Below are 57,671 nucleotides of genomic sequence, written 5' to 3'. Positions count from 1 at the left end.
CCACAACTCAGAAGATTTTAAATGGACTTGATCGTATTTTGACGCTTGAATTGGTACGTGTTACTGAACGTGCTGCTGTTGCTGCTGCACGCTGGCGCGGGCGTGGCGATGAAAAAGCTGCGGATCAGGCTGCTGTAGATGCAATGCGGCAGGAACTTAATCGATTGCCTATTGATGGTACAGTGGTGATTGGTGAAGGTGAGCGGGATGAAGCGCCTATGCTTTATATTGGAGAAAAAGTAGGTCTTCAAAGTGGATTGGCGATCGATATTGCACTTGATCCACTAGAGGGAACAACACTTTGTGCTAAAAATATTGCCAATTCTTTGGCAGTAGTTGCAATTGCTGAAAAAGGTAATCTCCTTTATGCTCCTGATGTTTATATGAAAAAAATTGCTATTGGTCCTGGTTATCCAAAGGGAGTAGTAGATATAGATGCTTGTCCTACCGATAATATCCATGCTCTTGCGAAGGCTAAAGGAGTGGCTGTTAATCAGATTGTTGTTTGTATTATGGATAGGCCTCGTCATGAAAAGTTAATTAATGAAGTACGAGCGACAGGGGCATCGATTCGCTTGATTGGGGATGGAGATGTTGCTGCTGTTATTGATACAACTGATCCAGAAGAAACAGGTATTGATATCTATATGGGGATTGGGGGAGCACCTGAAGGTGTTTTAGCTTCTGCTGCTTTGCGCTGTATTGGAGGACAGATGCAAGGTCGTTTGCTGCTAGATACAGAAGAGAAAATTGCTCGTGCAGCTAAAATGGGGATTAGTGATCCCAATAAAGCTTATACAATGGAAGAAATGGCAAAGGGTGATGTTTTGTTTGCAGCAACAGGGGTGACAGATGGCAATATGCTTTCTGGTGTTAAATTTACATCTCGTTACATTCAAACGGAAACTCTCGTAATGCGCTCCCATACGGGTACAGTCCGTAATATTAAAGCGCAGCATAGAGATCATTCAAAATTTGATTAATGTTTTCTTTTTTCGTCACTAAAAATAGAGAGAGTTTTTTAGGAAATACGCTTCCATGAAACTATTTTCATGGAAGCGTATATAGATATGAGAATATCTTATTATTATGAGAGCTGGACAGAATGAACCCAGCCATTTTTATCTTCTATGTTCCCTTTTTGAAGGCCAACCAATTGTGTACGAAGCTGCTTTGTAACTTCTCCAACTGTTTCATTTCCAATAATAAATTCTCCCCCTTTATATTTAAAACGACCAATTGATGTGACAACGGCAGCTGTACCACAAGCAAAGACTTCTTTAAGGTGTCCACTCTTTGCATCTTCTTGAAGCGCTGCAAAAGAATAAGGACGCTCTTCTATTTTTAATCCCATTTGTTGAGCTAATCTTAAGATTGAATCACGAGTTATCCCTGGAAGAATAGTGCCGTTAAGCGCAGGGGTTACAAGTGTACTATCTGCCATAATAAAGCAGACATTCATACCACCAAGTTCTTCAATCCATTTATGTTCAATCATATCAAGAAAGAGTACTTGGCTACAATTATTTTGCGTTGCACACTTTTGTGCCAGTAAGCTTGCTGCATAGTTTCCGCCACATTTTGCAACGCCTGTGCCCCCTGGACCAGCGCGGCTATAATCTGTTTCAATCCATACACTGACAGATTTTTCTTCTCCTTTGAAATAGGATTCAACTGGAGAGGCTATGATACAAAAAAGATATTCTTGAGAAGGGCGGACTCCCAAAAAGTTTTCATTGCCAAACATAAATGGACGGATATAGAGGCTAGCGTTGGGATGATCAGAAACCCATTTTTGATCAATTTTTACTAATTGATGAACGGCATCCAGAAAAATATCTTTTGGCAATTCTGGCATAGCTAAACGCCTCGCTGATTCTATAAAGCGTTGTGCATTGGCATCAGGACGGAAGAGCAAGATGCGCCCATCTTTTGCTCGATATGCTTTTAAACCCTCAAAAATTTCCTGTCCGTAATGTAAAACGGTACTTGCAGGGTTAATTTCTAAAGCTTTGTATTGAGAAATGATGGCATTATGCCAGCCTTTGTCTTCAGTCCATTGAATAGTACACATGTGGTCTGTAAAAAATTGACCAAAACCGGGACTTTTTAAAATTTCTTCACATTTTTCTTCTGACACAGGAGATGGGTGTTTTTCTATTTTAAAGGGAAGCGACGATATAGGAGATTTCATAAAAAAACCTTTTGAGTATGTTTCATTTTTATTAATAAAAATAATGAGATATTTTGATCACAACTCTATTATTAACAAAACCTTTGTGTCAATGTTTTATTATAAAACACAAAGAGGTTTATTATAGAATTCAAAGGCTATGATAGATATTTTAATTCTACTCTCGCCTCTTTTTCTCAACTTTATGAAGTAAGCTGGAACTTTTTTCTATAATTATCGTTTTCTCAAAATAAGTATCTGAATAATTTCATACATGCATATTGTCTAGAAATTAAAAGGTAAGGGAATTGAGAAAAGGAATCTACTATGATTGATAAAAATTATCACACATATGAAGAACGTATGGCAGCAGAAAGAAGAGATAGTGAACAACGTGTTTCAATTGCTAAGGGTATTTTTGCTATTCTTCTTGCGGTCGTTATTATCTGGTTTGTTTTTGGTTTTTTAGGATCTTTTTTTGCAAAATCTCCTGAACATAGTTCGCGTTATAATACTCCAGAAACAAGCCAAAGCGTAACAACGCCCAAAAAAGATTTAAATTCGCTTCCTTCTGTACCTTATACTTATAAGGGTACGTAGTGATTTTTTCATAAATATAATCTTTTAGATAGGACGCAAATCGACGTAGATTAAAGAATAAAGTCAGCACAAAGACATAAAAAAGATTAGACGATTTTAATTTCTGAAGTTTTTGATAAGTAATTAAATGGTATGGAAATAAATAATGCAACGGTTTTAATAACCGTTGCATTATTGGTTTAGCGTGTGATGAAGCAACTTCCTCCAGAACTTTTAATGGATTCACAAAGGATTATGGCTTCATTACGGTCTTGTGTTTGAATCCGAACACGGTAATAAGTACCTTTTCCTGGTATAAAAGCGGGTTGAATATTTAAAGAACGGGCACCGATAAGGAATCCAAATTTAGATTTCATATTTTTTAAAGAACTTCTAGCTAGCTCATGCGTTGGTTGAGATGCAAGTTGTACGTAATAACTTTCTGAATTTTGTGCTGCGACTCTGTTTGGTGATGTGGGGCGAGATGCGGCGGGTGTTTCAACTTGTGTATTTCTTTCTGCATGAGAAGGAATAGGGATAAATTTTTCTTCAATATTTGAGCTAGAAGTATTTTCTGCGATTATTTTATCAATATTATTTTTGAGATCAAGGTCTATTTCTTGATTGTTTATATCAGAATCATGCGACGAAACAAGGGACGAATCTTGAAGTTCATTAGGAGTTTGATCAATGTTTTCTTCAGATTGAGCAGCAGTTTTGCTCTTTGTTTGATGTACGGGAGCTAGTGTAACTGTACCATCTTGATTTACAATAACAGTTTGTACTTCTTGCGTGGGAATAGTATGGTTTATGGCTTCTGTGACTGCATCTTCAACATCAGATTCATTTAAAGAAGAAGATGAAGCGTTTGAAGATTCTTCAGGATTCAATTCTTTTAAATTTTCAGGTTGTTCAGAGTTATCAATAAGAAATTGTTGTGTGTTTTCTTGTTTTTCATTTTGTTCAGTTGTTTGTTTATAGATATCTAAATTATGTGCAACATCATTTTTCGGTTCAGTTGTTTCTGGTTTGAATTTAAAAGGCGCATTATCAGCGTGGATAATGATCGTTTCTTCATTTTTTTGTGATGGCATAAAAAAGTGCGAATAACCAGCAAATCCAATTCCTATTAAAATAAGTATAAAAATACCTTTAATGAAAGTTTTACCAAAAATAAAACTTTTTAAGGGAGGAGGAGCTGGTGGATGCGTGGGAACCTCATCTGAGCTTGTGTATGATGAATTCTCGCTAAAAGGGGGAAAATTATATTCCATATTGGCAGAAGAAAAATAGTCGGAATTTTGTTCTTTAGAGTTTATATAAACACCTTCTTTTGAATTTTGCATAGACTGATGAAAAACCTCACTAAAAAGCTCATTTTTCTGTTGTTTTTGAGAAAAATTATCCGTTGGGACATTTCCTACATTAAGTACATCAGCAAATTCTTCTTCTAAACCACCACTAGTTGGCACATCATATTCTGGCGCTTCATACGGGACTTCTGGAACCATAATAGGGCCAGTTTTTTCTACGATTTCTTCTGAAAATTTATAAGTATCAACATTGGGAGGGGGAGTATCTCTGTGCGTATAGTTATGGGCAAAAAAGCCATCCGTTTGTTTTGTATTCAAAGAGGCTGATGAGGAAAGAAACTCATCTGAATTATTTTCATTATATGAAATTTCTCTATTTGGGTTAGAGGTACCTTCGGTGTTATTGATGTATTGGGCTTGAACCTCATTATATATTGGAACTCTTTCGCTATAAGTTTCTTGTTGTGAAGGGTTTTCTTCAAAAAAATGGGGATAATTGGTTGTATGATCTTCTTGTGAAGCCCCCTTTAAATAAGATTGTCTATCAACTGGTGGAGAATCCAAAGGTGAGGAGAAGGTACTTTTTGTTTGATTTCTTTCAGTGTTTTGTCTTTCTGACATAAGGTTAGAAGATGAGAAAAACTCATTTGCCTCTGTAGAAGAAGAGACATCAGGATAAGAAGAGGAGACATCAGAATAATCTTTTTTGATCCAATTTTCTTGATCAGCTGAAATTTTATAGGGATGTTTTACAGGAGTGTCATAGAGGTTTTGATTGTCATCATGAGTTTGTTGTATATTCGTAGTTTTAGGCTGTTGTGAATTTGTTTGTGAAAAACGATTGGTTTGTTCAACAGATTCTGGAATCTCTTTCTTATTTTCGCGCCTTTCAGATTTATCAAAAAAGAAATTTTCTGATTCTGATTGTGAAATAAGATTACTTTTTTTAAGAAACGGATCAGCACTGGTTGCTGTTGTTTTCTGTTGAGGGGATTGATTCTTTGGGATTGGTAATGGAGAAAGCTCATCTAAAATTTGTTCTTCATCATGACTGCTAGCTGAAGAATATTTCTCTTCAGATAAATTATTTTGTTTTGAATGGTTGAAAGAAATAGTTTGTGCAATATCTGAGGCTGTTGCGTTGCTGGTTGCATGCAAGTCCCATTGTTTTTTTTGATCATCAAACGGTAAGTCATGTGCTAAATTATTTTCAAGTTCCTCTTCTAGAAAGGACAAATCAAAATCATCATCATGGGATGATGTTTCTGGGTGAGATGTTGATCGATCTGTCTGTAAAGAAGATTGCTCATTTTGGTTTCCGCTTTGTTTGTGCGGATTAAAAATGCGCGTAAGCCTTTCCAAAGGATCATGGTGTTCATGATCGTGTTTTGTTTCGTGTAGATTTTTGCGATCGTTATCGCTCATAGCTTTTCTCACATGGTGATTTGCATCTGCGTGCAATCAATGGTTGATTTTGATTTGTTATATTAAAATTATAAATTTTCCCCCTCTCATGCAAGGATACATGAAAAAGTTTATCAATAGAGTACCTATTGTATGTATTTATAGAACTTTTTCAACGCATTTCTATTGGTGCTTCGACTCCTATGATGGTAAGTCCTGATGATAAAATATTGATAACAGCTTGTATCAACCCCAATCTTGCAAAGGATAACTCTTTATCATCAGGTTGAATAAAGCGTAAATTGAGATTTTCACTCCCTTTATTCCAATGGGTGTGAAAGCTGGAAGCAAGGTCATAAAGATAAAACGCTAATCGATGCGGTTCCTTATGAACGACGGCCTGTTCAATGATACGTGGATATTCAGAAAGTTTGCGTATTAACAATATTTCATGGTCATCTGTTAATCGATGAAGATGGGCGATTAATGTATCATTTGAAAAGTTTTTAATATGAAGCGCTTCTTGTGCTTGACGAAAGACTGAGTGACAACGTGCACTTGCATATTGTACGTAAAAGATGGGGTTATCTTTTGATTGTTCTGTTACTTTTGCAAAATCAAAATCAAGAGGTGCTTCACACTTACGGTATAACATCATAAAACGCACAGGATCACGCCCAACCTCTTCGACAACATCCCGTAGAGTGACAAAAGATCCCGCTCTTTTTGACATGCGTACAGGATGACCGTTGCGAAAAAGTTTTACCAATTGACATAAGAAGACGCTTAATTTAGCTTTATCCCCAGAAATTGCTTTTGCCATTGCCTCTAGCCGCTTTACATAGCCAGCATGGTCTGCGCCTAGAATATAAATCATTTCATCAAAATGACGATTAAATTTATCCCGAAAATAAGCAACATCAGCAGCAAAATAAGTGTAAGAACCATCAGATTTGACTAAAACACGGTCTTGGTCATCACCAACATTTGTTGAACGGAACAAAGTTTGTTCACTTGGTTCCCAATCTTCTGTATTTTGTCCCTTGGGAGGGGGGAGTTTTCCTTTGTAGATATAACCATTTAAAGTGAGGTCGTTGATGGTGTTACGAATGGCGCGTGCATTATCTGCATAAAGCATTCGCTCAGAGAAAAAGATATCATGATAAATATTAAGAGCAGCCAAATCTTCGCGAATCATGGTCATCATTGCATGAATTGCACGTTCTTTCACAAGAGATAAGGCTTCATCTTTATCCATCGTGAGGAGTTGGTCACCAAACTCTTGAGCAAGTGATTGTCCCAATGGTATCAAGTATTCTCCAGGATAGAGCCCTTCTGGAATTTCATTAATTTCTTGCCCAAGAGCCTCACGATAGCGCAATAGTACAGAGTGGGCGAGGACTTCGATTTGTTGACCAGCATCATTGATATAATATTCTTTCGTAATGTTATAGCCCGTAAATTGCAGCAAATTGGAGAGAACATCTCCAACAACCGCTCCGCGGCAGTGTCCTACGTGCATTGGTCCTGTCGGATTTGCTGAGACATATTCAACATTGACGCGTTTTCCTTGTCCCATTGGGATACGACCATAAGAAGTGCCTGATTCAAGCATGGATTTTATAGCATCTTGCCAAAATAATTTTGTAAGCTTTATGTTTATAAAACCAGGACCGGCAACATCTATATTTTCGATAGAGGAATCATTTTTAAGAAGTTCTATGATTTTATCTGCAAGTGCACGTGGATTGATTCCAATAGATTTTGCAAGCACCATAGCAGCATTGGTTGATAAATGACCATGGGAGGAATCACGCGGAGGATCAACAGTGATTTTTGATAAATCTAGATCTTCTCCATTTTTTCCTTTTATATCAGATAATTCAATTGATCTCTTAATTTTTTTTTCGAAGTTTTTAAAGATATTCATATTTAGCTTCCATGATGATGCCAAAAGCCATTAGACGAAATTATCTGTATGGTCAAATAAACGGTGATATTCACGTAGAGCGTAGTGATCTGTCATGCCTGAAAGAAAGTCAGCAATCAAACGTGCTAACTCTTGATTTTTTAAGTGCACTGTTTTGCTCTGCCAACTTTCAGGCATTGTATTTGGATTTTCATAATAACAATTGAATAATTTTTGTACAATGCATTTTGCTGCATTGCGACGACTAAGAACTTGTTCATGGTAGTAAAGATTTTTAAATAAAAAGTTTTTTAGTTCTTTTTCATAAACGGTCATTGTTGGTGAAAAGGTGACAATAGTTTGTTTTGCTTGGTGAATATCGTTTATGCTTGTTGGTTTGATGCGTGCTAAATTTTCTTGTGATTGTTTGATAACATCTTCAACCATGGTTGTTATTTGTCTTCGTACAAGTGTGTAACCGCGACGCGCTTGGTCGAGGTGGGGATGCTCATCTGTTATATCTTTTAATATTGCTGCTGTTAGTGAAACATGTTCAAATTGATCGAGTGTTAAAAATTGCGAACGTAGACCATCATCAATATCATGCGCATTGTATGCGATATCATCTGCAATAGCAGCACATTGCGCTTCTAGTCCTGCAAAACAATCGAGTGCAAGGTCTTGCTCTGCATTGTATTGTAAAATATCGATAGGAACTTCCTTATTCTTCGCGTGAGGACCTAAAAGGGGACCATTATGCTTTACAAGTCCTTCGAGGGTTTCCCATGTAAGGTTAAGTCCATCAAAATTTGCATAGCGCTGTTCTAGTTTTGTGACAATGCGTAATGCTTGTGCATTATGATCAAAGCCGCCATAATGTACCATGGCTTCATTAAGTGCATCTTCTCCAGCATGGCCAAAGGGCGTGTGTCCAAAGTCGTGAACAAGGGCAATGGCTTCGGCAAGGTCTTCATCAAGACAAAGGGCACGGGCTAATGTTCTTGCAATTTGAGAGACCTCTATGGAATGGGTTAGGCGAGTACGATAATGATCGCTTTCGTCAGCAATAAACACTTGCGTTTTATGTTTAAGACGTCGAAATGCATTAGAATGGATAATACGATCTCTATCTCGTTGAAAAGGTGAGCGTGTGGTGCTCATCGTTTCATGGAATAATCTACCACGGCTTGTTTGCGGATGAGCACTGTACACTGCTCGAGATTGGTAATTAAAGTTGATATTGCCTATATCCATTGCAAGTTGCCCATTATCATCTTAAAATTGAGAGTGGTTTATGACAAATAAACTGCTCTTTGAGTATGGGATACTCTTTCTTGATGGTTTAATGCAAGGATATATAAAATGAATGTGAAAATTTCAGATGTTGCTGCCAAAAAAATTGCACAGATACTTTTGCGTGAACCCGATAAAATAGCATTGCGTATTTCTGTTGAAGGTGGTGGGTGTTCTGGTTTTTCTTATAAATATGACTTGGTTTCTGAAATGTGTAAAGATGACCTCGTTCTCAAAAAAGATGGGGCAGTTGTGTTTATTGATTTACTATCACTTCCTTTCATGGAAGGAGCTGAGATTGATTTTGTTGATGATCTTATGGGGCAGTCTTTTCAAATCCACAATCCCAATGCTGTTTCATCATGTGGTTGTGGTGTGAGTTTTTCAATTTAAAATGATGGCTTTGTGATATTGTTTCTTGAAAAAAATATCATGTTGGTCAACAATGTGAAAATGGGTATTCTTATAAAAATAGTGCACCGATGTGTATGGTTGTGCGTGGTGCTTGCTTTATTGATCTGGAGCCACTGTGCTTTTTCTGAAGAAGGAGAAGGGAAAGATCAGCAGCAGGGACAATCAAGGAGTTTTATTGTAAAGTCTCAAGAGCAGGAAAAAGAAAATGTAGCATCTCAAACACAACTCATTTTGAATGCTCGATTAACAAATAGTCATCCGGATATTGAAAAAGGGCTTGTCTGGCGGGTTTATGCCCCTATTCTAGGGATTGATAATAAATTACCATTAGTGGCAACCTATAAGGGGGGAAGTGCGCGTTTTGATCTCGAACCAGGAAGTTATCTTGTTCATGTCTCATTTGGTCATATGAGTGCTGTGCGCCATATTCGTTTAAAAAATGGACAGAGTCTTGTAAAAAACTTTAATCTTGAGGCTGGGGGAGTCATTTTAAATGCAACACTGCTCAATGGTGTAATGAATGAAAAGGAATTACGTTTTACCATTTATGAGGATGAAAAAGAAAATGATGATACGGGGGTGATTTTATCAAATGTTAAACCCCAATCAGTTGTGCGTTTAAAAGCTGGCCGCTACCATGTTGCTTCCCATTATGGTTCTATTAATGCGACGGCTCGTTCGGATATTCAAGTGGATGCTGGTAAAATGACAGAAGTTACCCTTGAACATCAGGCTGCTCAGATTGTCTTAAAGCTGGTACGACAAGAAGGAGGGGAAGCGCTTGCAGATACAAGTTGGTCTCTTGCCAATGATTCTGGTGATATCGTTTATGAAACAGTTGGTGCTTATGTTTCACTCGTGTTAGCGGAGGGAGAGTATATTGCAATTGCTAAAAATAAAGATAAAATCTATCAAAAAGTTTTTTCAGTCGTTTCTGGTCATGATGAAGATATAAGTGTGGTGGCGAATGAGCAAAATATGCAACGAATTGATGAAGATGTGGATTGATTGTTGTTCATGGGGGTAAACTATGATGAGAGACGGGGTATGAGTTTTGATTGAAATTTCAACAGTTGGTGTGTTTTTTGCTGGGGCACTCTCTTTTTTGTCGCCCTGCGTTTTGCCATTAGTTCCTCCTTATTTGTGCTATATGGCAGGTGTTGGTATTGATGATTTTCGTTCAGAAAATCGTGATGAGAAAGTCTTTATACGGTGGGCTTTATTGTCTTCTGTTATTGCTTTTGTTCTCGGGTTTACGACTGTTTTTGTTGCTTTAGGTGCCAGTGCTAGCACAATTGGGAAATTCATCGGTTATTATCGTGATTGGTTCGCCCTTGCTGCTGGAATTGTCATTATTATTTTTGGTTTAAATTTTTTGGGGATTTTCAAGATCGCTTTTTTATTCCGTGAAGCGCGTTTTCAGACCAAAAAAACACCTGCTGGTCCTTTAGGCGCGTATATTATTGGGTTAGCTTTCGCTTTTGGTTGGACACCGTGTATTGGCCCCATTTTAGGCCCTATTATAACGCTTGCTGGAACAAAAGAAACTGTGGGAGAGGGAGCTGTTCTATTAGCGGTTTATGCATTAGGTCTTGCTATTCCTTTTATGTTGGCAGCTTTATTTTCGAGCAGTTTTATGCGATTTTTAGGAGCTTTTCGTATTCATTTAGGAAAAGTTGAAAAAATTATTGGTGTTTTTCTTATTCTTACAGGGATTTTGTTTTTAACAGGCTCTATGCAGGATCTTTCATTTTGGCTTTTAGAACATTATCCTTCGTTGAGTTATATTGAAGATATTCGTTGGCACGATATTATGAATTTTTTTGGATTTTCTCGTTAGTCTTATGTGTTTTTATGGTTAGAAGTTGTCTTTCTATTGTTCTTGCTGCAGGTGAGGGGACGCGCATGAAATCGTCTCTGCCTAAGGTACTTCATAAAATTGCTGGATTGCCTCTTATATGCCATGTTCTAAAACAAATAGAATTGGCAGGCTCTTCACAATTAGCAGTCGTTGTGGGATTTGGTGCTAAGGAGGTTACGCACGTTGTTCAGTCATTTGTAAAAGATGCGATGATTTTTGAACAAAAAGAGCGTTTAGGAACAGCTCATGCTGTTTTATCTGCTCGTTTAGCTTTGCAAAAGGAAGTGGATGATGTTCTCATTGTTTTTGGGGATACGCCTCTCATTCAGCAAGATTCATTGCACCAAATGCGTGCACAGCTTGCTGATGGAGCAGATGTTGTTTTTGCAGGTTTTCATACCCAAAATCCAACAGGTTATGGGCGTCTTCTCGAGAAAAATGGTCAATTGATCGCAATTGTAGAAGAAAAAGACGCTAGCGATGAAGAAAAAAAGATTTCTTTTTGTAACGGTGGAATACTCGCTATACGTGGAAAACATGCACTTTCTCTTTTAGAGAAGGTTGGTAATAACAATGTGAAAAAAGAATATTATTTAACAGATATTGCTGCTCTTGCAACACGCGAAGGATTAGATGTGCGTGTTGTTGAAGTTCCTTTTGAAGATATTGTAGGAATTAACAACAGTCTTGAGCTTTCTGAGGCTGATTCTTTGTGGCAAAAACGTAAAGCGCGCGATTTAATGTTATCGGGTGTTACACTCTTAAAACCAGAAACACTCTATTTTTCTTATGATACAGAAATTGAACCAGGGGTGGTGATAGAACCAAATGTTTATTTTGGATTAAGCGTAAAAGTACAATCTGGTGCTGTTATTCATGCATTTAGTTATCTCGAGGGTACTGTGGTTGGTAAGGATGCACAGATTGGTCCCTATGCACGTTTGCGTCCAGGAACAGAGTTGGCGAAGTCCGTAAAGATTGGAAATTTTTGTGAAGTCAAACAAGCTAAGGTAGGAGAATCTTCTAAAATCAATCATTTAAGTTATATTGGTGATGCCGAAATTGGTGCACATACCAATATTGGAGCTGGTACGATTACTTGTAATTATGATGGATTTAACAAATATAAAACCATAATTGGTGATCATGCTTTTGTTGGGTCTAATACGGCACTTGTTTCCCCATTGGTAATAGGGGATGGCTCTTATGTTGCTTCAGGAAGTGTTATTACTGAAAATATTCCTATGAACAGTATGGCTTTTGGGCGTGCACGACAGGTTATAAAAGAGGGCTATGCGACAAAATTTCGAGAGCGCTTGTTAGAAAATAAACAGAAAAAATGATTATTTTCAGTCTATTCCTTTGTTTCGTGTTAATCTAACGATGGATAGGATGTTTATTCTTAAAGATTGCCGTACTCCATGTTTGAATTATTTTATTATTTATAGTTTTAAATAAAGGCTGTTGGATTGTTTTATAAGATTTAAATCTTAAGATGTGGGTTGGAGCTTTTTAATGTGTGGAATTATTGGAATTCTTGGAAAGAGGGGGGTTACGTCCTCTTTGGTTGAGGGGTTAAAACGTCTTGAATATAGAGGGTATGATTCATCTGGGGTGGCAACAGTCCATAATGGGCATCTTTATCGTGTACGTGCTGAGGGGAAGCTTGTTCATTTAGAAGAAAAATTAAAAAAAACACCTCTAGAGGGAAGTTTAGGGATTGGTCATACCCGTTGGGCTACGCATGGAATTGCTGTTGAACGCAATGCGCATCCCCATGTGACTGAAAAGCTTGCGATTGTTCATAATGGTATTATTGAAAATTTTGTAGAATTGCAAAAGGAACTCATAGAAGATGGTTATATCTTTGAAACAGAGACGGATACGGAAGTTATTGCACATTTAATAACGCGTGCATTAAAAGAAGGTCTTTCTCCGCAAGAAGCTGTACGTACCAGTTGGAAAAGGCTGCAGGGGGCTTTTGCTATTGTTCTTATTTTCGAAGGTGAAGATAACCTTATGATTGCGGCTCGTTCTGGTCCACCTCTGGCAATTGGTTATGGAAAAGATGAATTTTTTGTGGGGTCAGATGCGATTGCTTTGGCACCATTCGTTGATCATATTAGCTATATGGAAGATGGGGATTGGGCTGTTCTCACACGGGAAGGCGTCACAATTTATGATGTATATAATCAACCGGTAAAACGTTCTGTGACAACATTACTTGAAGAGGCTTTATTGATTTCTAAGGGTAATCATCGTCATTTTATGCACAAGGAAATGTTTGAACAACCTGAAGTGATTTCTCATAATTTGGCGCATTATCTTGATCTTGGAAATTATGCCGTTCGACCCTTTGAGAATTTGATTGATTGGAAAAACATTCATCGTCTCCTTTTTGCTAGTTGTGGAACGGCTTATTATTCAACCTTAGTTGCGCGCTATTGGTTTGAGAAATTTGCCGCTTTAAGTGTTGATAATGATGTTGCTTCGGAGTTTCGTTATCGTGAACCTCCTATAACGTCTGATGTGTTGTCGCTGTTTGTTTCTCAATCTGGTGAGACAGCTGATACATTGGCTTCTTTGCGTTATTGTCGTGAGCGGGGTGTAAAAACAGCAACAATTGTGAATGTAGAGCAATCAACAATGACAAGGGAGGCTGATTTTATTCTCCCAACACTTGCCGGACCGGAAATTGGTGTTGCGTCAACAAAAGCTTTTACCTGTCAATTGGCAACGCTTGCTTCACTAGCACTTAGTGCTGCTAAACAACGTGGCTATCTCTCTGTTCAAATGGAACAGCAATTGGTTCAACAATTGGCAGAAGTTCCACGTATTTTAAATGAGGTCTTAAAATTAGAGAGCAAAATTGAATGTATTTGTCGTGATTTAGTGAATGCAAAAAGTGTTCTTTATCTGGGACGTGGGACTTCTTATCCGATTGCTTTGGAGGGAGCCCTTAAACTGAAAGAGCTTTCTTATATTCATGCTGAAGGTTATGCGGCGGGTGAGTTGAAGCATGGACCAATTGCTTTGGTGGATGAGACAATACCTGTTATTGTTGTTGCACCTTATGATCGGTGGTTTGAAAAAACTTTTTCTAATATGCAAGAAGTGGTAGCGCGTAATGGTCGTATTATTTTAATAACCGATAAAAAAGGAGCAGAAGTAGCTTGTCTTAAGACTTTATCAACGATCACTTTGCCAGAAGTTCCAGAATTTATTTCTCCTATTATTTATGCACTCCCTGTTCAGTTAATCGCTTATCATACGGCTGTTTTATTAGGAACAGATGTCGATCAACCCCGTAATTTAGCAAAATCAGTCACGGTTGAATAAAAGTATATTTCTGAATCTTTGGGAGAATAATCAAGTGTAAGAAACTGATTTATAATGATAGCTTATTTTTTCCACTTTTCTCTGTTGAACGAGAATACCGGAGACGGGATTTTTCTTTCTAAATTCTTTACGATAAAACAAAAAATATTTTCTTACCTGTCAAAAAATAGATCAGCTATGTGAATATAATGATAGAAAAATGCGCAATATTTCTTCTACTGTTTTAATGCAAGAATAATTTAGATTGAAAGAAAAGATGCTGTTGTTGGGTTGTTACTCTTTCATGAAGCATAAAGATGGTAAGGGATTGCATAGATCGTTTATGGGTTATTCTAAGAGAGAAAATCGTATTTGAACAGAGAGGTATTTTAATTTTTTATTAGAGGGGCTTTGTTATCCTGCTCGCAAGAGGCGTGTAGCATCATCGTGTCCGAAAAGATAAAGCAGCAACTGTAAAGCTTGTCCTTGCTGAGAAGAAAGATGAGGATCGCGTTGTAAAAATAAACGAGCATCTTTTCTTGCCATTGACAAAAGATCATTATGAACTGCAAGGTTTGCTATATGAAATTCAGGGACTCCGGATTGTTTGGTACCTAAAAGCTCTCCTTCGCCTCGCAGGCGCCAATCTTCTTCAGCGATTTCAAAACCATCTTCTGTATTGCGGATAATATTAAGGCGTGTTGCTGCTGTTTTAGTCAGTGGATCTTTATAGAGCAAAATGCAGGAAGATTTTTTATCGCCTCGTCCTACACGTCCACGCAATTGGTGCAATTGTGAAAGGCCAAAATGTTCCGCGTGTTCTATGATAATGATTGAAGCATCTGGAATATCTACTCCCACTTCAATGACGGTGGTTGCAACTAAAATACGTGTATTTCCACATTTAAAAGATGCCATAGCGGCTTCTTTTTCTGCTGTAGACATTTTCCCGTGGATCATACCAACGTGTGCACCAAAGCGTTCATGGAGAAATGCAAAGCGGTTTTCAATTGAAGTGAGATCAAGAGCTGTCGATTCCTCCACTAAAGGACAAATCCAATAGAGCTTTTCTCCTTTTTCTAATGCAATTGCGATTCGCTCTATAAGCTCATGAAGACGTTTCAAAGAAAGCATTGCTGTTGTAATGGGTTGTCGTCCCATTGGTTTTTCTGTAATTTTAGATACATCCATATCACCAAAAGCTGTTAAGACAAGTGTGCGCGGAATGGGCGTGGCGGTCATAACCAGCATATCAGGTTTATTGCCTTTTTCTGTAAGAGCGATACGTTGATGGACACCAAAACGGTGTTGTTCATCGATAATGGTTAAGGCAAGATTGTTATAAGTAATGCTGTTTTGTATGAGAGCATGGGTTCCGATGATAATAGAAACTTGACCTGAGAGAATATCATTCAAGATATTTGTCCGCAATTTCCCTTTTTCTCGTCCTGTTAAAAGAGTTGTTTGTAATCCGACTTTTTCGGCAAGAGGGGCAATGGTGGAAAAATGTTGCCTGGCAAGCACTTCGGTTGGTGCCATTAAAGCTGATTGTCCTGAATTTTCAGCAATTTGTGCCATTGCCATCAATGCAACAACAGTTTTTCCTGCGCCTACATCACCTTGAAGTAGTCTTAGCATCGGTTCTGGCGAAGCAAGATCATTCGCGATATCTTCTACTGCTTTTTTTTGTCCGGTTGTGAGTTGAAAGGGGAGGACATTAAGCAATTTTTTAGTATAAATTCCTGTTGATGGTCGAGAAGTGCCAACAAGAGATTTAGTTTTCAAACGCACGAGTCCTAGCGCCAATTGACAAGCGAGCAATTCATCATAGGCAAGACGTTTGCGTGCTGTACTTTCTAGGGATAGATCGTTGGGATTAATGGGCGCATGGATACGGCGTAAAGCAACAGAAAAAGAAGAAAAATTTTGCTGCTTTTTTACATTTTCATCTATCCATTCTGGGAGCAGAGGAATAAAATCAAGAGCGTTTTGTATGGCGCGTCTTAGTGTCTTTGCAGTTAGTCCTGCAGTAGAGGGATAGACAGGTTCGATGAGAGGAATCTGATTTGATTGTTCGCTTGGAGCAATATAGTCGGGATGCGCCATTGAAAATTGCCCATTAAACCATTCAATTTTTCCTGATACAGTGACTTTTTTTCCTTCAGGGAGTTGTTTTTTTAGCCAAAGAGGCTGAGCGTGAAAAAAGACTAAATTTATTTTTCCTGTTTGATCATGGGCAATAACACGATAGGGGATTTTGTTGTGACCACGGGGCGGTGGTTGATGTTGATCGATGATAATTTCGAGCGTAACAGTGTCTCCTTCTGTTACACAAGCAATGTTGGGACGCATTCTGCGGTCTATGACGGAATGAGGCATTAATTGAAGAAGATCAATAAGAGTTGCTTCGCGTTGTGTAGGATTAACATTTAAGAGTTTGGTCAGTAAACCATAGACTTTAGGTGTAATACCAGAAAGAGTTCGAATAGAATTAAAAAGAGGGGTAAGAAGACTTGGAGGCATAAGCAAATTTAACCTGCTCTTTTTGTTTTTTCTAGACCTTTAGAAGAGCTTTTTGGGGATAAAGTCATAAAGAGGAGGTTGCTTTACTTACACATTGAATTTTAGGAAGAAAAATTAATATTTAAAGATAAATACAATAAAAAAGATAAATACAATAAAAGGGTGCTAAAATTAAAGTGCTTAGATGAGCTATATTGTTTTTCTTTTTATTTTAGCTGTTTATTTGCTGTGAATAGAAGCATTTTCTTGATAGAACTCTCTTATAAATATTAATAAAATTGGGATATTGCTCCTATGTAGGATGATGAATTTATAGCTTTAAAGTTATGATAAACAGAAGTTTTTTCTTTTATAAGGGGTGCTGTTTGGCATTTATTTTGTAGTGGGAAATTGTGAGAGTGGTAAAAAATAAAAATAAAATGCAAGAAAACAAAAATTCTCTTCCTCGCTTTATTCATTTGAGAGTGCATTCAGCTTATTCCTTGCTCGAAGGGGCTTTAAAAATCCCCCAAATTATTCAACAGGCTATTTCAGATCATGCACCAGCGGTTGCTATTACCGATACCAATAATTTATTTGGTGCTTTGGAATTTTCACAGCATTGTCTTGCTCATGGGGTCCAACCTATTATTGGTTGTCAGCTTACTGTTGATTTTTGTGATGAAAATGATCATTCACGTTTGGCTAAATGGCGTAATCCTTCTGATTTTTGCTCTATTGTTCTGTTGGCTGCTAGTGAAATCGGTTATGCTCATTTGGTTCGTCTTGTGAGCCGTGCTTATCTTGATAAACGTGATACTGATCCTCCTCATATTAAAGCTAATTGGTTGTCGGCACACAGTGAAGGAATAATTGTTTTAACGGGAGGCAAGGGAGGACCTATTAATCTTTCTTTGGCAGAAGAGAAAAAAGAACATGCTGTTGAACGCTTAATTTATTTGAAAAAATCTTTTGCTGATCGTCTTTATGTGGAATTACAACGGCATGGCTCTTATGATCGGAGAGTAGAAGCTGATCTTATTGAATTGGCTTATGCGCATGAAATTCCTCTTGTTGCAACAAATGAAGCCTTTTTTCTGAAGAGAGAAGGATATGAAGCGCATGATGCGCTGATGGCTGTTTCAGAAGGGCAAATAGTCTCTAATCCAGATCGCAAACGTGTGACGCCAGATCATTATTTGAAGTCACAAGATGAAATGGTTACACTGTTTTCTGATCTTCCAGAAGCTTTAGAAAATAGTGTTGAAATTGCATTGCGTTGTCATATTGCCACGCCTCTTCGAAAACCGATATTGCCTCGTTTTATAGAACAATCTGCTAATTCAGAAAATACTTTGGAAGTAGAAGATAGTGAGTTGTTAAATCAGGCTAAAGCTGGTTTGAAGATGCGGCTTGAAACAATTGGATTGGCTGAAGGGTATACGATTGCAGATTATGAGCAGCGGCTTGATTATGAAATTTCAGTTATTACGCGTATGCAATTTTCTGGATATTTTCTTATCGTTTCAGATTTCATAAAATGGGCAAAGGTTCATGATATTCCCGTTGGACCAGGACGGGGTTCTGGTGCTGGTTCACTTGTTGCTTATGCATTGACGATTACTGATGTTGATCCATTGCGGTTTTCTCTTCTCTTTGAACGTTTTCTCAACCCAGATCGTGTTTCGATGCCAGATTTTGATATCGACTTTTGTCAAGAGCGGCGCGAAGAAGTTATTCAATATGTTCAAAAAAAATATGGACGTAATCAAGTTGCTCAAATTATTACCTTTGGTAAGTTACAGGCACGTGCAGTTTTGCGTGATGTGGGGCGTGTTTTAGAAGTTCCTTATCGTCAGGTGGATTATCTTACAAAATTAATTCCTGCCACACCAGGAAGTCAGGTAGAATTGGCTGATGCTATTAAGGATGAACCTAAATTTGAAGAGGAAAAGAAAAAAGATCCCGTTGTTGGACGCGCATTAGATATCGCACTCCAGTTGGAGGGACTTTATCGTCATGCTTCGACTCATGCTGCTGGGATTGTTATCGGAGATCGTCCGCTTTGGGAGCTTGTCCCGATGTATCGTGATCCTCGTTCTGATATGCCTGTTACACAATTTAACATGAAATATGTTGAACAGGCAGGGCTGGTAAAATTTGATTTTCTTGGATTAAAAACGCTTACTGTTTTGAAAATGGCAGTCGATTTTGTTGCCAGAAAGGGGATTAAAATAGATTTATCAAATATTCCTCTGAATGATGAAGTAACCTATGCTATGATGGCACGTGGTGAAACGGTTGGCGTGTTTCAGGTGGAAAGTTCTGGTATGCGCAAGGCGTTGATCGGAATGAAGCCAGACCGTATTGAAGATATTATTGCGCTGGTCGCACTTTATCGTCCAGGTCCAATGGAGAATATTCCAACCTATAATGCACGCAAACATGGGGAAGAGGAAATTGCTTCCATTCATCCTAAAATAGATCATCTGATCAAAGAAACACAAGGTGTTATTGTCTATCAAGAACAGGTGATGCAGATTGCTCAGGTGCTTTCTGGCTATTCGCTTGGAGAAGCCGATTTATTACGTCGTGCTATGGGGAAAAAAATTCATGCTGAAATGCAAAAACAGCGTACGCGTTTTGTCAATGGAGCTGTTGCTGGTGGTGTTGATAAAGATCAAGCTGATATTATCTTTGATCTTTTAGCAAAATTTGCCGATTATGGTTTTAATAAATCGCACGCTGCTGCTTATGCAATTGTTTCTTACCAAACAGCTTATATGAAAGCAAATTATCCCGTTGAGTTTTTAGCAGCTTCAATGACGTATGATATGACGAATACAGATAAACTTAATGATTTTCGGCGTGAAGCATTAAGGCTGGGTATTGAAGTTATTGCACCTTCTATACAAACATCTCATCGTGTTTTTGAGGTTGGTGATAACTGTATTTATTATTCTCTTGCTGCCATTAAAGGAGTGGGAGAAACTGTTGTGGATCATATTGTTACTTGTCGTGGGGATAAGATTTTTAAGGATCTGGAAGATTTTTGTGCGCGTGTTGATCCTCGTATTGTTAACAAGCGTGCGATGGAAAGTTTAGTTTGTGCTGGTGCTTTTGATTGTTTTAACATTGCACGTGAGGTTTTATTAGCCAATCTTGGAACCCTTCATGCGCGTGCACTTCGTATTCTCGATGACAATTCTAGCGGGCAGGTTGATATATTTGGAATGGCAGGCGGATTAAAAGAACCATTGATTTTATCGCAAACAACTCCTTGGTTGCCGGCTGAGAAACTTTATCGAGAATTTCAAGCTATAGGTTTTTACTTTTCTGCGCATCCATTGGAGGAGTATCAAGCTATTCTGAACAAAAAACGCATTCAGACTTGGGTTAATTTTGCCAACGCCGTTAAAGGAGGAGCAACGGCTGCACGGCTTGCTGGAACTGTTGTGGCAAAAAACGTGCGCAAAACAAAATCTGGTAAAAAAATGGGAATTATTCATTTTTCTGATACAAGTGGACAATATGAAGCAGTTCTCTTTTCTGAGGCACTCTCAGATTATGAAGAGATGCTAGAACCCGGAAAATCTTTTATTATTACGGTGAGCGCAGAAAATCGTTCTGAAGGGGTTAGTTTGCGAATTGAAACAATTCAGTCGTTGGAAAAGGAATCATTAAAACAGCATAAAATGATGCGTCTTTTTATAAAAACAGTTGATATGCTTCCACAAATTGAACAAAATTTAAATCTTGGGGGGAATGGAGAGGTTGGGCTTATTTTAATTCAAGAGGATGGATTGCGAGAAGTCGAAATTGCGCTTCCTAAGCGATATAAGGTAAATTCACATGTCGCAAATGCTATGAAATTAATTCAGGGGGTTGTTGATGTAGAATTGAGTTAACAGAAAGATTAAAGATCGGAGCTGATTTTGAGTGGTGTTTTTGCTTTTAAGAGAGCTAAAAATTGAGCATTTAAAATCGGATTGTAGGTTTCGGAAAATATTGCTTTTATTTGAGTGAATTATGATGTTTTTTTAGTGTCATAGTGTCAAAAAATCTCTTTCTTTCGTAATATTCAAAGTGCTGGAAGAATTTTATAAGTTTTTATCATTATTTTTTATGGAATTCATCGCATCATACATGTAAAGCCAATTGAGATCTGACATAATGCTCTCTGGTGTACGAATTTTCATCATGAGATTGCGTGCAATTGCTATAGGACCGGTTGCGTGATAGGCTAATCTATTGAAATCTCCGCGTTTTTTTACTGCTACAATACGGGGGGTGCGTGTTGTTTCGTAAAGCGAAAGTGCTTTCGTTAATGAAAAATTTTTCAATGAAAGTGCTTCTGCTAATGTGGCAGCATCTTCGATTGCCATAGCGGCACCTTGCGCTGCAAAAGGTAAGGCTGCATGTGCACAATCGCCAACAAATACTTGTCTCTCTAAGCCGATAAAACGATTTTGTTTCATTTGAAAGAGTGGCCAATAGCTCCATTCATCGATATGATCAAAGATTTGTAAGATTTTTGAATTCCAACCTTTAAAAAGAGATTTGAGTTTTTCTTTATCTCCTTTATGAGCCCATCCTTCTTTTGAATTTTCTCCATGCGTAATGGCGACAAAATTAAAAATTTTTTCTGACGATTGAATGGGATAGACAACAAGATGATTTTGGGGTCCCATCCAAGCTGTAATTGTCTTCATATTTTGCAATGAAGAACGAAATTTTTGAGGAAGATTATCAAATGTTGTTGTTGCACGCCAAGCAATAAAGCCACTAAAATTTGCTCTTTCATGAAAGGGAGATTGTTGCCGTAATGTTGACCAAACTCCATCACATCCGATCAGGAGGGGCGTTGAATGAAGCTGTTCTGTTGTTGTATCTATTTTTATTGTCTTTATTTTAATGTTGGTTGCAGATTGGGTAGAAGATACAATCGTTTCGCCTGCTTTGTATTTGATTAAAGGATTTTCAATCACTGCATCATATAAAATTTTTTGTAAAGCCGCACGGTGGATCGTCATATAAGGGGCTTTCCAATATTTTTCTGTTAGATTGATAAGATGAGCCCGTAGATGTATTTTTAAAGATAATCCATCTTTTAACTCAAGAAAATGTGGGATTGTCGCGACTTCAGTGAGTTTGTTAAGAAGTTCCCAGCGAGCAAGAATAGATGTTGCATTTGGTGTCAGTTGAATACCAGCGCCTATTGTTTCAAGTTGCTTACACTTTTCGATAATGGTGCTTGCAATTCCTTTATGAGCGAGTGCTAAAGCGGTGCTTAAACCAGCAATTCCTCCTCCAACAATGAAGGGTGATCGGTTCACAAATGATTCCATATTAAACAAGCAGAATTAAAAGAGTGGTTATTAAGAAAGCCCAAAAACGCGATTATAATAGCTTTTCTGGATGATATAAACATCCTGTTGGGTTTGTTTGATCGTATGATAGCGAGGGAACATAACGATAAAGGGTTGAGCAATAAGGGCAAATTTTCTCATCTGCTTCTCCCATGTCGATAAAGATATGGGGATGATCGAATGGTTGTGTAGCGCCTACACACATAAATTCTTTCACACCAATTTCGATTGTTTTATATCCAAGGTCATTTTGGAAATGGGGAATATTGTGATCAGCCATGGCGTACAAACTCCAGAATAAATTGTCTCATCAGCTATAATTGGGCTCTTTTATTTTATAGGCGTGAGTTTGTAATAAAGCTTATAATAATGCAAGCTGCTTTTTAAGACAAATTTCTCCTCCTTTTATGCTATATTAGAATAATTGTCGTGTTTTTAGCGCTTTGCGCATAGAAATAGTTCCAAGTATTTTTAAATATTAAATGAAAACACGATGAGAAAAGTTAGGCATTGATATATTATTATGATGATAACACATTATAAAATGTTATATGGGATATTTCGTCAAGGATTTTAGAAAATATAAAAGAAAATTATTTAGGATATATGGAACAGAGGGTGGTAGATAAAATTTCTATATCGAATATAACAATGAAAAATCCGGTACGGTTTATTAATCGAGAGTTTTCATGGCTACAATTTAATAATCGTGTTTTGATGGAAGCGGCTAATTCTAAACATCCTTTATTAGAACGTCTACAATTTCTTTCTATTTCAGCGGCAAATCTTGATGAGTTTTTTATGGTTCGTGTTGCAGGACTAGCAGCTCAAATTCGTGCTCGCGTTACAGCGTGCAGTGCAGATGGACACACTCCACAGGAACAACTTGATATTGTATTAGCTGAGATTTCAAAGTTGCAGGCTCACCAACTACGAGAATTGAATGTTTTACGTGATGAATTAAAAAAGAATGATATTGAAATTATTTGTTCTGATGATCTTTTAGAAATTGAAAAATCATGGCTTGAAAAATATTTTCTTGAGACAATTTTTCCTGTTTTAAAACCTTTGCCTGTTGATTCTACTCATCCTTTTCCATTTATTCCTAATTTAGGGCTTTCTATTGCTCTTCAATTGTCTGGAGAAACTGATCAGAACTTACACACAGTGTTGTTGTCTATTTCAATGCTTTTAAGGCGTTTTATTCTTCTTCCTCAAGAGGGTAATCATTTTCGTTTTATTGCATCTGAAGATGTTATTTGCCTTTTTATTAAACATATATTTCCTAACTATGAGGTTAAAGGAATTGGTACATTTAGAGTAATCCGAGATAGTGATATTGAAGTAGAAGAAGAAGCTGAGGATCTTGTTCATTTTTTTGAAACTGCTCTCAAAAGGCGGCGCCGTGGGCAGGTTATTCGAGTTGAATTTGACGCAAAAATGCCAGAGAGTTTACGCCAATTTATAGCGAATAGTCTTGCTGTTCCTGATAATTGTATTAATGTTCTTGATGGATTTTTAGCGCTTAATATGGTATCAGAAATTGTTTCTATTTCCCGTAATGATCTCAAATTTATTCCTTATATTCCCCGTGTTCCAGAATGTATTCGTGAACATAAAGGGGATTGTTTTGCGGCTATTCGTGAAAATGATATTGTGATTCATCACCCTTATGAGACATTTGATGTTGTTGTCCAATTTTTACGTCAAGCTGCTTGCGATCCTGATGTTGTAGAAATTAAACAAACACTTTATCGTACATCAAATGATAGTCCAATTGTCGGCGCTTTGATTGAAGCAGCTGAACAGGGAAAGTCTGTGACTGCTTTGGTAGAACTTAAAGCACGTTTTGATGAGGAAGCAAATATTCGTTGGGCACGGGATCTTGAAAGTGCTGGGGTTCAAGTTATTTTTGGTTTTATTGCATTAAAAACTCATGCCAAGATGTCATTGGTTGTGAGACGTGAGGGAAAACGTCTTTGCTCTTATGTTCATCTTGGAACAGGAAATTATCATCCCATTAACGCTAAAACTTATACGGATCTTTCTTTTTTTTCCAAGGATGATGATATCGCTCATGATGTTGCGTTATTGTTCAATTATATTGCGCAATATGAGCGTCCGAATGAAACAATGAAGATTGCTTTTTCACCCTTAACATTGCGTGGTCGTATCTTAGAGCATATTGAGGGAGAAATTGCTCATGCACAACAGGGAAGGTTTGCTGCTATTTGGATGAAAGTTAATGCATTGGTTGATCCTGAAATTATTGATGCTTTATATCGTGCCAGTCAAGCAGGGGTGCAAATTGATTTGGTTGTGCGGGGGATATGTTGTTTACGTCCTCGTATTCTAGGAATTTCAGATAATATTCGTGTAAAATCAATTGTCGGGCGTTTTCTTGAACATAGTCGCATTTTTTGTTTTGGGAATGGTCAAGATTTGCCTAATGAAAATGCACTTGTTTACTTAGGATCTGCTGATATGATGCCTCGTAACCTAGACTATCGTATTGAAATATTGGTTCCAGTTTTTAATAAAATAGTGCGTCAAAAAATTCTTTTACAAATTATGTTGGCTAATATCATTGATAATCAACAAAGCTTTGATATACTTAAGGATGGAACATCAAAACGTATTACACCGCAGATAGGTGAAAGTCTGTTTAATGCGCAGGAGTATTTTATGGCTAATACAAGTTTTGCGGGGAGAAAAGAGTCCTTTGAATCTTCTGTTTCGCGCTTGATTGCGTTGCGTCGGCAACAAGCCGAAATACATAAAGATTAAAATCCAATGACATATATAGATGCTCAAGGTCGGTTAAAAGGGCGTAAGCCTGTTGCTGTTATTGACATTGGCTCAAATTCTGTTCGGTTGGTTATTTATGAGGGGCTTGTTCGCTCACCAACGGTTTTGTTTAATGAAAAGATTCTTTGTGGTCTCGGTCATGGTGTGGCAAAAACAGGATTTTTAGAAGAAAAATCGATGAAAATGGCGTTGCAAACACTGAAACGGTTTCGTACGCTTTGTCGACAGATTGGGGCAGATGAGGTCTATACTTTAGCAACAGCAGCAGCACGAGATGCAAAGAATGGTGTAGCATTTATTCAGCATGCTGAAGATATTTTGCAAAGTAAAATATATCTTCTTTCAGGAAGTGAAGAGGCTATGTATTCAGCATATGGAGTTGTGTCTACTTTTTATCAACCAAAAGGTATTTCTGGGGATCTTGGTGGTGGAAGTCTTGAGCTGATTGATATTGATCATTCTGATGTTGGTGAAGGGATAACTCTCCCATTGGGTGGTTTAAGGCTACAGTATATGTCAAATAATGATAGTGCTGTAGCTACAAAAATTGTACATGAGCAACTTTATAAATCGTCTGTTGTTCGTACTCGTAAAGGTATAGCACGTTATTTTTATGCAGTGGGGGGGACATGGCGTAATTTGGCAAAACTCCATATGGCAATGAAACACTATCGGCTCCCTGTTATGCATGGCTATGAAGTTGATGCTGTTGAAATGGAGAACTTTTTACGTCTTGTAGCACGTGGCAATATTGATAATATGAGGGGGATTGCAGCGGTTTCTCAGAATCGTCGGAAACTTTTATCTTATGGGGCAATAGTTCTTATTGAACTCATTCAGTGTATGGAGTTTGAAAAGATAATTTTTTCTGGTGCTGGCGTTCGTGAAGGTTTTCTTTATTCACGATTGCCGCAGGCGCTTCGACTTTCAGATCCTCTCATTGCAGCATGCACAGAAATGGCTATTTTACGGGCACGTTCACCAAAACAAGCAGAAGAACTCATTGATTTTACGACGAATGCTTTTGAAGTTTTTGGAATTTCAGAAACTGAAAATGAATGCCGTTATCGTCAAGCCGCTTGTCTTCTTGCGGATATTGGTTGGCGTATACATCCAGATTATCGAGGCAATGAAGCAGCAAATCAAATAGCTTTAGGATCTTATCCAGGAATTTCTCATGAAGGGCGCCTTTATGCGGCGCTTGCTGTTTTTTTTCGCAATACAAGTTTACTGGTTGATAAAGAATCTCTCCCCATTTTTCAATTAGCAACTCAAAATATAATTGAAAAAGCACGTATTCTTGGCGAAACTATGCGGATTGCTCATCTTTTTAGTGCTTCTGTTGCAGGTATTTTACCTCATCTATTGTGGCGTAAAAAAGAAGATCATATTATTTTGCAGATCCCAAAGAATTACGCTGGGTTATTAGGAGAACGTCCTCTTGGACGATTAAAAAAGTTATCAAAAATAATAAAAAAACCTCTTGCTTTTGAAATTTTTTGATTTTTTTCTAATTTATTCGGGCTTTATGTCTTATAATAGTGCCATTGACAAGGGATAAACTAGGCAACCTATCATCATGAGCTGGACAACGGGGGGCTGTTCTATAACGCCCGTGTCATCCCCCACGCAAGGCATTTGTAATGCCCTGAGCATTCATAAAAGAAAATATAATTTTTTTATCCAGTTACTTGCATCACAGAATGGATTTTGCACTTTTACGGTCCGCTAAAAGAATATCATTTTCTGTCATTATAAAATTCTTTCACTATAAAAAATAGAAACAAATCATAAGCATTATTAACCATATTTTCGAATCCTTTGAAAGGTATTTAATTTATAAAAAACAATATTTTATCATATAATTTCTGATGTGATTATTTATGATTCTTATTGAGACGATATGAGAGAAAAGAGAGAGAAAGTTATCCACAAATAATGGGGTTATGTATTCCATATCTTAGCTTTGATCTGTAACATAAGCCGTCCATTTATCCATATAGACACGGCGCTGTTCTAGATAGTCTGTTCGACGATAGGCACGCTCTACTTGTCTTCCGACTGTATGACCTGGGATGGTTTCTGCGATTTCATAAGGGGGAGCGGTTGTTTCAGTAAGCCAATCGCGTAAACTAGAACGAAACCCATAGGGGCAGACATAAAGTTTATTTTTTCTCATATACTTTGACATACAATTCTGAGCAAGGGGACTACGACTGGTTGCAGAAAAAAAGAAAACATTGCGAGAAAGCAAGCGCGCTTGTTTTAGAATTTCTAATGCTTCTGTTGTAGCGTCATGCAAACCGTTCATATTCTCAGCAGGGATAGTCCATATACCCTCATCCACTTGATTTTATGAATATGACACAAAGGAAAAGTGCGAATCCTGTAAGGATGCGTAGACGCAAAGCCAATAGTGTTAGGGTTGTTGTTTGGCAAAGTGTTTTTTATAAAAAGATGGTACATTTCTTCAATCCATTGCTGGTAAATTTTGTGTTTTATGGCGTTGTTTTCTTAAGAGAGAGTGCTTTTTCTGTTATTTGTAAATCAACATTCAAATCTAAGGCGTAGTATGTTTGAGATAAAGATTAAGACGGTTCAAGTGCTTTCTTTGCTGTTGCATCTTTTGTATACCAAATTGGGGCAAGGGTATTGCGTATCTCTGTTTGTATACTCTCTGAAACAGGCAGATAGCCTAATTTGGGGAGAATATGAAGGCGTAAAGATAAGACCAATCCCCAGCTTTGCCTTCATTTTTGAATTCAGCTTTACGGCTTTCAAAGGCATCTAGAGCAATGTATTTGAAGTAACGGAGATTACGCATTGCCTCACGTTTTTGTTTGTTGCGTTCTTTAATAGGGTCACGACCTTCACGTAAAACAGAACGCCATTCGGTTGCACATTCACAAGTTTTTTTTAAAGAAACATTTCGCAACGCACCCAAGCCCATTTTGCGGCGCCGACCATGAATGGTATAACGGTAAATCCATTGAGCACCTCCATCTTTACGCTTATGAAGAAGCAAGCCGGCACCATTATTATATTTGCCAGCTCCCAATGTTGCGACAGCCCTTGGCACTTGAGGCGATTCATAAGAGCCATTTTAGTCCTTTCTTGTACAGTTTTTATCCACACGCCAGCCCCGCTTATGGTGTGCAAGAGAATGGTTTTGATTGATTCAAGATAAACAGGTTTGAAATGAGAGAATCTTATGTTATTCGGGACTCTCATTCAACATGAAAAACAACGAATTATATTTATAAATCAGTATGTTAATTTTGTTAGGTGTTTTAGTTGTTATGCTGGCTCGTTTTTGATTGTTAGATTGTAATCTCGGTCGTTTTTAATACGATATGGTGACGTGAGGCATTATATCTTTGTTTGTTCCTATTGCGAGGCTGCTATTTTTGTAACGAATGCGCTTTTATTATAAGAACTTTTTCTTTTTAAAACTTTTAAATGAGGAGCTGTCTGTATTTTTAGATTTAGCTGCCATTTTTAATAAGAGTTTACTATTTAAGTTTTTAACTTTGTCAGAAGTAGGCTTTAGTTATCCTATTTGCGTTGGTCCATAGGGCATACCAATTTATGTAGGTAATAAGTAGCGTAATGGTTTTTTAAAAATGAAAATGTAAATTAAAGCTGTTTTGTGCTTATTTTTCCATCGTTAAAGTAAAACCCTATCTGCCCCTTTAGCAGTTGTTCGGCTTTTTTACCAAAAATTTCATAGCGCCAGCCATTCATAGCGGGAATATTTTTCTTTATTCCTCCATTGGCAATTTTTTCTAAATCATTAGATGTTGCAATAATTTTAGGGGCAATGCTGTTTTCGCTTGCAACAATTTTTAATAACACTTTGAGCAGATCGATAACAGCGGCCGTCGTATCATTGAGTGGATTATGTTTAGGAATGGGGGGTAAAGTAGAAAGATCCACCTCTAAGCCTTCGTGGACAGCTTTGATTAATGATTGAGCAATTGAGAGTTTATCCCAATTCTTATTAAGACTGCGCAATCGTTTTAATGCAGATTCATCTTTTGGTTGTTGGGTTGCTATTTCTATAAGACATTCATCTTTTATGATATGACGACGTGGCATATTGTATCTTCGTGCTTCACGTTCACGCCAAGCTGCTATCTTTTGTAATACAGCAAGTTCACGAGGCTTTTTAATTTGTCCTTTCACTTTTTTCCATGCTTCATCTTCTGGCATATCATAGGTTTTAGGATTTAAAAGGATTGTTAGTTCATCATCCATCCAGTGAGCACGTTGATTTTTTTCTAACCTTTTTTTCAATAACAGGTAAACATCTCTTAAATAGGTTACATCGGCAAGTGCATAGAGCAGTTGTTTTTCAGACAAAGGTCGGCAACTCCAGTCTGTAAAGCGGGAAGATTTATCAAGATGATGCCCCGTGCAACGTTGTACAATTTGATCATAGGAGATAGAATCACCAAACCCACAAATTGATCCTGCTATTTGCGTATCAAAGAGAGGGGAAGGAATAACACCTCCAAGATGATAAATTGTTTCAATATCTTGGCGCGCAGCATGAAAAACTTTTACAACTTTTTTATCGATCATAAGGTCAAAAAAAGGTTGTAAATTAATATCTGGTGCTATGGGATCAATCAAAACTGTGACATCTGGTGATGCGAGCTGGATTAAACACAGTTGAGGCCAAAAAGTTGTTTCGCGGATAAACTCAGTATCGACTGTTACAAAATCAGAGGTACGTAGAGCGTTAAGTGCAATTTCAAGATCTGTTGTTTGTGTAATAAGATTCATCATTTTATTATAATTCGATAAATTAAATTTGTCCTTTATTGACTTTATTTTTGAGTTTTTATTCTCATATCTTGACAAATGGTTATTAAAAAGCGTTTGTAGCGCATGTGAATATTATAATCAAAGGCAAAAAACATGCACCGTTATCGCAGTCATCATTGTGCGGCTCTTCGTAGATGTGATGTAGGAGCACAAGTCCGTCTTTCGGGATGGGTTCATCGTGTTCGTGATCATGGAGGAATTCTTTTTGTGGATTTACGTGATCATTTTGGAATTACACAAATTGTTGCTGATCCTGCTTCGCCGGCTTTTAAAGTTATTGAAAAAGTGCGTTCTGAATGGGTTATTCGTGTGGATGGAGAGGTATGTGCACGTTCTGATGAGGTTATTAATGCAACGCTTCCAACAGGTGAGATTGAAATTGTTGCACAAGAGGTAGAAATTCTTTCAAAATCTGATGAACTTCCTTTACCGGTTTTTGGTGAACCTGATTATCCAGAAGATATTCGATTAAAATATCGTTTTCTTGATTTGCGTCGGGAGACTATGCACAAAAATATCATGCGTCGGACTGAAATTATTGCGGCTATGAGACGGGCTATGCAAAATAATGGTTTTACGGAATTTACGACGCCACTTTTGACAGCTTCATCACCGGAAGGAGCACGTGATTTTTTGGTTCCAAGTCGTGTTCATCAGGGAAAATTTTATGCGCTACCGCAAGCACCACAGCAATATAAACAGTTGTTGATGATGTCAGGTTTTGATCGTTATTTTCAGATTGCTCCATGTTTTAGAGATGAAGATCCAAGGGCCGACCGTCTTCCTGGTGAATTTTATCAATTAGATGTTGAAATGAGTTTTGTTGAGCAAGAAGATGTTTTAGCAACTATGGAACCTATTATGCGTTCTATTTTTGAAGAATTTGCAGATGGAAAAACTGTGACACAAAGCTTTCCTCGCATTTCCTATGATGAAGCAATGCAAAAATATGGTTCAGATAAGCCTGATCTACGTAATCCGATCATTATGGAAGATGTTTCTCAACATTTTTATAATTCTGGTTTCAAAGTCTTTGCTCAAATTTTAGCAAATGATGAGAATGCACGAGTGTGGGCTATTCCGGCTAAAACGGGTGGAAGTCGTGCTTTTTGTGATCGTATGAATGTATGGGCACAAGGCGAGGGGCAACCAGGGCTTGGTTATATTTTTTGGCGTGAAGAAAAAGGAAAATTTGAAGGAGCAGGGCCTATCGCCAAAAATATTGGTCAACAGCGAGCTGAAGCGCTCCGTATACAGCTTGGACTTGAAAGTGGTGATGCTTGTTTTTTTGTGGCTGGAGATCCAAAAAAATTCGCATCTTTTGCTGGAGCAGCCCGTACACGGGTAGGGGAAGAATTAGATCTTCTCGATAGAGAGAGTTTCTCTTTGGCTTGGATTGTTGATTTTCCATTTTTTGAATGGAATGAAGATGAGAAAAAGATTGATTTTGCACATAATCCTTTTTCCATGCCTCAAGGGGGAGAAAATGCTCTTGAGACCCAAGATCCTCTTACTCTTAAAGCTTTTCAATATGATCTTGTTTGCAATGGTTATGAAATTGCATCAGGTGGAATTCGTAATCACTTACCAGAAATGATGCTTAAAGTTTTTGAGCTTGTAGGACTTTCTAAGGAAGTTGTGAAAGATCGTTTCGGTGGTCTTTATCGTGCATTCCATTATGGGGCTCCGCCACACGGTGGTATGGCTGCGGGAATTGACCGCATCATTATGCTGTTGCAGGGTGTTAAAAATTTGCGTGAAGTTGCTTTATTTCCTATGAATCAACAGGCACTTGATCTTTTGATGAGTGCTCCGTCTGATGTGTCTCCTACACAATTACGTGATTTAGGAATCCGTATGGCTCCTACTCACAAAAATAGCTCATAAAGTTGATTATGGATTGTTTTCATCTTTCTTATGCAGAGTGAAGTTTTGATGCCTCTCAAGAGCATCATGTGTGTGTGTGCTGTTTGTGAAATTTAGATAGACAAAAACGCTATTGTGTTGATTCTTTACGAGGCTTTTTTATTCCTTGTTTTTATAGTGGCTCTTCCCTTTGTGATAGGTGAGGAAATGATTGTGATTGTTTTATCATGAATAAATTAGAAATGAGAGAATTCTATAATATTTAGGAGTCTCATTTTAGTTGAAAAAAATGAATTATCTTTATACGACAATATATTATTTATTTTTTATTGAAGTTTTTACAGTGTTGTAGCAGAGAATTGTGTCTCTTCGTTTTTATGAGAATAATGCGGTTTTCTATTCTATGGACTTACTCTGAAAAGTTTAAATTTTATAAGCTTTGAATATTTTTTTAGTTTTTCATGGAAAAACTGAATGGGGTTGTTGTACAATTTATCTTTATAATAAAAGATGATGTTTGAAAGGTGCTTTTGTCATTCCAAAAAGAATGAAATAACTCTTTGTGAGCAGTTAAATTATTATCAGATTTGACAAAGCTTTCAATAAATTACTTAGGACAAGGGGGGAAGGGCGTGTATAAATTTTTCAAATTGATATAATTTTCTGTTCATGTTCTAATCGCAGCGTTTGTTTTTATGTAATTGACTTTTAATAAAAAAGTCGACTCATAGAAGATTTCATTAAATAAATCCTATAAAATAATTTCTTATTATTGTGGGAATTGTTATTTTAATACTATGTCTGATAAAATGAATTTACCTTTTGATAAAGAACATATTGAACCAATAGAATTACGTTCTGCTTTACAGGAACGTTATTTGGCTTATGCACTTTCTACGATTACACATCGTGCATTGCCTGATGTACGCGATGGATTGAAGCCTGTTCACCGGCGGATTGTTCATGCGATGCGTCTTCTCAAACTAAATCCTGGACAGTCTTATGCGAAATGCGCGCGGATTGTCGGTGATGTCATGGGAAAATTTCATCCTCATGGGGATGCGTCTATTTATGATGCTTTGGTGCGCTTGGCTCAAAGTTTTGCTGTTCGTTATCCGTTGGTTGATGGGCAAGGCAATTTTGGTAATATTGATGGTGATAATGCTGCTGCCATGCGTTATACGGAAGCACGTATGACTGAAGTGGCTGCATTGTTACTTGAAGGAATTAATGAGAATGCTATTGATTTTCGTTTAACCTATAATGAAGAAGATGAAGAGCCTGTTGTTTTACCAGGAGCTTTCCCTAATCTTTTAGCAAATGGTTCTTCTGGTATTGCTGTTGGTATGGCAACATCTATTCCACCCCATAATGTTGCTGAGCTTTGTGATGCAGCGCTTCATTTGATTGCGCATCCCGATGTAAATGATGAGGAATTAAATCAATTCGTTCTTGGTCCTGATTTCCCGACAGGGGGAATTTTAGTTGAGCCTAAAAAAAGTATTGAGGAATCTTATCGTGTTGGGCGTGGATTCTTTCGTTTGCGTTCACGTTGGCATCAGGAATCGGGTAGCCGTGGTTCTTATGTGATTGTTGTGACTGAAATTCCCTATCAGATTCAAAAGTCACGTCTTATTGAAAAAACAGCAGAGTTATTGCTTGCACGGCGATTGCCAATGCTTGAGGATATCCAAGATGAATCAGCAGAAGATATCAGAATTGTGCTGGTTCCTAAAAATCGTACGGTTGATCCGGAGCTTCTTATGGAGTCTCTTTTTAAATTGACTGATTTTGAGGTAAGATTTCCCCTTAATCTGAATGTTTTGTCTTTGGGAAAAATACCCAATGTTCTCTCTTTGCGTGAGAGTTTACAGCAATGGCTCGAACATCGTCAAGAAGTCCTTATTCGTCGCTCTCATTATCGGCTTGATCAAATTGATTGTCGATTAGAAATTCTTCATGGATATCTTATTGCCTATTTAAATCTCGATGAGGTTATTCAGATTATTCGTGAAGAGGATGAACCTAAAAAGCAGCTCATTAGTCGTTTTGAATTAACAGAAAATCAAGCTGAAGCTATTCTTAATATGCGCTTGCGTTCTTTGCGTAAGCTTGAGGAATTTGAAATTCGTAAAGAATTTGAAAGTTTGAAAGCTGAAAAAGAAAAGCTACAGAATTTGTTGGCTTCTCCTATAAAACAATGGAAAATAATTTCAGAAGAAATCAAAAAAGTTCGAAATACTTTTGGTCCTGAAACACTCTTAGGGAAAAGACGTACGACATTTGAAGAGGCACCTAGACATGATCTTGATGATATTCAACAGGCAATGATCGAAAAAGAGCCGATTACTATTGTTATTTCTGAAAAGGGATGGATGCGTGCTTTGAAGGGACATTTGAGCGATTATAAAGCACTTTCTTTTAAAGAAGGAGACAGTTTAAAGTTAGCATTTCCAGCATTTACGACCGACAAGATTGTGCTGATAAGTACGGGGGGAAAGTTTTTTGCTATTGGTGCAAATAGTTTACCTGGAGGGCGGGGGCATGGTGAACCTATTCGTCTTTTAGTTGATATGGATGATGAGCACGATGTTCTTACAGCTTTTGTGCATCACGCCGAGGAAAAATTGCTTTTGATTTCATCTCACGGTAATGGTTTTATTGTTCCTTCTGCAGAAGTGATCGCCAATACACGAAAAGGAAAGCAAGTGATGAATGTGAAAGCTCCTGATAAGGTGAAGCTTTGTGTTCAAGTAAATGGTGATCATGTTGCGGTGGTTGGAGAAAACCGTAAAATGCTTATTTTTTCTATTGAACAAATACCAGAAATGAATCGCGGTAAAGGTGTTCGTTTACAGCGTTATAAAGAAGGTGGTGTTGTTGATGCCAAGACTTTCAATTTATCAGAAGGCTTAAGTTGGCAAGATACAGCTGAACGAATCTTTAACCGTCAGGCGGACGATCTCTTTGAATGGATGGGGACGCGTGCAGGCGTCGGGCGTTTGGTTCCAAAAGGATTTCCAAAATCAGGAAAATTTATTAATTAAATGTATTTTATAAATGGGGAAAATTCCCTATGGTTTTATGATTGTGTAAGATATTAATTTATAAGGATAATTTATTATTTTTTATATTGAAAAAAAACTAAAGCGTGAGTTTTTTCTATTTCGATCTTGTTCAGGTTAAATCAATCAAAACTGTTTTTTAACATTACAGCATTTATGGGTGCTGTCGTGAAATGATTTGATATTTTGAGAGCTGTATCTTTAAACAAACAATGTGACTGTTTAACACAAGAGTGTTCTATTTGGAGATGTTTTATTTGTCTGATCGGTTTATCTCCTTATTGTTTAAGAGAGATGTTATTAATCTTTCGTAGTAATATTTATTCGTTAGGATTACTATGATATTGCCTAAAAAGATGACCACGTTCAGCCCATAAGACGAGAAGTATGGCAGCGAGACTCAAAAAGAAAAATCCTGCTGAGTTTGGGATGGTTGTTTCATTAAATTGTTGAGCAATAAAAAAACTAAGACCTGTGCCAATAGATGTTTGCAGAAAACCAGATATAGACGACGCCGTTCCAGCTATTTCTCCTACAGGTTCAAGAGCGAGTGTATTGAAGTTTGCCATAATGCCACCGCAGGCAAACATCAGTATACAGAATAACATCATGTAAAAAGAAAAAGGAAGAATACCATCTGTTAAGATAGAGCCAACAAACCATACACATGAAGTGATAGAAAAGAGCAAAAGCATAGTATGAGCAATACGCCGCATTCCAAGGCGTCCAACGAGTTGAGAGTTAAAGAATGATGATAGAGCTTGAAATGCAGCACCAACTGCAAAGGCAATAGGGAACCAAAGTCCTAGATTATAGATCCCTTCATACGTTTGTTGTGATGTATTAACAGCAGTAAAGATACAGCCTAAAATAATGGAAGTTGCTAGTGTATAGCAAAGTGTTGTGCGATTGGTTATTACAATCCATAAATTATGTTTGACCGAAGAAAAGGAAAGAGAGCGTTGCGCATAAAGAGTTTCAGGCAAGCGCAGTTGAATCCAAATCATCAGTCCTAAACCAATAATTGCCATGAATATGAAAATAAATTGCCAGTTTCCAAACAGTAAAATGATCTGTCCTGTTGCTGGTCCAATCATTGGTGCAATAAGGAAAACCATCATCACGATAGACATCACTTCGGCCATTTTCCGACCACTATAGAGATCACGTACAATGGAAACTGTGAGCACGCGCATAGCAGCTCCTCCCATACCTTGCAGGATACGCAAAATAAGCAAGAGAGAAAAATTAGATACAAATGCACAGCCAATCGCTGTAAATGAATAAAAAGCAAGACCAATAAGAATAAGTTTACGTCGCCCATAACGATCGCTTATAGGACCAAAAAATATCTGTGTGACGCCATAGCTGATAAGATAACTCGAAATGATATAATGTTGATCGTTTTCGTTGATAACATTTAAACTGTTTAAAATGTTGGGCATAGCTGGCAACATAATATCAACAGCTATAGAATTGATGGCCATGAGTGAAGCAATGAGAATAACAAATTCTTTATAGCCAATTTTTTTTCTAATCGCATCACTATGCTTTTGTTCGTCGACTGAATATGACATACGGCATCCTTGAAATATAAATTTCGTCTGAAAACAGCTCTTTTTAAGAGTCTGAATAAAATGAAAGATACCTATGATTGATTACAGGGAATGTTTTTTTCTTTCAAAAGTTCCTGTAACTCATTGTTTTGAAACATCTCTTTAACAATATCACAGCCTCCGACAAATTCACCCTTGATATACAGCTGTGGAATTGTTGGCCAATTTGAGTAATCTTTAATTCCTTGACGCAATTCGTTAGAAGTTAAGATATTAATTCCTTTATAATTCAATCCTAAATAGTCAAGGATTTGAACAACTTGTCCTGAAAACCCGCATTGCGGAGCGTCAGGTGTTCCTTTCATGAATAAAATGACGTCGTTTGTTTTAATCTCGTTGTCAATAAAATCATGAACAGTGGTCATTTTTATCCCTCGATATTTCAGATTTTTATAAGTGTGTAATTTATATTCATACTGTTTTTAATCGTATTAAATGAGTGAATGCAAGAAGAAATTTTAGATTATTTTGGGATATTTGTTTGCAACATTAAGGCGTGAAGGTCATTTCCCATATTGCCTTTAAGGGCATCATAGACCATTTTATGTTGTTGAACACGGGTTTTACCACGAAAACTTTCAGAAATAACTTCTGCAGCGTAATGTTCCCCATCTCCAGCAAGATCACGAATTGTTACAGTAGCATCAGGAATGCCTTCACGAATAAGCGTTTCAATTGCATGGGCACTCATTGCCATCATTATTCTCCTATGTTATTCATTTTTTATAAAGGCTGTTTAAGAGAAAAAAACAATTTTTACTCTTCACCCATAAATTGTGGAAACCAGTTTTCATAGGCTTTTGTGAGTTTGTCTACTGAAAGTGTTAATATCCCATCTATAATGAGAGAAGTTCCCTCAACTTGACCTAGCTCTGTTAAAGAAACTGTATTGATTTGTGCACGCTCTTTAAGACTATTGAGAGAGTGAGGTTTGACGGCTAAAAGATAACGTCCTTGGTCTTCTCCAAAAAGTTCTGCATGATGGGGTGATTTATTGCTTAACGTTACTTTGATTCCTTTACCTGCTTTAATCACCATTTCGGCAAGTGCTATCGCTAATCCTCCGTCAGAAATGTCATGAGCAGCATGAATAAAACCGCTATTAATGGCATCTCGAACAAATTGACCATGCTTTTTTTCAAGTTGTAAATCTACAGGGGGGGGGGCACCTGCATCAATATTTAAAATGTTACGCGCATAAATTGATTGTCCTAAATGAGAGCCGCAATTTCCTACTAAAACAAGAATATCTCCATTTTGCATACCACTTATTGTTACCATTTTAGACCAATCATTAAGAAGTCCTACACCAGCAATTGTGGGGGTTGGAAGAATGGCTTCCCCATTTGTTTCGTTGTAAAGAGAAACATTGCCTGAAACGATAGGAAAATCGAGGATTCTACAAGCTTCTCCTATACCTTTAATAGCCAAAACCAGCTGTCCCATAATTTCAGGTTTTTCAGGGTTACCAAAATTGAGATTATCTGTCGCAGCCAGTGGTGTTGCACCTGTCGTACTAATATTTCGCCAGCATTCTGCGACAGCTTGTTTTCCTCCTTCATAAGGGTCTGCTTCACAATAACGAGGTGTTACATCAGAAGAAAAAGCAAGAGCACGTTTGCTGTTGTTTCCTACACGGATAACGCCTGCATCACCTCCTGGACAAACAAGGCTATTTCCTTGGATAAGGGTATCATATTGTTCATAAACCCATCGCCGTGAACTTTGATCAGCAGAATTCAATAAGGATAGAAGGGCATCACCAAGATTTTCAACCTTTTTGACGTCTTCTGCTTTCAAGGGTGTTTTTTTGGCCGGTTCACTCCAAGGACGATCATAAACAGGCGCTTCATCACCAAGCTCTTTGATGGGAAGATTGACAACTTCTTCTCCTTGATGAAATACACGAAAACGTAAATCATCGGTTGTTTTTCCAATGATAGAAAAATGCAGCCCCCACTTATGAAAAATTGCTTCTGCTTGCTTTTCTAGTTCTGGTTTAAGAACCATGAGCATGCGCTCTTGACTTTCAGAAAGCATCATTTCATAGGCTGTCATGTTTTCTTCTCGAACAGGAACTGTATCGAGATTAAGCTGTATCCCTAGATTTCCTTTTGCACCCATTTCAACGGCAGAAGAGGTGAGTCCTGCTGCCCCCATATCTTGAATAGCAACTACGGCTCCAAGTTCCATGAGCTCTAAACATGCTTCAAGAAGACATTTTTCTGTAAAAGGATCACCTACTTGAACAGTTGGGCGTTTTTCACTGATTGAATCATCAAATTCAGCAGAAGCCATTGTTGCTCCACCGACACCATCACGTCCTGTTTTTGCACCAAGATAAACAACAGGGAGTCCAATACCTTGCGCTTTAGAATAAAAAAGGGCGTTTGTCTTTGCAATACCGGCGACAAAAGCGTTAACAAGGATATTGCCATTATAACGCTCATCAAAATTTACTTCTCCACCAATAGTTGGAACGCCGAAAGCATTGCTGTAACCACCAATTCCAGAAACAACACCAGAAACAAGATGGCGTGTTCTTGGGTGATCAGGAGCACCAAATCGCAATGCATTCATAGCAGCAACAGGACGGGCTCCCATTGTAAAGACATCACGTAAAATACCACCAACACCTGTCGCTGCACCTTGATAAGGTTCAATATAAGAAGGGTGGTTATGGCTTTCCATTTTGAAAACAACACATTGCCCTTCACCAATATCGACAACACCAGCATTTTCACCAGGTCCTTGGATGACACATTTTCCTTCTGTCGGAAGAGTCTTTAGCCATTTTTTAGATGATTTATAGGAACAATGTTCGTTCCACATTGCAGAAAAAATTCCTAGTTCAGTAAATGTTGGTTCTCTACCGATTAACGTCAGGATACGTTGATATTCATCCTCTTTTAGCCCGTGTTGTGCAATGAGTTCTGGTGTAATAGTGATGTTATTGCAAGGCTTCATGAGTATTTATCCGTTAAATTAATCGAAATTTAGCATTTTTATTTTTTTAATCTAGTAGCTTATATTATAAGCAATAATGTTGTTTAATAATAAATAGTTATAGATAGTAAGCTGAAGATTTTGTTCGTTTGTTTGGTGGGATTTAAGACTAAAATGGTCTTAAATACTTGTATGTTTAGAAAATAATATCCATTGTTGTTTGTGAAGAGCTTTGTTCATAGATTTACGATGCGAGGAATAGTATAGATCCTTGTTTTTGACAATCATGGAGCGCGAGTATTTTTGCAACATCATCCATTTACCAACTCTAAAGCGCTTTGAAAAAGTAAACGACCGTCAATACCTCCGTGGGCGGGTTCAATAAAGTTTTCAGGATGAGGCATCATACCAAGAATATTACCAGCTTTATTAACAATACCAGCAATATCTTTCATTGAGCCGTTCGGGTTTGTATTTTCTGCATAGCGAAAAACAATTTGTTCATTGTCTTCCATTTGCTTTAATGTTTCACTATCAATAAAATAATTTCCATCGTGATGGGCAACAGGACAACGAATAATTTGTCCTTGAGAATAATATCGAGAAAATTTCGTCTTGGCGTTAACGACTTCAAGTTTGATTTCACGACAAACAAATTTTAAAGAAGCGTTACGCATTAAAGTTCCAGGTAATAATCCTGCTTCCAACAAAATTTGAAATCCATTACAGATACCTATTATTGTAGTACCTTCTTGTGCTTTTTCACGAATGGCTTTTAAGATGGGAGTTCGCGCTCCAATAGCACCACATCTTAAGTAGTCGCCATAGGAAAAACCACCAGGAATAATAATAACATCTACATCTGGAATTGTTGTTTCTGTTTGCCAAATTTTTAGTGGCTCAACTCCCGTTATATGATGTAATGCTGCAACCATATCTCGATCACGATTTAATCCAGGAAGTTGAATGATGGCAGTTTTCATGAGCGTTCCACTTAAAAAAGTTCGATTGTATAATTTTCAATGACAGTATTTGCGAGTAACTCTTCACACATTTGTTCAAGTTTTTTCTTTGCGGTTTCAGAAGGTAGATCATCAAGAACAATATCAAAAACCTTTCCTTGACGAATGGATTGAATGCCTTCGAAAGCTAAACTTTTTAAAGCACCGACAATTGCTTCTCCTTGTGGATCAAGAACGCTTTCTCTTAAAGTAACTGTAATGCGTGCTTTCATTTTTTGCTTCCTGCTTGTTAAAAGAACCTCTCCTTTGAAGAGAGGTATTTATATAAGGTGATGTTTTTTTGCCCTGTTTTTACTTTACGAGAACGGGACCACTTGGTCGTGTTGGTTCGTTTTCATTCATAATACCAAGGCGTTTGGCAACTTCTTGATAGGCATTAATAAGCCCACCCATATCACGACGAAAACGGTCTTTATCCATTTTTTCTTGTGTGTGCATATCCCATAGTCGTGCAGAATCAGGTGAGATTTCATCAGCAAGAACAATGCGCATCGTTTCATCTTCCCACAGGCGACCAAATTCCATTTTAAAATCAATTAATTGGATGTTAACACCGGCAAAAAGCCCAGAAAGAAAATCATTAACACGAATTGAAAGTTGCATGATATCTTCTATCTCTTGTGGGACAGCCCATCCAAAAGCTGTGATATGTTCTTCCGTTACCATAGGATCATCGAGAGAATCATTTTTATAGTAGAACTCAATGATGGATTGCGGAAGCGGGGTTCCTTCTTCCAGTCCTAAACGCTTAGCAAGAGAGCCGGCAGCAACATTGCGAACAACAACTTCCAACGGAATGATTTCTACTGCTTTAATAAGCTGTTCGCGCATGTTTATACGTTTGATAAAATGTGTTGGGATGCCCAAACGCCCAAGATGGCTAAAGATATGTTCCGAAATTCGGTTGTTTAAAACCCCTTTTCCGTCGATAATTTCATGTTTTTTTGCATTAAAGGCAGTTGCATCATCTTTAAAAAATTGAATATAAGTTCCTGGTTCAGGTCCTTCATATAAAATTTTAGCCTTGCCTTCATAAATACGGTGGCGACGATTCATCATGATTCTCTATTTATCTTGAGAGGTTTTTAATAACATTGGTAAATGATACTATCCTAATTGATAGAATTTCTCAATGATATTGCTATGATACTTTTATAATTTTTGTCATTACACGTCTACCCAAAGGTGAAGATACATAAGTGATGAGAAAGAAGATTACCTCTCTTTGATCAAATTTTTGCAAGAAAGTGAGAAAGGACCATAAGCCCTTCAGGCCAAGGTCCGTGTCCGGATTCTGCGTTAATATGGCCAGAATACCCAGCATCAACAAAGAGTGATCCCCAATCATTGGCAATTTTTTCTGCTACTGAGAATTGACAAAACTCATCGTTGCGACTGGCTATGACAATAGAAGGAAAAGGCAGTTTTTGACGATGATAGGGGCCAAATGTCATTAAATGTTTGGGACGTATTTTCTCATTGGCGACATCTGGAGGTGCAACAAAGAAAGCGCCACAAATTTTTTCTGTATTTTGTACAGTTGCATGAATAGCGCTGGGAACTCCTAATGAATGGGCAATAAGCATAACAGGCCTTTGAGCTTTTGCGATGGCAGTTTTAATTTTGTTAACCCACTCTTCACAAACAGGCTTTGACCAATGGAGTTGTTCAATGCGGCGGGCTGTCGACAATTTTTTTTCCCAGCGTGTTTGCCAATGATCTGGACCAGATCCTTTGTAGCCAGGAACAATAAGAATATCGAGTTGATTTGCTTTCATGAATTGTTTTCTTTGTTACAACAGATTTTTGATTATAGGTGGAACAGATTTGGTTTTTTTATGTCGCTTTATTGTTCTTCAAAAACACGTTTAAAAATCGTATTGATATGTTTGGTGTGGTAAGAAAGATCAAATTTTTCACGAAGTTCTTCTTCACTTAAAACTTTGGTAACATCTTTGTCGTTGAGGAGTTCTTCTAAAAAATCTTTTCCTTGTTCCCAAACTTTCATCGCATTTCGTTGTACAATCCGATAAGAATCTTCACGACTGATTCCTGCTTGCGTAAGTGCTAAAAGCACCCGTTGTGAGTGAACAAGACCACGGAATTTATTGAGATTTTTTTGCATATTTTCTGGATAGACAATGAGATTTTCAATGACAGATGTGAGGCGAGAAAGAGCAAAATCAAGTGTAATAGTCGCATCTGGAGCAATATAACGCTCAACAGATGAATGGGAAATATCACGTTCATGCCAAAGTGCAACATTTTCCATGGCTGGGAGTGCAAATGCACGTACCATGCGGGCTAATCCAGTTAGATTTTCTGTTAAAACTGGATTACGTTTATGAGGCATCGCCGATGAACCTTTTTGCCCAGGTGAGAAATGTTCCTCTGCTTCAAGAACTTCTGTTCGTTGTAAATGGCGTATTTCTATTGCTAACCTTTCAATAGAGGAAGCAATAACACCAAGTGTTGCAAAAAACATAGCATGACGATCTCTTGGTATTACTTGGGTGGAAACCGGTTCTGCACGCATCTTCAAGGCTTTTGCTACATGTTCTTCAACGCGGGGATCGATATTTGCAAAAGTTCCTACAGCTCCTGAAATTGCGCAAGTAGAAATTTCTTCTCGTGCTGCAAGAAGACGTTTGCGACAACGGGAAAATTCAGCGTATGCGAGAGCAAATTTTACTCCAAATGTTGTCGGTTCAGCATGAATGCCATGACTCCGCCCAATGGTGATTGTTTCTTTATGCTCAAAAGCACGTCTTTTTAATGCTTCAAGAAGTTGATCTATATCCTCTAGCAAAATATCACTAGCACGCATCAATTGAATATTTAGCGTTGTATCTAGAACATCAGATGATGTCATGCCTTGGTGGATAAAACGTGCCTCTGGTCCAATGAATTCAGCTAGGTGGGTCAGAAATGCGATAACATCATGTTTGGTAATTGCTTCAATTTCATCAATGCGATTGATATCAAATTTAGCTGCTGCTCCTTTTTCCCAAATGACTTTGGCGGCTTCTTTCGGAATAATCCCTAAGTGAGCAAGGGCATCACAGGCATGGGCTTCAATTTCAAACCAAATACGATATTTTGTTTCGGGAGACCAAATTGCTACCATTGCAGGGCGGGAATAACGTGCGATCATTATTTTTTTCCTTCTTGTGAGAGGATTGCGGCTTGGCGCAATGCATTAATACGTGTTTTGTAAAGCTCTTTATTTCCGTTTTTATAAATTGCAGAGCCTGCGACAAATACATTTGCACCAGCTTTTGCAGCTATCCCAATTGTATCAACGGTGATACCACCATCAACTTCAAGATCAATAGGGCGGTTTGCAATCATGCTTTTAACGCGCTTAATTTTATCTTTTATTTCTGGAATAAAACTTTGTCCACCAAAACCGGGATTAACCGTCATGATGAGAATGAGATCTAATTGATCAAGCAAATATTCAAGTACATGTTCTGGGGTGCTTGGATTGAGTGCAATTCCTGCTTTTTTTCCCATTTTTTTTATTGTTTGTAATGAACGATGAAGATGTGGACTTGCTTCAGCATGAATGGTTATAATATCTGAACCCGCTTTTACAAAAGCTTCCAAATAAGGGTCTACCGGTGCGATCATCAGGTGGACATCAAATGTTGCTTTGGTTAATGGGCGCAGAGCCTTGACTATTTCAGGACCAAAGGTGATGTTAGGAACAAAGTGTCCATCCATGATATCAAGATGAAGCCAATCTGCACCAGCATCAACAACATCTAACATTTCTTGTCCAAGTTTAGAAAAATCAGAAGCCAAGAGTGAAGGCGAAATGAGATGAGAATGGGGCATTAAAATCTCCTTGATTGGCTGTTTTTATCATATCGCTGTGTATACACAAATATCTTTTGTGTTATGACGGAAAAGAAAAATATGTATTATAGGTCTTTGTTATGGAAAGATCGCTTGAAATTTTAAAGCTTTATAAGTGAAAGATATGTCGAATCATAAAACATATTTGATGCCTAAACTTCAACATAATATTGCGGTTTCTTCCCAAGAATATCGAGATGCCATGAGTCTTTTTGCAGGAGCTGTGCATATTGTGACAACAAATGGCATTAAGGGAAGACGTGGGGTGACTGTTTCGGCGTGTTGTTCTTTATCTGATAATCCTCCAACCCTTCTTGTCTGTCTCATGCGCCATAATTTAAAGAATCAGGTGTTTATGGAGAATGGAAATTTTTGTGTTAATAGCTTGGCAGGAAAACATCGTCCATTAGCGGATGTTTTTTCGAGGTGTTGCACTCTTACACAAAATGAGCGTTTTGATGCTGCTCAATGGGGAGTTTTGCAAACGGGGGCGCCTAGTCTTTCAGACGCTCTAGCGTCGTTTGATTGTCGTTTGATTTGTTGGCATGAGCATGCAACCCATTGTGTTTTGATTGGTGAGGTTGTTGCAATCAACTGTAATAAAGAAAAAGATGCTTTGATGTATTTGAAACGTGAATATCACACTTTGCCTTTATAAAGATTTTATTTTTTTGCATTGCTGAAATGATTTATTGTTGCTTCATTTAGATTTTAAACAATGAGAAAGCAGGGGAGGGATGACTCTGATATTAGATTTCCTTCTTTTTGAAGTTTCTCAGTAAGCAAGAAAAATGTTCTGGATGAGATTTGATCAAGAATCCAACCTACATAGAAAAGCGATCAAATCTAAACAGTGTATTTAGACATATTTGTAGATTGTTATGAAAAAACATTTTACTCTTGTGTTGATGGGTATTGCACAATATATAGACCGCACATAGCATATGTGGAGGTTTTTTATTGCATGAGCGAAGAGATTGATGGTCAATATCGCCCTAGTGAAGATGAGCCTTTTATGAATGAGCGGCAAAAGGCGTATTTTCGTGCTAAATTGGTTTCTTGGAAGAATGATATATTAAAAGAAGCTCGTGAGACTTTGGAAAATTTGCAGGAAGAGAACGTTGGTCAGCCTGATTTGACTGATAGGGCTTCTTGTGAAACTGATCGTACAATCGAATTACGTGCGCGGGATCGTCAGAGGAAACTTATTTCAAAAATAGATGCTGCTTTAGAGCGTATTGATAATGGGACATATGGCTTTTGTGAAGAAACCGGCGAACCCATTAGTATAAAGCGTCTTGAGGCTCGGCCAATAGCCGTTTTGTCATTGGAAGCGCAAGAACGTCACGAACGACGTGAAAGAGTTTATCGCGATGATTAAGGTCATTGAAATGATAAACAAACAAAACTCGTGGTGATAAAATTGTATATTTTTATTTTTGAGGGGTAGGAATGAATAAAGATGGTTCTTGCCGCCCCTCAATTTCGGCGGTAATTGCTGAATCTTTTACCGCTTGATTCGTAAAAGGAGAGGGATTTTTATCCGGTATATCGTTTCTTTCTGTAGGGGCGGAATTGGGATGTGTAAGTGTTTCTCTCTTTTGTATTTTGGATGTGCCGGTAATATCGGATTCTACAACCACATCTGTTAATCCACCAATAAGGAGCAAATGTTCTTTATTATCGCAACGGACTAAAACAAGGCGGCGTGCTCGATCTATAGAAATTACTTCACATAATGCTAACCGTGATAGACTTTTTTTTCTATTAATGCTGAATCTTTTCGTACTTAAACGACGTAAAAACAAGATAATTATGGTAATAGCAACGATTGTTATTATAAAAAACAAAAAGCTTATCGTTATTTTCGCAGCAGATACACCTATTTGCTCTGATAACCAGATATACATAGATTTTCTCCCATTTTTGTGTGAAAATATCGTTTTTTATCGAGATAAATTTATAAACACACCCTTAAAAGGTTCACTTAAATACAAGAAATAAACTTTTTAACATTAAGTGAGCTTTCTCAGAAGGATAATATCATAGTATATACTTTATAACAATGAATATAAAGGAAGTTTTGTGATATAAGAAACAGCTAAATCTAAGGCAATGAGAGATGGATAAAGGTTTTGATAATAATAAAAGATCAGCGTCTTCTGTTCATCGAAGAGTTGTGATTTTTAGTACTGTTTTTATATTAGTTTCTCTTTTCATTGTGGGTATTTTAGGTTTTTTTTATCCGCAAAGCTATTTGCAAAAGGCTATATTGATATCTTTTTTGATTCTAGCAATTATCGGCGTTGCAACACTTGTTTTGTGTGGAATGGGAATTTTAAGATACCATGTGTGGTCGCATGAAGATTTTGATTTTAGCATCTTTAATGGGAGCGATGATGCAATTGTAATCTCTGACCTTTCTGGTTTTGTTTATTATTCTAATCAAAACTATCGAAAAATTCTGACCTATAAGCCTGAAGTGTCTTGTTATATGGTTATTGCTGATCTTCCAGGAGCTGGTGCACTTTCGTACCGTTTAAAGGTTGCAGCCTGTAATAATCTTGCAGCACAAGAGGAATTAAGAGTAGAACAACCAATTTTTACCGATTCTACACCAAAAAAATCTGTTTGGTATAATATTTCCGTTCAACCTATCACAAAACAGAAAAAAAAGCTTTTATTTTGGCGTATTGCTGATATTTCGCATTTACAACAAACGCGAGAAGTTTTTTTCTCGAACCTTCAAGAAGCTATCAATCACTTGGATCAAGCTCCTATTGGTTTTGTATCAGTTAATACACAAGGAACTATTCTTTATGCTAATGCGGTTTTTGCCGAATGGTTTTCAATTGATTTAGCGAGTTTCTCAGTTGGTCAATATAATTTTGATTCGTTATTTGATAGCGTTGGCGCTAAGAGCTCATGGAGTGATATCTGTTTGCAAACCAACAGATATCAAAGTTCAGGCTATTCTTTACCTTATAAGTTTTCGTTATGTTTAAATTCACAAGCGACTTGTGAGAAAATATTCCATTGTCTTATCTCTGTTTCTTCTCTCTTAGAAGAGGAAGCCGTTTATCGTATTGTGATCATTCCACAACAAATACAAAAAGAAGAGGACGACCAATTAAAATTACCCACTATATTAGGAGAATATTTTGATGCGAGTCCTTTTGCAATAGCTGTGGTGGATCATGAAGGGCAATTGGTTCATATGAATAAAGCTTTTTCATCACTCACGGGATGTACGGACAAAGCTGTTAATTTTTATGATGTTATTTCTCATCGTGATTGTGTGCAGTTAGAACGTTCTTTTCAGAGAATTGCGACAAATAAAAATTATGTTGTTTCTCTAGAAACTGTTTTAGAAAAAAATGAAGAATGCCATTTACGGCTCCATATTATGTCTGTACCGCCTTATCATGGTGATGCATTGCAAGATTTGCTTATTATCTCTGTGATTGAAACAACCGAACAAAAAACGCTTGAAGATAAAATGATGCAAAGTCAGAAGATGCAAGCTGTTGGACAATTGGCTGGCGGCATTGCTCATGATTTTAATAATGTTTTAACAGCAATTTTAATGTCGTGTGATCTTCTTTTAAATACGCATCGTAGTTCTGATCCGGCTCATGCTGATCTGATCAATATTAAAAATAATGCTAATCGTGCAGCTGCTCTTGTACAGCAATTATTAGCTTTTTCTAGAAAGCAAACACTTCGACCTGAAGAAGTTGATTTTACTGAATTTTTATCAGATATTCGCAATCTTATTGTACCACTTTTGGGAAATAATATTCAGTTAAAAATTATCCATGGAAGAGATTTGTGGAGCGTTGAAGTTGATCAAGCATCTTTTCAGCGTGTTATTATGAATTTGGTTATTAATGCGCGTGATGCCATGTTAGATGGAGGTATTGTTACGATTGCGACAAACAATATTACAAAGCAACAAAGTGCTGAATTTAATCATCTTGGTTTAGCAATTGGTGAGTATGTACAATTGACTATTTCAGATACAGGGGCTGGTATATCTGCTGCTATACAAGAAAAAATGTTTGAGCCATTTTTTACAACAAAAGAAGTTGGAAAAGGAACAGGACTTGGTTTATCAATGGTTTATGGAATTATCAAGCAGAGTGGTGGGTACATTTATTGTGAAAGTAAAGAAGGTGAAGGAGCAACATTTCATATTTTTCTTCCCCGTTATATCCCCAATATAAAAGGAGAAACTTCTCAAAAAATTGAAAAAGATGAAGAGAAAGATAAAAATATAGACTTAACAGGATCTGCAACTGTTTTATTGGTTGAAGATGAAGATGCGGTTAGAATGGGGGGGGTAAGAGCTCTTCAAATGAGGGGATATACGGTTTTAGAGGCAGCGAGTGGGGTGGAAGCACTTTCTATTCTTGAGGAACAAAAAGGAGCTGTTGATATTATTGTTTCCGACGTGGTGATGCCAGAAATGGATGGGCCCACTTTATTGAAGGAAGTACGTAAAAACTATCCTGATATCAAATTTCTTTTCGTTTCTGGATATGCAAAAGATGCTTTTGCTAAAAATCTTCCACAAGATGCTGTTTTTGGTTTTTTATCTAAACCTTTTACACTCAAACAGTTAGCTCTAACAGTTAAAGAAACACTTTCATCATGAGGCAAAAATTTATGCAATAGAAAAATTGCGTATTTAAGATTTTTTAGGCAAAATACGAGAGTATTTTGATAAATAGAGCTTGTGATAATGTCATAGAACTGAATAAAAAAGAAGAATTTGAAAATTTAATTAAAATTCAAAAAAATCACACATTCTGTGCAAAAATTTATGAAAAGATAGGCTCTATTACGTCAACATTTAATAGAGATTTTCAATTATAGACACTGAGCACAAATTATGTGTAAAACATTGAAAAATGCTGATTAATAGATTGTTGATACACTCAAAAAGATAAAAGCTGTTGCTGCATATCTACCATTTTGCTCTTCCCTTCAATAAATGCTTTTAAGGCTTCGGGGTAGAGTTTATGTTCTGCTTTAAGAACTCTTTGTGCTAAGCTCTCAGCAGTATCATGAGGATAGACTGGAACGGCTGCTTGGGCAAGGATTTTTCCTGCATCCATGTCTTCTGTAACAAGGTGAACAGTGCAACCCGTGATTTTTACGCCTGCTTGTAAAGCTTTTTCATGTGTGTTTAAGCCTTTAAATGAAGGCAAAAGAGAAGGATGAATGTTTAAAATTCGTCCTTCGTAAAGTTTTACAAAACGTGGTGAGATAAGGCGCATATATCCTGCAAAGCAGAGAAAATCCGGTTTATATTGATCTAAAATCGTAAAAATACTTTCTTCATGCTCTTCTTTTGTTTTGTAAATTTTGCGATCAACAATATGAATAGGTAAGTTATGGTTTTGCGCCTTTTCAATACCGTTTGCACGCGGATTATCGCAAATAACCGCGACGATTTCAGCAGGATATTCCTTTTGTTGACTAGCTTGAGCAAGGGCGACCATATTGGATCCATTACCAGAAATGAAAACGACGATTTGCTGTTTCATAAATGCAGTACCCCTTTATAAAGTATTCCTTTATTTTGATCTTGGCGTTTTGTTAAAATGCCAAGAGGAGTTACACTCTCTCCTTTTCTTTCAAGAGCTTGCGTAATTGTTTCAGCTGCATGTTGTGCTACGATAATGATCATGCCAATACCACAATTGAATGTTCTTAACATTTCTGTTTCTTCTATTTTACCTTGTTTGGCAATCCATGAAAATACTGCTGGAACATTGATGGTAGAAAGATTAATTTCAGCGCAGAGAGAAGATGGAACAACACGTGGAATATTTTCAGGAAAGCCTCCACCCGTAATATGAGCAAGAGCTTTAATTCCTTCGTATTTTTGCATGATGGGAAGAAGCGATTTTACATAAATGCGTGTTGGTGTAAGAAGTGCTATACCAAGGCTGTTTTCGGGGGCAAAAGGGGCAGGGTCATCCCATTTGAGATCATGTTGCTGGATGATTCGTCGAACAAGCGAAAAGCCATTGGAATGAATTCCAGAGGCGCTTAGACCTAATATAATATCCCCTTCTGTTAAATCTTTTGAAGGGAGTAGCTTGCTGCGTTCGCATGCTCCTACAGCAAAACCGGCTAGATCATAATCTCCCTCTGCATACATTCCTGGCATTTCTGCAGTTTCTCCTCCAATAAGAGCAGCACCGGCTTGTTTACATCCTTCTGCAATACCAGAAACGATCGTAGCACCTTGTTCAGGGTCAAGCTTTCCAGTTGCAAAATAATCCAGAAAAAAGAGAGGTTCAGCCCCTTGTACGAGTAAATCATTGACACACATAGCTACAAGATCAATACCTACAGTGTTATGGTGACCTACTTCAATGGCAATTTTTAATTTTGTTCCCACACCATCATTGGCTGCTACTAGGATAGGATCCGTAAAGCCAGCTGCTTTTAAATCAAAAAGTCCACCAAAACCGCCAATTTCTGCATCTGCTCCGGCTCGTTTTGTCGCGCGTATAAAGGGTTTAATTTTTTCTACCATGGCATTACCCATATCGATGTTTACACCGGCTTTTGCGTAGGTAAGACCAACTTTGGATTTATTATTTGTAAGATCTTGATTGCTCATTGGAGCCTTCCTTTAATGGAAAATCGAGTTTTGATATTATGCAATGCCATGATAGAGTTCTCTCTGCAAGAGATATTGATAAGAAAATAAGCAACTTTGCTTGTACCTTATTTTGAAGATGTTTATAATTTTTTGTGAAGAATTTTTTAGGATATTCTATGAGCAAGATATCAGATAATCACGGTCAGTCTTCTTGGCAACTTATGAGAAAGAAAGTGAGTGAGAATGCATCTCGTGATCGTTATAAGACTTATGTGCCAGCGTATACTCAATTACCGTTGCCGAATAATATGAAAAGGCAAATCTTTTTTTGGCTTGGTACGCTGATTTTTTTCATTTTTTTTATGTTTGTTTTTGGATCGATTTTGCTTCCTTTTGTGGCAGGGATTGTGCTGGCTTATTTTCTCAATCCCATTGTTCAATTACTTGAAAAATTTGGTATTCGCCGTGTGTTTGGGACTGTCCTCATTACCTTATTTATTGTTATTACCTTTGTTGCTGCTTTAGTTATTTTGATTCCTGTTATTAGTTGGCAAATACAGCAATTTATGAGTGATGGTTTACCTGTTTATATTAATCGTATTCAAACCTTTTTTGTTGAGCATGATTTTGATTGGATAAGGCGCTATTTTGGAAGTGATCCAAATGAATTACGGAATAATATTAAAGGATTTTTGGGAGAAGGTTCTGATTTTATTACGTCTCTTTTGAACTCACTTTTAAAGTCAGGAAAATCTATCGTTAATATCGTTAGCCTATTTGTTGTGGCACCTGTGGTGGCATTTTATATGTTATTAGATTGGCCGCGTATGGTAACAGCAATTGATTCGTTAATACCGCGTGATCATCTTGAAACCGTTCGGAGTATTTTTCATGAAATGGATAGAGCTATTGCAGGCTTTGTTCGTGGACAAGGAACAGTTTGTCTTATATTGGGAGGCTATTATGCTATTGGTTTAACGATTGCAGGACTCAATTTTGGTCTTTTGATTGGTATGTTTATTGGTCTTATTAGCTTTGTTCCTTATATCGGCACAATGAGTGGTTTGGTCCTTTCTGTTGGTATTGCATGGGTCCAGTTTTATCCCAATAATTGGGGAGGAATCATCGTTGTGATGGCACTTTTTTTAATTGGTCAATTTATTGAAGGTTATATTCTTCAACCCAAGCTTGTAGGTTCATCAGTGGGATTACATCCCGTATGGTTGATGTTTTCACTTTTTGCTTTTTCTTCACTCTTTGGTTTTACTGGTATGCTTGTTGCTGTTCCTGCGGCGGCGGCTGTTGGCGTTTTAGTTCGTTTTGCTCTTCATACTTATCTTAGTTCTCAGATGTATTCGCGAAGGGGAAATTCGGAGCCGCTAAAATGAATGGGCGTGAAACGCAATTATCTTTAAATTTTCCTTATGATCCGATTTTTCAATTTGAGGATTTAGTGGTAACGGAAAGCAATCGTATGGCTTTTCAGCTTATTGATCATTGGCCCAATTGGAGCTTACCTATTGCAGTTTTGGTTGGAAAAGAAGGATCTGGAAAAACACACTTTTCTAATATATGGCTCCAAAAAGCAGATGCTTTCAGGATTCAGCACAATGAAATTGATCAGGCTGTTACTATGGCTTCTTTAGGCAGATCATTTTTAATAGAGGATATTGATGCAGGTGAAATTAATGAGACAGAACTTTTTCATTTAATTAACAGTATTAAGCAAGCAAATCTTGATGCACGACAAGCTACTTTATTGATGACGGCACGGACACTTCCTTCCGCTTGGAATTTAAAGTTAAATGATCTAAAAAGTCGTCTTAATTCGGTGATGTTCGTTGAAATTAATCAGCCTGATGATGCATTATTAACAGCGGTTGCATTTAAGCTTTTTTCCGATAGGCAACTTATTGTACATCCAGACACGGTTTATTATCTTGTAAGTCGTTGTGAACGTTCTTTATTTTCATTGAAGCGTGTTATTGATTCTGTTGATCAGTTGGCATTACAAAGAAAAAGAAAAATAACACGTGCTGTTATTGCTGAAGTTTTGAATAGAAAAAATCCGTAAATACTCCCTATCATGGCTTACTTATTCTGTCTTTCTATTATCGTTTCAATATGTGGCAAGACAAGTCATTTAAATTTTCTTCTTTTTTGATATCTGTTAAGAGTGAAAAATAGTATTTTTTACTTTAGTCATGTGTTTATCTTAAATAGCTTTGAGATTTTATTGTATGATGTTGAATTCTTTCCATCTTTGCATTTGAAAATTTTTCTAAAAAAGCGCTTTATTTCATTTATAATGGAACTTTCGTGCTTTGAAAAAATGTTTGTTGTTTATGGATTTGGATTGTAGAAGATTCTAGAATTTTTAATAAAAGAGTTCTTTGCAAGATAGAAAAAGAGGGGAAAAAACTTAATACAGCTGATTTTTTGGCTTGTGTTCTCTTTTGGAAAGTTTTTCTATGATATTTAAGTCGTTTTTTTCTAAAATTGTATCTGTAGAATGTGTTTTGATACAGTGAGAGTTTGCTTAAAGCAGGATGAAAATTATGAAATCCTTACAGAGAAATTCATTATTTTTTAATATAGATTGGATTCTTTACGGAGGTTGTTTTCTATTATTTGTCAATAAATATGTTATTGAGTAGGGAAAAAATTTTTAAAACGTGCTTTTTTGTAAAGAAATGCAACAAAATTAAAAAAAAGTGTGTTTTTCTCTTGCACTTCTGTTGTGAAAATTTTAGGAAATGTGCATCAAGTAAATGTAAATGGCGGAGCGTAGCGCAGCCTGGTAGCGCACCTGATTTGGGATCAGGGGGTCGTAGGTTCGAATCCTATCGCTCCGACCATATTTGATTAAGTGTGTGAGAATGACCCAATTGGGTACGTGTGGTGGAAAACTATCATTCAAGCGTTGTGTAATCTGAAGGAAAAAGGCATGATCGCACGTATTTATAGTCCTGCTAAGACAGCTATGCAGTCAGGTAAGGGGAATACAGGTTTTTGGATTCTAGAGTATGAGCCGGTGAAAGCAAAAATGCTTGAACCTCTTATGGGGTACACGGCAACGTCTGATATGAATAATCAGGTAAGGATCAGATTTAATAGGAAGGAAGAAGCGATTGCTTTTGCGCGTAAGAATGCTATCTCTTACCGTGTAGAAAAGAACCGTACGTCGATTCGACGTGCTATTTCTTATTCTGATAATTTTCGCAGTGATCGGCAGCACTCTTGGACACATTGAATTAAAGATGCTATTTTGAATTGAGAAAATAATCAGTTGGGTCCCGTAGCTCAGCTGGATAGAGCAACGGCCTTCTAAGCCGTGGGTCACAGGTTCGAATCCTGTCGGGATCACCATCCAGTTTTTACCCATGTATAACGTATTTATTCTTTGTAATCTTTTTTAAAGTTCGGGAACATTAACAAAAGTTCGGGAATAGGATTTTCCAACATACTTTTACAAAGCTCATCTGTTTCCTCCAACGTTCTCTAATAATTTTTTGAATTCTTTGAGAACCACTATTTTAAATGCGCAAAGATATTATCTATCGTATTCACAAGACGTGCAAAATTAAGAAACCATTTTCTAAAGAATTTCGCGTGTCTCAGAGTATGTTTAGAGTCGGATATTTGGTTTTTGTGTAAAAATACTTACTAATGCATTCATAATACGTGAAAAATCAAGGGCTAATAAGAGTATAATGAGTACAATCCATTTTATATAATGCGACATCACTTTTACACTTTTGTAGGTCATGATGATTTCTTAAAGGATTTTTTTCTGCTTCTGTAAGCTCTATATCGTCTTGTGTTTTTTTCTAGCCATGTTTCCACCCATACAAGCGTTCACCTAGATTATTGTGCTTTAAGATCTCTCTTGCTAAGTTTGAACTGATGGCGTTCAGATCTTGCTGTTTTAAATAAATTGGCAACCAGCCAACACAAGAAGAAACATATTTATTTGTCACGCAACCAGTCAGAGAGAGCAGCACGCACATCAGCATCACTTTTTTGATTAACTTCACTTTCCACCTCCAGACGTGTTGTGGCTGCTTTTAAAGCTTTTTCTGTTTGCTTTTGTTGCTCTGCTTTTTTCCCAAGAGTAAAAGCTCTTGCTAATGCAATAAAAAAAGCGGCTAAAGCCGCACCTGTTAGCATCAGATTTCTTTTTATCCATAAGATCATAGACGATGCTCCTGAAAGCGTTTAGCAACAAAGAAAATACCAGCACATGCGGCTAAAACCATAATGGTTGCCAAAGCCCATTGGATAGGTCCATTGCCTGCTAACAAACCACCAAGCCCTTGTTCCACCCATGGAACCCCATAAGACATATCAAGTGCTTTATTGGCAGCGTCTCTAATTTCGTCCTTGAGACCATTTGGTACTGAAATATTTAGATTTGTAATGGGTACATGGGCGTCTACTTCAACAGATTTGTGAACCGTAATGGGCTTTGGGGCTTTAAAGGCACCCACTTTATTTGTTGCCTGCATTTGTCCTGTTTCAACGACACTTGTATTAAAACCACTCTTGCGTTTTTCAGGCGGGGTATTTGTAACCACTCCTGTATCCAGCATTTTTTTTTTGCCCGTACATTGGTTTCATCGGTAAAGGTTTTAATGGTTTGGGTTGAAGTTTTGTTGATTGAAACATTAAAGCCTAACTTTTTTTCATCCAATTAGGCATCCAGCTGGTTAATTTGCTTATCATGCCGCTAAACCAATCAGACAGAGCATTCCATTGGCTTTTGATGCCGTCTCACAAGCTATCAATGAGATCGGATTTTATCTCCAAAAATGCATGCAACTCACGAGCATTTATCGTTTGAACTGTATCCTGCTCAATAATTTGTTCTTTAATTTCTATAAGGGTATTCATAAAGGACTTTTAGTTGTTAGATGTTTCTTAATGACACTCTAAAAGAGCTCTGGGTGCTAAGAAACATGGGCAACTAGCCCGTTCGTTACATTTTCCCCGTAAAGGGTCTTGTATAGTGTAACTATACCCGACAAAGTTATTATATGCGTGTAGCATACAACGAGTCAAAGCTTTAATTGGCGGAGAAGATATTGCTCCAGCAATCCGTTCGCTAGTTGCTTTAAAGTGTTTCTTAGGCACCTGATTCGATTATTCATATCGCTGTAATAATGTCACGCAGCAATATCACTTTTTTCTAAAAATTATAAGCACATCTTTACTTTATTTGTCGACTCACTTTAAATTTTTCGGCTTAGTTTTTTATTTATAGTAGAGGGGGAAATAATGCTCGATACGCTTGATACAATTGCGGTGATCGTATGCTTGTTATCATTCCCAGCGATGGTTGTCGGACTTGTTTTAGTGTGTATAAAAAAATGGCGGAAAAACGGACTGAAAACTCTTGGTATTGGAGTTTTATTATTTCTCGGCTCTGCAATATTAGGTGCGTTTTTTTTTCACACAATTGAACCAGATCAAGTTACATACAATAATGAAATTTTTTCCTCCTCCTCGACTTCATTAATATATGTTGCTACTCAAAATGAAAGCGTGAAACAGGTACTACCTGAGAATACTGATAAGCAAAGTATCCATGTTCAAGACAAAAAGTTAGACGAAAATGATGGTCTAGGTTTTTGGGGATGGTTCAGGTTAATTTTCTTTGCATTTATTGCTTTGTCTATTTTTGTTCATTGGCAAGATAAACGCAAAAAACGTTTTAAAGAAAAAGTTTCAGAGCAGGTTTTAATGCCTCCCCCCCATATCCACCCTTCTTCTGATTTATTAGTTGTTAATAAAATGTCGCCGGAACTTGAAAAAAAACGGTTAGAAAAGAGGGTACAGATCTTTCTCCTTTGTGTTCTGTTGAGTGGAGGCATTGTGGTAACAGTAACTATTACACCATGGTTATTAGTACCCATTCTTATTGTTTTAATTTTTGTTATTATTGCCTATCGTGAGGCGAAAAAGGAAAAAAACTTTGAGCAAGAAGTTGCTCTGTGGCAATCAGATATTCCTCCCTCTAATTTTGAGGAAGCATGTGAAATGTTTCAAGAACTTGACGCAAGTGAATATGATTATCGTTTAGCAAAAAATGAAAAACTGTTGGGAGTTCAAGAACGCGTTACCTTCAATATTGGCGAAAAGGCTCCAGCTTTAGGACGTCTTTTAGTAACAAACCAAGCTATTGTATTTGAAAGCCCTGAAGATAATGAAAGGACTACTTGGGCAGGAATTTCATCAGTCACTATAACATATCAAAGATGTCACATCAGTCACCGTACTGGCTCACCATGGAGTTACCGATTTAGTGCCATTCCAAATCCAAGATTTGTAGCAGTAATTCGGGCTCTTGGGCAGCCTTATTAATTTTTAAATACACAAGATAAAGATACGTCCATTTTTTATCTCCCGCAAGATAAGCTTATACATACTAGATTCTGAGGCTTGGACATCTGTGACAGTGAAGTGCTCTTGGGAAGAGGGAGCTTTGCTGTTTTCAGGATCCATCACAATAACACTATCTTGAGGGTTTGGTGGCCCCCCCCAATATCATTGATACAAAGATCAAGTTCCTTTCTTGCAATTGTGGTAGGGATTCTGCCACCAGCGTCCGATTCTGAAGGCTTAATGCCGTAAATCGCTGTGATACGAAAAGATTTCTGGTTGTTCTTTCGCGTGTAGATGATGGGCTGCCCAAAAGTGTTGCGTACATCTTTAACCATTTGATTTAGCAGCTCGTGCCATCGCATGTTATTTCGCTCCAATCACTGCTTTAAACAGCATTTCAGGGCGTGTCCAAATGTAAAGCGGATAACTATAGACCTCCGGTTTTACCCATGCATTACGGTCGTGATCAACGATCAACATGGTGTAGAGAGGTTTTCCGACCGTGTTGGCAAAATC

42 protein-coding genes, 2 tRNA genes and 6 pseudogenes (1 of these 50 running past the window's edge) are annotated in these 57,671 nt (G+C 37.4%); 21 read left to right on the top strand and 29 right to left on the bottom strand.

Features of this window, described 5'->3' with window-relative positions:
• On the top strand, positions 1–983 hold the 3' portion of the coding sequence (glpX, locus tag ACFIJQ_RS07165; RefSeq protein WP_015856516.1) for a class II fructose-bisphosphatase. Its footprint begins 4 nt before the window's first position; 983 of the gene's 987 nt are visible here — the last part of the coding sequence; its start codon lies off the left edge, out of view; the stop codon is at positions 981–983.
• Between the two features lie 104 nt (positions 984–1,087).
• On the opposite strand, the gene ACFIJQ_RS07160 is transcribed toward glpX, so the two are convergent.
• Positions 1,088–2,194 carry a branched-chain amino acid aminotransferase gene (locus tag ACFIJQ_RS07160; protein ID WP_375629444.1) on the bottom strand — a complete coding sequence of 369 codons (1,107 nt, stop codon included), beginning with the start codon at positions 2,192–2,194 and terminating at the stop codon, positions 1,088–1,090.
• A gap of 306 nt (positions 2,195–2,500) precedes the next feature.
• On the opposite strand from ACFIJQ_RS07160, the gene ACFIJQ_RS07155 reads away from it, so the two are divergent.
• Positions 2,501–2,773: a membrane protein gene (locus ACFIJQ_RS07155; RefSeq protein ID WP_015856514.1), complete on the top strand. Its 273-nt coding sequence runs from the start codon at positions 2,501–2,503 to the stop codon at positions 2,771–2,773.
• A gap of 179 nt (positions 2,774–2,952) precedes the next feature.
• On the opposite strand, the gene ACFIJQ_RS07150 is transcribed toward ACFIJQ_RS07155, so the two are convergent.
• The 3 genes from ACFIJQ_RS07150 to ACFIJQ_RS07140 form a co-directional block, all read right to left on the bottom strand.
• Positions 2,953–5,490, bottom strand: coding sequence for an SPOR domain-containing protein (locus ACFIJQ_RS07150; protein WP_375629440.1), 2,538 nt, complete (start codon positions 5,488–5,490; stop codon positions 2,953–2,955).
• A gap of 151 nt (positions 5,491–5,641) precedes the next feature.
• Positions 5,642–7,399, bottom strand: a complete 1,758-nt coding sequence (gene argS / locus ACFIJQ_RS07145; protein WP_375629437.1) for an arginine--tRNA ligase — start codon at positions 7,397–7,399, stop codon at positions 5,642–5,644.
• 30 nt (positions 7,400–7,429) lie between these two features.
• Positions 7,430–8,632, bottom strand: a complete 1,203-nt coding sequence (locus ACFIJQ_RS07140; protein WP_273788204.1) for a deoxyguanosinetriphosphate triphosphohydrolase — start codon at positions 8,630–8,632, stop codon at positions 7,430–7,432.
• 108 nt (positions 8,633–8,740) lie between these two features.
• On the opposite strand from ACFIJQ_RS07140, the gene ACFIJQ_RS07135 reads away from it, so the two are divergent.
• From ACFIJQ_RS07135 to glmS, 5 genes are all read left to right on the top strand, one after another.
• Positions 8,741–9,064: an iron-sulfur cluster assembly accessory protein gene (locus ACFIJQ_RS07135; protein WP_015856510.1), complete on the top strand. Its 324-nt coding sequence runs from the start codon at positions 8,741–8,743 to the stop codon at positions 9,062–9,064.
• Between the two features lie 39 nt (positions 9,065–9,103).
• Positions 9,104–10,093, top strand: coding sequence for a carboxypeptidase regulatory-like domain-containing protein (locus tag ACFIJQ_RS07130; protein ID WP_375629498.1), 990 nt, complete (start codon positions 9,104–9,106; stop codon positions 10,091–10,093).
• A 46-nt stretch (positions 10,094–10,139) separates the two neighbouring features.
• Positions 10,140–10,925 (top strand): cytochrome c biogenesis CcdA family protein, encoded by a 786-nt coding sequence (locus ACFIJQ_RS07125; protein ID WP_273788202.1) that lies wholly within the window; start codon positions 10,140–10,142, stop codon positions 10,923–10,925.
• A 14-nt stretch (positions 10,926–10,939) separates the two neighbouring features.
• Positions 10,940–12,289 carry a bifunctional UDP-N-acetylglucosamine diphosphorylase/glucosamine-1-phosphate N-acetyltransferase GlmU gene (gene glmU / locus ACFIJQ_RS07120; protein ID WP_375629433.1) on the top strand — a complete coding sequence of 450 codons (1,350 nt, stop codon included), beginning with the start codon at positions 10,940–10,942 and terminating at the stop codon, positions 12,287–12,289.
• 172 nt (positions 12,290–12,461) lie between these two features.
• Positions 12,462–14,285 (top strand): glutamine--fructose-6-phosphate transaminase (isomerizing), encoded by a 1,824-nt coding sequence (gene glmS, locus ACFIJQ_RS07115; RefSeq protein ID WP_375629430.1) that lies wholly within the window; start codon positions 12,462–12,464, stop codon positions 14,283–14,285.
• 393 nt (positions 14,286–14,678) lie between these two features.
• Here the strand turns inward: glmS and recG are convergent, their stop codons facing one another.
• Positions 14,679–16,787: an ATP-dependent DNA helicase RecG gene (gene recG, locus ACFIJQ_RS07110; RefSeq protein ID WP_375629427.1), complete on the bottom strand. Its 2,109-nt coding sequence runs from the start codon at positions 16,785–16,787 to the stop codon at positions 14,679–14,681.
• Positions 16,788–17,206: 419 nt separating this feature from the next.
• On the opposite strand from recG, the gene dnaE reads away from it, so the two are divergent.
• Complete coding sequence (gene dnaE, locus ACFIJQ_RS07105) at positions 17,207–20,674, top strand: DNA polymerase III subunit alpha (protein WP_375629495.1); 3,468 nt, start codon at positions 17,207–17,209, stop codon at positions 20,672–20,674.
• 192 nt (positions 20,675–20,866) lie between these two features.
• Here the strand turns inward: dnaE and ACFIJQ_RS07100 are convergent, their stop codons facing one another.
• The gene (locus ACFIJQ_RS07100; RefSeq protein WP_375629424.1) at positions 20,867–22,114 is read right to left on the bottom strand and encodes an FAD-binding protein; all 1,248 of its coding nucleotides are present in this window, start codon (positions 22,112–22,114) and stop codon (positions 20,867–20,869) included.
• 52 nt (positions 22,115–22,166) lie between these two features.
• Positions 22,167–22,415 carry a zinc-finger domain-containing protein gene (locus tag ACFIJQ_RS07095; RefSeq protein ID WP_273788196.1) on the bottom strand — a complete coding sequence of 83 codons (249 nt, stop codon included), beginning with the start codon at positions 22,413–22,415 and terminating at the stop codon, positions 22,167–22,169.
• 326 nt (positions 22,416–22,741) lie between these two features.
• On the opposite strand from ACFIJQ_RS07095, the gene ACFIJQ_RS07090 reads away from it, so the two are divergent.
• On the top strand, positions 22,742–24,922 hold the full coding sequence (locus ACFIJQ_RS07090; RefSeq protein WP_375629421.1) for an RNA degradosome polyphosphate kinase: 2,181 nt from the start codon (positions 22,742–22,744) through the stop codon (positions 24,920–24,922).
• A 6-nt stretch (positions 24,923–24,928) separates the two neighbouring features.
• Positions 24,929–26,446, top strand: a complete 1,518-nt coding sequence (ppx, locus tag ACFIJQ_RS07085) for an exopolyphosphatase (RefSeq protein ID WP_375629418.1) — start codon at positions 24,929–24,931, stop codon at positions 26,444–26,446.
• Positions 26,447–26,903: 457 nt separating this feature from the next.
• On the opposite strand, the pseudogene ACFIJQ_RS07080 reads toward ppx, so the two are convergent.
• Both ACFIJQ_RS07080 and rnd read right to left on the bottom strand, forming a co-directional pair.
• A pseudogene (locus ACFIJQ_RS07080) lies at positions 26,904–28,045 on the bottom strand (tyrosine-type recombinase/integrase).
• Positions 28,046–28,579: 534 nt separating this feature from the next.
• The gene (gene rnd / locus ACFIJQ_RS07075) at positions 28,580–29,734 is read right to left on the bottom strand and encodes a ribonuclease D (protein WP_375629415.1); all 1,155 of its coding nucleotides are present in this window, start codon (positions 29,732–29,734) and stop codon (positions 28,580–28,582) included.
• A 132-nt stretch (positions 29,735–29,866) separates the two neighbouring features.
• Here rnd and aspS point away from each other — a divergent pair, with 132 nt between their 5' ends.
• Entirely contained in the window at positions 29,867–31,660 is a 1,794-nt protein-coding gene (gene aspS, locus ACFIJQ_RS07070) for an aspartate--tRNA ligase (protein WP_375629413.1), read from the top strand.
• A 776-nt stretch (positions 31,661–32,436) separates the two neighbouring features.
• Complete coding sequence (gene parC / locus ACFIJQ_RS07065; RefSeq protein WP_375629410.1) at positions 32,437–34,686, top strand: DNA topoisomerase IV subunit A; 2,250 nt, start codon at positions 32,437–32,439, stop codon at positions 34,684–34,686.
• A 338-nt stretch (positions 34,687–35,024) separates the two neighbouring features.
• Here parC and ACFIJQ_RS07060 read toward each other — a convergent pair whose 3' ends face one another.
• From ACFIJQ_RS07060 to rpe, 10 genes are all read right to left on the bottom strand, one after another.
• Positions 35,025–36,281, bottom strand: a complete 1,257-nt coding sequence (locus tag ACFIJQ_RS07060) for a multidrug effflux MFS transporter (protein WP_375629407.1) — start codon at positions 36,279–36,281, stop codon at positions 35,025–35,027.
• Positions 36,282–36,352: 71 nt separating this feature from the next.
• A complete protein-coding gene (gene grxD / locus ACFIJQ_RS07055; RefSeq protein WP_015856495.1) occupies positions 36,353–36,685 on the bottom strand; it encodes a Grx4 family monothiol glutaredoxin in 333 nt (110 codons plus the stop codon).
• A gap of 98 nt (positions 36,686–36,783) precedes the next feature.
• Positions 36,784–37,017, bottom strand: a complete 234-nt coding sequence (locus tag ACFIJQ_RS07050) for a BolA/IbaG family iron-sulfur metabolism protein (RefSeq protein ID WP_005773427.1) — start codon at positions 37,015–37,017, stop codon at positions 36,784–36,786.
• 59 nt (positions 37,018–37,076) lie between these two features.
• The gene (gene purL / locus ACFIJQ_RS07045) at positions 37,077–39,287 is read right to left on the bottom strand and encodes a phosphoribosylformylglycinamidine synthase subunit PurL (RefSeq protein WP_015856494.1); all 2,211 of its coding nucleotides are present in this window, start codon (positions 39,285–39,287) and stop codon (positions 37,077–37,079) included.
• Positions 39,288–39,577: 290 nt separating this feature from the next.
• Positions 39,578–40,249, bottom strand: coding sequence for a phosphoribosylformylglycinamidine synthase subunit PurQ (gene purQ, locus ACFIJQ_RS07040; RefSeq protein ID WP_375629403.1), 672 nt, complete (start codon positions 40,247–40,249; stop codon positions 39,578–39,580).
• Between the two features lie 11 nt (positions 40,250–40,260).
• Positions 40,261–40,500 carry a phosphoribosylformylglycinamidine synthase subunit PurS gene (gene purS / locus ACFIJQ_RS07035; RefSeq protein ID WP_375623949.1) on the bottom strand — a complete coding sequence of 80 codons (240 nt, stop codon included), beginning with the start codon at positions 40,498–40,500 and terminating at the stop codon, positions 40,261–40,263.
• Between the two features lie 79 nt (positions 40,501–40,579).
• Complete coding sequence (purC, locus tag ACFIJQ_RS07030) at positions 40,580–41,344, bottom strand: phosphoribosylaminoimidazolesuccinocarboxamide synthase (RefSeq protein WP_015856491.1); 765 nt, start codon at positions 41,342–41,344, stop codon at positions 40,580–40,582.
• Between the two features lie 173 nt (positions 41,345–41,517).
• A complete protein-coding gene (locus tag ACFIJQ_RS07025; RefSeq protein WP_375629400.1) occupies positions 41,518–42,066 on the bottom strand; it encodes an RBBP9/YdeN family alpha/beta hydrolase in 549 nt (182 codons plus the stop codon).
• Between the two features lie 68 nt (positions 42,067–42,134).
• Positions 42,135–43,442 carry an adenylosuccinate lyase gene (gene purB, locus ACFIJQ_RS07020; protein ID WP_375629397.1) on the bottom strand — a complete coding sequence of 436 codons (1,308 nt, stop codon included), beginning with the start codon at positions 43,440–43,442 and terminating at the stop codon, positions 42,135–42,137.
• On the bottom strand, positions 43,442–44,128 hold the full coding sequence (gene rpe, locus ACFIJQ_RS07015) for a ribulose-phosphate 3-epimerase (RefSeq protein WP_375629394.1): 687 nt from the start codon (positions 44,126–44,128) through the stop codon (positions 43,442–43,444). Before rpe ends, purB begins: the two co-directional genes overlap by 1 nt.
• 145 nt (positions 44,129–44,273) lie before the next feature.
• Between rpe and ACFIJQ_RS07010 the strand changes: the two genes are divergently transcribed.
• Together ACFIJQ_RS07010 and dksA are read left to right on the top strand one after the other, a co-directional pair.
• Positions 44,274–44,807 carry a flavin reductase gene (locus tag ACFIJQ_RS07010; RefSeq protein ID WP_273788183.1) on the top strand — a complete coding sequence of 178 codons (534 nt, stop codon included), beginning with the start codon at positions 44,274–44,276 and terminating at the stop codon, positions 44,805–44,807.
• Between the two features lie 306 nt (positions 44,808–45,113).
• Positions 45,114–45,530 (top strand): RNA polymerase-binding protein DksA, encoded by a 417-nt coding sequence (gene dksA, locus ACFIJQ_RS07005; RefSeq protein WP_015856486.1) that lies wholly within the window; start codon positions 45,114–45,116, stop codon positions 45,528–45,530.
• A gap of 52 nt (positions 45,531–45,582) precedes the next feature.
• Here dksA and ACFIJQ_RS07000 read toward each other — a convergent pair whose 3' ends face one another.
• A complete protein-coding gene (locus tag ACFIJQ_RS07000; RefSeq protein WP_375629391.1) occupies positions 45,583–46,059 on the bottom strand; it encodes a hypothetical protein in 477 nt (158 codons plus the stop codon).
• A 212-nt stretch (positions 46,060–46,271) separates the two neighbouring features.
• Between ACFIJQ_RS07000 and ACFIJQ_RS06995 the strand changes: the two genes are divergently transcribed.
• Positions 46,272–48,806 (top strand): response regulator, encoded by a 2,535-nt coding sequence (locus ACFIJQ_RS06995; RefSeq protein WP_375629388.1) that lies wholly within the window; start codon positions 46,272–46,274, stop codon positions 48,804–48,806.
• A 283-nt stretch (positions 48,807–49,089) separates the two neighbouring features.
• Here ACFIJQ_RS06995 and purN read toward each other — a convergent pair whose 3' ends face one another.
• Positions 49,090–49,701, bottom strand: coding sequence for a phosphoribosylglycinamide formyltransferase (gene purN, locus ACFIJQ_RS06990; RefSeq protein ID WP_375629386.1), 612 nt, complete (start codon positions 49,699–49,701; stop codon positions 49,090–49,092).
• Positions 49,698–50,789, bottom strand: a complete 1,092-nt coding sequence (purM, locus tag ACFIJQ_RS06985) for a phosphoribosylformylglycinamidine cyclo-ligase (RefSeq protein WP_273788179.1) — start codon at positions 50,787–50,789, stop codon at positions 49,698–49,700. Before purM ends, purN begins: the two co-directional genes overlap by 4 nt.
• Before the next feature lie 158 nt (positions 50,790–50,947).
• On the opposite strand from purM, the gene ACFIJQ_RS06980 reads away from it, so the two are divergent.
• The 5 genes from ACFIJQ_RS06980 (at position 50,948) to ACFIJQ_RS06960 (ending at position 54,140) form a co-directional block, all read left to right on the top strand.
• Positions 50,948–52,159 (top strand): AI-2E family transporter, encoded by a 1,212-nt coding sequence (locus tag ACFIJQ_RS06980; protein WP_273788178.1) that lies wholly within the window; start codon positions 50,948–50,950, stop codon positions 52,157–52,159.
• Positions 52,156–52,845, top strand: a complete 690-nt coding sequence (gene hdaA / locus ACFIJQ_RS06975) for a DnaA regulatory inactivator HdaA (protein ID WP_375629382.1) — start codon at positions 52,156–52,158, stop codon at positions 52,843–52,845. Before ACFIJQ_RS06980 ends, hdaA begins: the two co-directional genes overlap by 4 nt.
• 707 nt (positions 52,846–53,552) lie before the next feature.
• A tRNA-Pro gene (locus ACFIJQ_RS06970) sits at positions 53,553–53,629 on the top strand.
• A gap of 89 nt (positions 53,630–53,718) precedes the next feature.
• On the top strand, positions 53,719–54,024 hold the full coding sequence (locus tag ACFIJQ_RS06965) for an ETC complex I subunit (protein ID WP_273788176.1): 306 nt from the start codon (positions 53,719–53,721) through the stop codon (positions 54,022–54,024).
• A 39-nt stretch (positions 54,025–54,063) separates the two neighbouring features.
• Positions 54,064–54,140, top strand: a tRNA-Arg gene (locus ACFIJQ_RS06960).
• Positions 54,141–54,399: 259 nt separating this feature from the next.
• Here ACFIJQ_RS06960 and ACFIJQ_RS06955 read toward each other — a convergent pair.
• From ACFIJQ_RS06955 to ACFIJQ_RS06935, 5 genes and pseudogenes are all read right to left on the bottom strand, one after another.
• A pseudogene (locus ACFIJQ_RS06955) lies at positions 54,400–54,621 on the bottom strand (hypothetical protein).
• A 119-nt stretch (positions 54,622–54,740) separates the two neighbouring features.
• Entirely contained in the window at positions 54,741–54,968 is a 228-nt protein-coding gene (locus tag ACFIJQ_RS06950) for a hypothetical protein (protein ID WP_375628601.1), read from the bottom strand.
• Positions 54,965–55,087: pseudogene (locus ACFIJQ_RS06945) on the bottom strand (lysozyme); the annotation flags it as partial. The gene ACFIJQ_RS06950 and the pseudogene ACFIJQ_RS06945, both read right to left, overlap by 4 nt.
• Positions 55,088–55,117: 30 nt before the next feature.
• Positions 55,118–55,544 (bottom strand): annotated as a pseudogene (locus ACFIJQ_RS06940) (phage tail protein); the annotation flags it as partial.
• A 9-nt stretch (positions 55,545–55,553) separates the two neighbouring features.
• A pseudogene (locus tag ACFIJQ_RS06935) lies at positions 55,554–55,664 on the bottom strand (phage antirepressor Ant); the annotation flags it as partial.
• A gap of 384 nt (positions 55,665–56,048) precedes the next feature.
• Between ACFIJQ_RS06935 and ACFIJQ_RS06930 the strand changes: the two are divergent.
• The gene (locus ACFIJQ_RS06930) at positions 56,049–57,134 is read left to right on the top strand and encodes a hypothetical protein (protein ID WP_375629379.1); all 1,086 of its coding nucleotides are present in this window, start codon (positions 56,049–56,051) and stop codon (positions 57,132–57,134) included.
• 3 nt (positions 57,135–57,137) lie between these two features.
• On the opposite strand, the pseudogene ACFIJQ_RS06925 reads toward ACFIJQ_RS06930, so the two are convergent.
• Positions 57,138–57,517 (bottom strand): annotated as a pseudogene (locus ACFIJQ_RS06925) (hypothetical protein).
• Between the two features lies 1 nt (position 57,518).
• On the bottom strand, positions 57,519–57,671 hold a 153-nt coding region (locus ACFIJQ_RS06920), incomplete at its 5' end, for a major capsid protein (protein ID WP_375629492.1).

The organism is Bartonella sp. TT67HLJMS (assembly GCF_042193375.1).
In the GTDB taxonomy this organism is placed as follows: Bacteria; Pseudomonadota; Alphaproteobacteria; order Rhizobiales; family Rhizobiaceae; genus Bartonella; species Bartonella grahamii.
The sequence above is the reverse complement of the archived record's forward strand: the minus strand, read 5'-3'. Positions and strand labels throughout refer to the sequence as shown.

Coding starts and splice junctions, on each gene's coding strand:
- ACFIJQ_RS07160 (WP_375629444.1), bottom strand. CDS start 2,194: ATGAAATCTCCTATATCGTCGCTTCCCTTTAAAATAGAAAAACACCCA.
- ACFIJQ_RS07155 (WP_015856514.1), top strand. CDS start 2,501: ATGATTGATAAAAATTATCACACATATGAAGAACGTATGGCAGCAGAA.
- ACFIJQ_RS07150 (WP_375629440.1), bottom strand. CDS start 5,490: ATGAGCGATAACGATCGCAAAAATCTACACGAAACAAAACACGATCAT.
- argS (WP_375629437.1), bottom strand. CDS start 7,399: ATGAATATCTTTAAAAACTTCGAAAAAAAAATTAAGAGATCAATTGAA.
- ACFIJQ_RS07140 (WP_273788204.1), bottom strand. CDS start 8,632: ATGGATATAGGCAATATCAACTTTAATTACCAATCTCGAGCAGTGTAC.
- ACFIJQ_RS07135 (WP_015856510.1), top strand. CDS start 8,741: ATGAATGTGAAAATTTCAGATGTTGCTGCCAAAAAAATTGCACAGATA.
- ACFIJQ_RS07130 (WP_375629498.1), top strand. CDS start 9,104: ATGTTGGTCAACAATGTGAAAATGGGTATTCTTATAAAAATAGTGCAC.
- glmU (WP_375629433.1), top strand. CDS start 10,940: ATGGTTAGAAGTTGTCTTTCTATTGTTCTTGCTGCAGGTGAGGGGACG.
- glmS (WP_375629430.1), top strand. CDS start 12,462: ATGTGTGGAATTATTGGAATTCTTGGAAAGAGGGGGGTTACGTCCTCT.
- recG (WP_375629427.1), bottom strand. CDS start 16,787: ATGCCTCCAAGTCTTCTTACCCCTCTTTTTAATTCTATTCGAACTCTT.
- dnaE (WP_375629495.1), top strand. CDS start 17,207: ATGCAAGAAAACAAAAATTCTCTTCCTCGCTTTATTCATTTGAGAGTG.
- ACFIJQ_RS07100 (WP_375629424.1), bottom strand. CDS start 22,114: ATGGAATCATTTGTGAACCGATCACCCTTCATTGTTGGAGGAGGAATT.
- ACFIJQ_RS07095 (WP_273788196.1), bottom strand. CDS start 22,415: ATGGCTGATCACAATATTCCCCATTTCCAAAATGACCTTGGATATAAA.
- ACFIJQ_RS07090 (WP_375629421.1), top strand. CDS start 22,742: ATGGAACAGAGGGTGGTAGATAAAATTTCTATATCGAATATAACAATG.
- ppx (WP_375629418.1), top strand. CDS start 24,929: ATGACATATATAGATGCTCAAGGTCGGTTAAAAGGGCGTAAGCCTGTT.
- rnd (WP_375629415.1), bottom strand. CDS start 29,734: ATGATGAATCTTATTACACAAACAACAGATCTTGAAATTGCACTTAAC.
- aspS (WP_375629413.1), top strand. CDS start 29,867: ATGCACCGTTATCGCAGTCATCATTGTGCGGCTCTTCGTAGATGTGAT.
- parC (WP_375629410.1), top strand. CDS start 32,437: ATGTCTGATAAAATGAATTTACCTTTTGATAAAGAACATATTGAACCA.
- ACFIJQ_RS07060 (WP_375629407.1), bottom strand. CDS start 36,281: ATGTCATATTCAGTCGACGAACAAAAGCATAGTGATGCGATTAGAAAA.
- grxD (WP_015856495.1), bottom strand. CDS start 36,685: ATGACCACTGTTCATGATTTTATTGACAACGAGATTAAAACAAACGAC.
- ACFIJQ_RS07050 (WP_005773427.1), bottom strand. CDS start 37,017: ATGGCAATGAGTGCCCATGCAATTGAAACGCTTATTCGTGAAGGCATT.
- purL (WP_015856494.1), bottom strand. CDS start 39,287: ATGAAGCCTTGCAATAACATCACTATTACACCAGAACTCATTGCACAA.
- purQ (WP_375629403.1), bottom strand. CDS start 40,249: ATGAAAACTGCCATCATTCAACTTCCTGGATTAAATCGTGATCGAGAT.
- purS (WP_375623949.1), bottom strand. CDS start 40,500: ATGAAAGCACGCATTACAGTTACTTTAAGAGAAAGCGTTCTTGATCCA.
- purC (WP_015856491.1), bottom strand. CDS start 41,344: ATGAATCGTCGCCACCGTATTTATGAAGGCAAGGCTAAAATTTTATAT.
- ACFIJQ_RS07025 (WP_375629400.1), bottom strand. CDS start 42,066: ATGAAAGCAAATCAACTCGATATTCTTATTGTTCCTGGCTACAAAGGA.
- purB (WP_375629397.1), bottom strand. CDS start 43,442: ATGATCGCACGTTATTCCCGCCCTGCAATGGTAGCAATTTGGTCTCCC.
- rpe (WP_375629394.1), bottom strand. CDS start 44,128: ATGCCCCATTCTCATCTCATTTCGCCTTCACTCTTGGCTTCTGATTTT.
- ACFIJQ_RS07010 (WP_273788183.1), top strand. CDS start 44,274: ATGTCGAATCATAAAACATATTTGATGCCTAAACTTCAACATAATATT.
- dksA (WP_015856486.1), top strand. CDS start 45,114: ATGAGCGAAGAGATTGATGGTCAATATCGCCCTAGTGAAGATGAGCCT.
- ACFIJQ_RS07000 (WP_375629391.1), bottom strand. CDS start 46,059: ATGTATATCTGGTTATCAGAGCAAATAGGTGTATCTGCTGCGAAAATA.
- ACFIJQ_RS06995 (WP_375629388.1), top strand. CDS start 46,272: ATGGATAAAGGTTTTGATAATAATAAAAGATCAGCGTCTTCTGTTCAT.
- purN (WP_375629386.1), bottom strand. CDS start 49,701: ATGAAACAGCAAATCGTCGTTTTCATTTCTGGTAATGGATCCAATATG.
- purM (WP_273788179.1), bottom strand. CDS start 50,789: ATGAGCAATCAAGATCTTACAAATAATAAATCCAAAGTTGGTCTTACC.
- ACFIJQ_RS06980 (WP_273788178.1), top strand. CDS start 50,948: ATGAGCAAGATATCAGATAATCACGGTCAGTCTTCTTGGCAACTTATG.
- hdaA (WP_375629382.1), top strand. CDS start 52,156: ATGAATGGGCGTGAAACGCAATTATCTTTAAATTTTCCTTATGATCCG.
- ACFIJQ_RS06965 (WP_273788176.1), top strand. CDS start 53,719: ATGATCGCACGTATTTATAGTCCTGCTAAGACAGCTATGCAGTCAGGT.
- ACFIJQ_RS06950 (WP_375628601.1), bottom strand. CDS start 54,968: ATGATCTTATGGATAAAAAGAAATCTGATGCTAACAGGTGCGGCTTTA.
- ACFIJQ_RS06930 (WP_375629379.1), top strand. CDS start 56,049: ATGCTCGATACGCTTGATACAATTGCGGTGATCGTATGCTTGTTATCA.